The sequence below is a fragment of the Pyxidicoccus trucidator genome, assembly GCF_010894435.1.
In the GTDB taxonomy this organism is placed as follows: Bacteria; Myxococcota; Myxococcia; order Myxococcales; family Myxococcaceae; genus Myxococcus; species Myxococcus trucidator.
On record NZ_JAAIXZ010000014.1, the window covers coordinates 229,270 to 286,940 of the forward strand.

General features: G+C 70.6%; 35 protein-coding genes (2 of these 35 only partly in view). 22 read left to right on the forward strand and 13 right to left on the reverse strand.

Features of this window, described 5'->3' with window-relative positions:
* A protein-coding gene (locus tag G4D85_RS33625) for a GAF domain-containing sensor histidine kinase (protein WP_164018157.1) crosses the window boundary here: on the reverse strand, positions 1–822 show its beginning. 999 nt of this gene lie to the left of the window's left edge; 822 of the gene's 1,821 nt are visible here — the first part of the coding sequence; it begins with the start codon at positions 820–822; the stop codon falls past the left edge of the window.
* Between the two features lie 277 nt (positions 823–1,099).
* Here G4D85_RS33625 and G4D85_RS33630 point away from each other — a divergent pair, with 277 nt between their 5' ends.
* Together G4D85_RS33630 and G4D85_RS33635 are read left to right on the forward strand one after the other, a co-directional pair.
* Positions 1,100–1,501 (forward strand): hypothetical protein, encoded by a 402-nt coding sequence (locus tag G4D85_RS33630; protein ID WP_164018158.1) that lies wholly within the window; start codon positions 1,100–1,102, stop codon positions 1,499–1,501.
* 25 nt (positions 1,502–1,526) lie between these two features.
* Positions 1,527–1,871 (forward strand): hypothetical protein, encoded by a 345-nt coding sequence (locus tag G4D85_RS33635; protein WP_164018159.1) that lies wholly within the window; start codon positions 1,527–1,529, stop codon positions 1,869–1,871.
* A 22-nt stretch (positions 1,872–1,893) separates the two neighbouring features.
* Here the strand turns inward: G4D85_RS33635 and G4D85_RS33640 are convergent, their stop codons facing one another.
* The gene (locus G4D85_RS33640) at positions 1,894–2,526 is read right to left on the reverse strand and encodes a DUF2267 domain-containing protein (RefSeq protein ID WP_164018160.1); all 633 of its coding nucleotides are present in this window, start codon (positions 2,524–2,526) and stop codon (positions 1,894–1,896) included.
* Positions 2,527–2,656: 130 nt separating this feature from the next.
* On the opposite strand from G4D85_RS33640, the gene G4D85_RS33645 reads away from it, so the two are divergent.
* Both G4D85_RS33645 and G4D85_RS33650 read left to right on the forward strand, forming a co-directional pair.
* Positions 2,657–4,030: a hypothetical protein gene (locus tag G4D85_RS33645; RefSeq protein WP_240359650.1), complete on the forward strand. Its 1,374-nt coding sequence runs from the start codon at positions 2,657–2,659 to the stop codon at positions 4,028–4,030.
* Between the two features lie 137 nt (positions 4,031–4,167).
* The gene (locus tag G4D85_RS33650; protein ID WP_164018161.1) at positions 4,168–4,794 is read left to right on the forward strand and encodes a YdeI/OmpD-associated family protein; all 627 of its coding nucleotides are present in this window, start codon (positions 4,168–4,170) and stop codon (positions 4,792–4,794) included.
* Positions 4,795–4,813: 19 nt separating this feature from the next.
* On the opposite strand, the gene G4D85_RS33655 is transcribed toward G4D85_RS33650, so the two are convergent.
* Genes G4D85_RS33655 through G4D85_RS33675 form a run of 5 tightly spaced genes read right to left on the reverse strand, consistent with a single transcriptional unit; the run spans position 4,814 to position 9,873 of the window.
* A complete protein-coding gene (locus G4D85_RS33655) occupies positions 4,814–5,950 on the reverse strand; it encodes an ABC transporter permease (RefSeq protein WP_164018162.1) in 1,137 nt (378 codons plus the stop codon).
* 16 nt (positions 5,951–5,966) lie between these two features.
* A complete protein-coding gene (locus tag G4D85_RS33660; RefSeq protein WP_164018163.1) occupies positions 5,967–7,097 on the reverse strand; it encodes an ABC transporter permease in 1,131 nt (376 codons plus the stop codon).
* Between the two features lie 6 nt (positions 7,098–7,103).
* Entirely contained in the window at positions 7,104–8,042 is a 939-nt protein-coding gene (locus G4D85_RS33665; protein WP_164018164.1) for an ABC transporter ATP-binding protein, read from the reverse strand.
* A complete protein-coding gene (locus tag G4D85_RS33670; protein ID WP_164018165.1) occupies positions 8,039–8,812 on the reverse strand; it encodes an ABC transporter ATP-binding protein in 774 nt (257 codons plus the stop codon). Before G4D85_RS33670 ends, G4D85_RS33665 begins: the two co-directional genes overlap by 4 nt.
* Entirely contained in the window at positions 8,812–9,873 is a 1,062-nt protein-coding gene (locus tag G4D85_RS33675) for an HlyD family secretion protein (protein WP_164018166.1), read from the reverse strand. Before G4D85_RS33675 ends, G4D85_RS33670 begins: the two co-directional genes overlap by 1 nt.
* Before the next feature lie 726 nt (positions 9,874–10,599).
* Between G4D85_RS33675 and G4D85_RS33680 the strand changes: the two genes are divergently transcribed.
* The 6 genes from G4D85_RS33680 to rtcA all read left to right on the forward strand — a co-directional run bounded on the left by G4D85_RS33680 (position 10,600) and on the right by rtcA (position 18,171).
* Positions 10,600–11,943, forward strand: a complete 1,344-nt coding sequence (locus G4D85_RS33680) for a sensor histidine kinase (RefSeq protein ID WP_164018167.1) — start codon at positions 10,600–10,602, stop codon at positions 11,941–11,943.
* The gene (locus G4D85_RS33685; protein ID WP_164018168.1) at positions 11,933–13,387 is read left to right on the forward strand and encodes a sigma-54-dependent transcriptional regulator; all 1,455 of its coding nucleotides are present in this window, start codon (positions 11,933–11,935) and stop codon (positions 13,385–13,387) included. Before G4D85_RS33680 ends, G4D85_RS33685 begins: the two co-directional genes overlap by 11 nt.
* 146 nt (positions 13,388–13,533) lie before the next feature.
* The gene (locus tag G4D85_RS33690; RefSeq protein ID WP_205525823.1) at positions 13,534–14,049 is read left to right on the forward strand and encodes a response regulator; all 516 of its coding nucleotides are present in this window, start codon (positions 13,534–13,536) and stop codon (positions 14,047–14,049) included.
* Positions 14,050–14,190: 141 nt separating this feature from the next.
* Positions 14,191–16,128: a CocE/NonD family hydrolase gene (locus G4D85_RS33695; RefSeq protein ID WP_164018170.1), complete on the forward strand. Its 1,938-nt coding sequence runs from the start codon at positions 14,191–14,193 to the stop codon at positions 16,126–16,128.
* Positions 16,129–16,641: 513 nt separating this feature from the next.
* Positions 16,642–17,034 carry a hypothetical protein gene (locus G4D85_RS33700; RefSeq protein WP_164018171.1) on the forward strand — a complete coding sequence of 131 codons (393 nt, stop codon included), beginning with the start codon at positions 16,642–16,644 and terminating at the stop codon, positions 17,032–17,034.
* 60 nt (positions 17,035–17,094) lie between these two features.
* Positions 17,095–18,171, forward strand: a complete 1,077-nt coding sequence (gene rtcA, locus G4D85_RS33705; RefSeq protein WP_164018172.1) for an RNA 3'-terminal phosphate cyclase — start codon at positions 17,095–17,097, stop codon at positions 18,169–18,171.
* Positions 18,172–18,195: 24 nt separating this feature from the next.
* Here rtcA and G4D85_RS33710 read toward each other — a convergent pair whose 3' ends face one another.
* Positions 18,196–18,540 (reverse strand): hypothetical protein, encoded by a 345-nt coding sequence (locus G4D85_RS33710; RefSeq protein ID WP_164018173.1) that lies wholly within the window; start codon positions 18,538–18,540, stop codon positions 18,196–18,198.
* Positions 18,541–18,643: 103 nt separating this feature from the next.
* Here G4D85_RS33710 and sppA point away from each other — a divergent pair, with 103 nt between their 5' ends.
* Positions 18,644–20,416, forward strand: a complete 1,773-nt coding sequence (gene sppA / locus G4D85_RS33715; RefSeq protein ID WP_164018174.1) for a signal peptide peptidase SppA — start codon at positions 18,644–18,646, stop codon at positions 20,414–20,416.
* Between the two features lie 21 nt (positions 20,417–20,437).
* Here sppA and G4D85_RS33720 read toward each other — a convergent pair whose 3' ends face one another.
* Positions 20,438–21,364, reverse strand: a complete 927-nt coding sequence (locus G4D85_RS33720; RefSeq protein ID WP_164018175.1) for a hypothetical protein — start codon at positions 21,362–21,364, stop codon at positions 20,438–20,440.
* A gap of 649 nt (positions 21,365–22,013) precedes the next feature.
* Between G4D85_RS33720 and G4D85_RS33725 the strand changes: the two genes are divergently transcribed.
* From G4D85_RS33725 to G4D85_RS33775, 11 genes are all read left to right on the forward strand, one after another.
* Positions 22,014–22,616, forward strand: coding sequence for a hypothetical protein (locus G4D85_RS33725; RefSeq protein WP_205525824.1), 603 nt, complete (start codon positions 22,014–22,016; stop codon positions 22,614–22,616).
* An 84-nt stretch (positions 22,617–22,700) separates the two neighbouring features.
* Positions 22,701–23,303, forward strand: coding sequence for a hypothetical protein (locus G4D85_RS33730; protein ID WP_164018177.1), 603 nt, complete (start codon positions 22,701–22,703; stop codon positions 23,301–23,303).
* Positions 23,304–23,511: 208 nt separating this feature from the next.
* On the forward strand, positions 23,512–24,597 hold the full coding sequence (locus G4D85_RS33735) for an Mrp/NBP35 family ATP-binding protein (protein ID WP_164018178.1): 1,086 nt from the start codon (positions 23,512–23,514) through the stop codon (positions 24,595–24,597).
* Positions 24,598–24,615: 18 nt separating this feature from the next.
* Entirely contained in the window at positions 24,616–25,113 is a 498-nt protein-coding gene (locus G4D85_RS33740; RefSeq protein ID WP_164018179.1) for a hypothetical protein, read from the forward strand.
* A gap of 2 nt (positions 25,114–25,115) precedes the next feature.
* Positions 25,116–25,556 carry a hypothetical protein gene (locus tag G4D85_RS33745; protein ID WP_164018180.1) on the forward strand — a complete coding sequence of 147 codons (441 nt, stop codon included), beginning with the start codon at positions 25,116–25,118 and terminating at the stop codon, positions 25,554–25,556.
* A 70-nt stretch (positions 25,557–25,626) separates the two neighbouring features.
* Entirely contained in the window at positions 25,627–26,475 is an 849-nt protein-coding gene (locus G4D85_RS33750) for a 3-hydroxyacyl-CoA dehydrogenase family protein (protein ID WP_164018181.1), read from the forward strand.
* A 36-nt stretch (positions 26,476–26,511) separates the two neighbouring features.
* A complete protein-coding gene (locus tag G4D85_RS33755; protein WP_164018182.1) occupies positions 26,512–27,288 on the forward strand; it encodes an enoyl-CoA hydratase-related protein in 777 nt (258 codons plus the stop codon).
* Position 27,289: 1 nt separating this feature from the next.
* Positions 27,290–27,985 carry a hypothetical protein gene (locus G4D85_RS33760; protein ID WP_240359651.1) on the forward strand — a complete coding sequence of 232 codons (696 nt, stop codon included), beginning with the start codon at positions 27,290–27,292 and terminating at the stop codon, positions 27,983–27,985.
* Between the two features lie 38 nt (positions 27,986–28,023).
* Entirely contained in the window at positions 28,024–29,166 is a 1,143-nt protein-coding gene (locus tag G4D85_RS33765; RefSeq protein WP_164018183.1) for an acyl-CoA dehydrogenase, read from the forward strand.
* Positions 29,167–29,171: 5 nt separating this feature from the next.
* Positions 29,172–29,618, forward strand: a complete 447-nt coding sequence (locus G4D85_RS33770; RefSeq protein WP_164018184.1) for an AgmX/PglI C-terminal domain-containing protein — start codon at positions 29,172–29,174, stop codon at positions 29,616–29,618.
* Positions 29,619–29,628: 10 nt separating this feature from the next.
* Positions 29,629–30,774 (forward strand): acyl-CoA dehydrogenase family protein, encoded by a 1,146-nt coding sequence (locus G4D85_RS33775; RefSeq protein ID WP_164018185.1) that lies wholly within the window; start codon positions 29,629–29,631, stop codon positions 30,772–30,774.
* A 53-nt stretch (positions 30,775–30,827) separates the two neighbouring features.
* Here G4D85_RS33775 and G4D85_RS33780 read toward each other — a convergent pair whose 3' ends face one another.
* The 4 genes from G4D85_RS33780 to G4D85_RS33795 form a co-directional block, all read right to left on the reverse strand.
* Positions 30,828–34,130: an Ig-like domain-containing protein gene (locus G4D85_RS33780; protein ID WP_164018186.1), complete on the reverse strand. Its 3,303-nt coding sequence runs from the start codon at positions 34,128–34,130 to the stop codon at positions 30,828–30,830.
* 22 nt (positions 34,131–34,152) lie between these two features.
* A complete protein-coding gene (locus G4D85_RS33785; protein ID WP_164018187.1) occupies positions 34,153–37,482 on the reverse strand; it encodes an Ig-like domain-containing protein in 3,330 nt (1,109 codons plus the stop codon).
* Between the two features lie 84 nt (positions 37,483–37,566).
* The gene (locus G4D85_RS33790) at positions 37,567–38,946 is read right to left on the reverse strand and encodes an MFS transporter (protein ID WP_164018188.1); all 1,380 of its coding nucleotides are present in this window, start codon (positions 38,944–38,946) and stop codon (positions 37,567–37,569) included.
* Between the two features lie 37 nt (positions 38,947–38,983).
* Positions 38,984–57,671: the 3' portion of a non-ribosomal peptide synthetase gene (locus G4D85_RS33795; protein ID WP_164018189.1), read on the reverse strand. 4,091 nt of this gene lie beyond the right edge of the window; only the last 18,688 of its 22,779 coding nucleotides appear in the window; the start codon falls outside the window, past its right edge — the gene reads right to left on this strand; it ends in the stop codon at positions 38,984–38,986.

Below are 57,671 nucleotides of genomic sequence, written 5' to 3' on the forward strand. Positions count from 1 at the left end.
GAGGTCGACGTGGGCCACCGCCTCGCGCTGGAGCCGGCCGTCTTCCTGGAGGAGGTCGAGGACGCAGCCATCCGCCACCAGGGGGACGGACAGGCGCACGGCCAGGGTGAGCGCGCGGCCCAGGTCGGCCTCCTCGGCGAGCGCGCCGCTCAGCTCCGCCAGCAGGGCGAAGCGCTGGCGCGCGGCGTCCGCCTCCACGCGCGCGGCCTCCGCGGCCCGGGCCTGGCCTTCCAGCTCGCGGGTGGCGCGCAGCTCTATCTCCGTCATCACCGAGGCCGCCAGGTCCTTGAGGATGCCCAGCTCCTCGTCCTTCCAGTCACGCGGCTTCGTGTCGATGGCGCACAGGGTGCCGAGAATCTCGCCGGACGGAGTCTTCAGCGGGTAGCCCGCATAGGCGACCACGTTGAGCTGATCCACGGCGAGGTTCTCCTTCAGCACCGGATGCTCGCGGGCGTCGTTGATGACGAGCGGCTGTCCGGTGGCCACCACGTGGATGCAGAAGGAGTAGGTGAGGGGCGTCTGCCGGACGTCGCACCACGGAGGCGGCAGGCCGACGCAGCTCTTGAAGAACTGCCTGTCCCTGTCCACCAGGGTGACGAGCGATACGGGCACATGGAGCGTCCGCGTCGTCAGGCGGGCGAGCCGGTCGAAGGCTTCCTCGGAGGGGGTATCCAGCAAGGCCGTGCGCCGCAGCGCCTCCATCCGGCGCTGGCGGCTGATGATGTGCTGGAGCTCGAGCAGCTCGCGTTCCATCCGAGTGGGCGCCTGCTGACGCGGGTCTTCAGGGGCTCCGCCCTCGAACGAGCCGTTCTCTGGGTGCATGCCGACCATGGTCGCCTCCCCCGGGCGAAGGGCAGTGCCTCCCGCTCCTCCTTCATGGTGGCCACCGTGGCGCCGGGTTGCCCGGTGCGCGCTCCGGAAGCGGACGCCCCGAAAGCCCTGGTGGAGTGCGGAGCTACCCCACGAGAACCCGGCCGCCCGGGGCAAAACGGGGAAGGAGAGCTAGAATCCAAGAAAATGATAAACCTGCATTGACCTACTTCCAGGTAGGGCTGTACACGTTTCCCGCCGTCGATTCATTCCAAGGAGACGAGTCGCCATGAGCCTCAAGCGAAGCGCCGTCGTGTTGGGAGTGTCGGGACTGCTGGCCATCCTGCCCGGCTGTGGAAGCGAGCCCGTCGAGCCGGTGGAGCCCGCCGCGAGCACGGCGGAGGACGGGCCGGATGAGCGGGGCGGCACGGTCAACCAGATGGTCTACACGGACCACGCCATCGTCACCTGTTCGAGCGCGACGATGTACGGCAACTACTCGACGACGTCGGGGCCGCAGGACCCGATTCGCGTGCTCGGCTACGGCGACAAGGTCGGCATCCGGCGGGATGCTGGCACTGCCTCCTGGGCCGTCATCCTGGACTACGGGCCGGACGACTGGGGCTACCTGCTGCGCTCGTGCATGACCCGTTGCAGCGGCCCCAACAACCCCATCGCCGGCTGCTTCTGAGCCCACCGCGCACAAGGAGGACACGATGACGATCGAGACTCCCGAGGTGGCTCTCCGTGACACCGCGCCGCTCGAGCACCGGCGCGCGCTGCTGCCGCTTCTGGCGCGCGTGGCCCTGGTCGCGCTCTGCGCGGTGGGCGCGTGGCAGGCGTTCAAGGTGACTCCGGCGTGGGCCGGGACGCGGCTGACGGTGTGCGCGCAGGACCTGTACGTCCGCGACGCGCCAGCGGGCATCTTCATCGGCACGCTGTACCAGGGGCAGACGATGGAGGTGACGAAGTACTCGCCGAGTGGCGAGTGGGCCTATGGCTTCGCCTATGGCCACGTGAACAAGTGGGGCTGGGTGCAGAACGGCTGGTTCTGCCGGTAGCCGCACGGGGCCGCGCGTGGCGTCAGTCCTCGTCGTCGCCGCGCGCGAGCCGTGCCCCCGGATGCCCGGTCGCCAGCGTCTCGTGCTCGCGCTCCTGCGTGAGCCCCGACGTGCTGGAGAGCTTCGTGTCCTCGTGCGGGTTGTCGGACCTCGCCACCGAGTGCGTGTGTGCCCGCTCGGGCCGCGCCTCGGACAGCGGGTGCTGGCTGCCTGGCCGGCCCCCGGACAGGGTGTGACGGCGGGCGGGGTCGAGGTGGACGTACTCGAACCGCTCCCGGGACTCGCGGGGGGTGAACAGGGCGCCAAGTGGCCCGGGCAGGTCCTCGTGGAGCCGGTGCAGCGCCGCCTCGGAGAGCGCCTCGGCCAGCACCTGGCAGACGACGCCCGTGTGCTCCACGGCGAAGCCCCGGCGGACGTGCTCCCGCCCCGCGACGCGCACGTACAGCTCCGTGAGGTCGAAGTCCTGGCCGTGCGCTCCGCTCCTCAGCATTCCGGTGATGGGAGCGGGGAGGTCCTCGGCGAGCACCTGGAGCTCGCCCCGGGTGAGCCGCGCGCCCACGACTTCGAGCACGGCACGCGCCGTCCGGGCGGCCTCATCGATGCTCGACAGCCCCGTGCGCTCGGTGACCCGGGACAGGAATTCGTCGTGCGTCATCGTCCTCTCCCCGTGGGTTGAGCGGCCAGTTCCACCCCAAGTCTGTGCACGGGGCCGCCCCCGCGTGGACCTTCCGCCTCCCCGGCCCCGGGAGGAGCAGGGAAGGGCCTCGTGATACCGTCCCGGTCCGATGGCTCCACGCGAAGCTCCCCCTTCTCCGCGCCCCGTCTCACGAGGGCGCCGCATCCTCGCCACCTCGCTCTGCCTCGTCCTCCTGGCTGGACTGGGAGGCTGCCGCAAGTCGGACGCCGAGCGGGCCGCCGAGGAGCGGGCGGAGATCGACAAGAAGCTCCGGGACTCGTACGCGCTGGTGCCATACCGCGCGCTGAAGCTGACCTTGCGCGCCGAGGGCGAGCCGAACGCGCCCGAGGAGATTGCCACGCTCTGGAAGGTCCTCGCCGAGACGCGGGCGCTGCCCGAGAAGGCCGTCACGGACGAGGAGACGCGCCGCATGGCAAGGGCGTATCTGGATTTGGGCGTTGCCTTCTACAAGGCGAAGAAGACGCTGGAGAAGCGCGACGAGGACGAGTTCCCCCTGCTGTGGAACCGCTGGCTGCCAGAAGCGGCGCCACCCTTCCCGGGGTACGACGCGGGGCAGGAGCACGCCGTCCTCGCCGCCGTGTGGGTGGTCCTCGACAACGCCGACCGGGGCAACCGCGTCCCCGCGTCGGACCTGGTGTTCTACGAGCTGTCGCGCGCGAGGGCCCAGCCCTCGTGGCCGCCGAGCCTGCGCGTGGCCGTGCAGGCCAACCGCGGCCTGGCCTTCTGCGGGGCCGGCTACCACTACGCGGCCGAGGAGGAGCTGAACGCCTTCCTCGCCGACGCGGAGGCTCTGCCCGTGGACGCCTTCCCCGCGTATCAGGGCACCACGCCCGAGCAGTCCCGCGAGACGCTGCTCGCCGCCGGCTACTTCCTGCGCGCGTGGAACCGCATGGGGCTCAAGCGCGAGCGCGCCGCCGAGGACGACATCGAGCGCGGCCTGCGCTCGCTGGAGAAGCTGGGCATCGAGAACGAGCTGACGTGGTGGGGCTGGGCCTTCATCCACTTCCGCCGCGAGCGTTACGAGGAGTCCGCGAAGTACCTCGACAAGCTCGCGGCCAGCCCGTTCCTCGGGGAGACCGAGCGCCAGGAGGTCCGCGCCAGCGCGGAGGAGATGCGCAAGCACGGCGACAAGCTCCCCGTCTTCCTGCAGGCGCGCGCGGCCGTCATCCTGGCCCAGGCGCTCATCGCCCGCGCCGGTGGGCCGGAGAAGATCCTCGTCACCGTGCTGGGCCCGGAGCGGGCGAAGCAGGTCTACGCGCCCATCGTCTGGATGGACCGGGTGCGCCAGGGCGTCGGCGCCGTCTCGCTGGACAAGGTCGCGAGCGGGGCCGGGGACACGCTGGACGTCGCGAAGGAGGCGGGAGGAAAGGGGCTCGACGCGGCGAAGGAGGCGGGCAGCAAGGGGCTGGAGGCGCTGAAGAAGAAGCTGGGCAGCGGCTCGGCGGAGCCCGCTCCCCGCTGACGGGCCACCGGCGGCCACGCCCGGACTGGCGTGGCCGCGGCGGTGACGTGCTTCGCGCCCTTCATGTAGGGGATGCTGGACTGGTGGTGCGTCGGTGCACCGTGCTATCCGACCGCCCCCGCCAGGAGCCCGACGACATGCCCGCGACGAAGAAGGCCCCCGAGAAGAAGGCCGTGGTGAAGAAGGCGCCCGCGAAGGAGCTTCCCATCGTCCCGTTTGAGAGCCAGCGCGCGTGGGAGACGTGGCTCGCCGCCAACCATGCGTCGTCTCGCGGCGTGTGGCTGAAGCTCGCGAAGAAGTCCACGGGCGTCGCGTCGGTCACCTACCCGGAGGCGCTGGACGTGGCGCTCGCGTGGGGGTGGATCGACGGGCAGAAGGGGAGCTTCGACGACGCGTGGTGGCTCCAGAAGTTCACGCCGCGCGGGGCGAAGAGCGTCTGGTCCAAGGTGAACCGCGAGAAGGTGCAGGCCCTCGTCGACGCGGGGAAGATGCAGCCCTCCGGGCTCGCGGTGGTGGAGAGCGCGAAGCAGGACGGGCGCTGGGAGGCGGCCTACGACTCACAGAGCAAGGCCACCGTGCCCGAGGACCTGGCCACGGCCCTCGCCGCCAACGCCCGTGCCTCGGCGTACTTCGCCACGCTCAACGCCGCCAACCGCTACGCCATCCTGTGGCGTGTCCACACGGCGAAGAAGGCGGAGACCCGGGCCCGGCGCATCGCGGACTTCGTGGAGATGCTCGCCCGGAACGAGAAGCTGCACCCCTGAGGCGCGCCGGAGCAGCCCCTCACGCCGTCGTCTTGCGGAACCGGCGCGAGGCCACCGTCATCATCACCGTGCCGAAGACGGCCAGCAGCAGGACCTGGAGCCACAGGTCCGCCAGGCCCGCGCTCTTGAGCAGCGTGCCGCGCAGCACCTCCACGTAGTAGCGGACCGGGTTGAAGTACGTGATCCACGCCAGCCAGTCCGGCATGGCGCGGATGGGCGTCATGACTCCCGACAGCAGCACCGCCGGGAGCATGAAGAGGAAGCCTCCGACGAAGGCCTGCTGCTGCGTGCGGCTCAGCGTGGCGATGACGAGCCCCACGCCCAGCGTGGACAGCAGGTAGAGCAGGGTGGCCAGCGCCACCAGCCCCAGGTTGCCCCGCAGCGGCACGCCGAACACCCAGGCCCCCACGCTCAGCGCGAGCCCCACGTCCACCAGGCCAATCAGGACGAACGGCGTCACCTTGCCCGCCATCAGCACTCCGGGCCGCAGGGGCGTCACCTGGAGCTGCTCCAGCGTGCCGCTCTCACGCTCGCGCGCCAGCCCCATGGCCATGATGATGGTGGTCACCACGAGCAGCAGCATCGCCGCGATGCCCGGCACCACGTACACCGCCGTGGCCAGCTCCGGGTTGTAGAGGACGCGCGGCACCAGCTCCACCGCCTGACGGGGTGGCGTCTCTCCTCGTGCCAGGGCCTCCGCCCGCATCTTCCCGACTGCCTGCTGCACCGCGTGCCGCGCTACCGCGTCCGCCGCCACCCCCGAGCGCACCGGGTCCGAGCCGTCCACCAGCGCCTGCACCTCGGCCCCCGTGCCGCGCAGCACGTCCTCCTGGAAGTCGGGAGGGAACACCAGCGCCACGGACGCCTCGCCACGCTCCACGAGCGCCTGCGCGGCGCGCTCGTCCCGGACCTCTGCCTTCAAGTCCAGCGTGTCCCCGGCCAGCAGCGTGCGCGCGTACTCCCGGCTGCTCGAAGACCCGTCCCGGTCCACCACCGCCGTGGGCACGTGGCGCACGTCGAAGTTCACCGCGAAGCCCAGGACGAAGAGCTGGACGAGGGGCGCCAGCGTCAGCAGCGCCATGACGCGCTTGTCGCGCGCCGTCTGCCGCACCTCCTTCACCACCACGGCGCGGTACTGCACGAACAGTGGATGCATGGCTCCAGCCCTCCCTTCAGTCCAGCCGCCGGTGGAAGCGGCGCGTGGCCACCGTCAGCATGAAGGCCGCGAACAGCGCCAGCGCCACCAGTTGCGGCCACAGCACGTCCAGGCCATTGCCCCGCAGCAGCACTCCACGCAGCGTGCTCACGAAGTAGCGCGCCGGAATCAGCATGCTGATGAACCGCAGCGGCGGGGGCAGGTTTTCAATGGGGAAGATGAAGCCCGACAGCAGCATGGACGGCAGCACGGACGTCATCGTCGCCACCTGCGTGGCCACCACCTGGTTGCGCGTCACCACGGAGATGAGCAGCCCCTGGCCCAGCATGCCCACCAGGAACAGCAGCGCTCCCAGCCCCAGCGCCACCACGCTGCCGCGCACCGGCACGTCGAACACCCACGTGCCCACGGTGATGACGAGCAGCACCTGGAGGATGCCGATGCCGAGGTACGGCAGCAGCTTGCCCACCACAATCTCCAGCCGCCCCACGGGCGTGGCGAAGAGCTGCTCCATGGAGCCGCGCTCCCACTCGCGGGCCACGGTGAGCGCGGTGATGAGCACCGCGACAATCGCCAGCAGGTACGCCGCCAGCCCCGGCACCAGGAACAGCGCGGAGCGCCCGTTCGGGTTGAACAGCGTCCGTATCCGCACCTCCAGCGGAGGCGCCCTCGGAGCCGAGCCCGTGAGCTTCCGGCCCGCCATTTCCACCAGCGCCTGGGCCTTGGCCAGCGCCTGCGTGGCGGTGTTCGCGTCCGAGCCATCCATCAGCAGCTGCACCTGGGCCCCGCCGCGCGCCACGTCCTCCGCGAAGCCCTTCGGCACCACCAGCACCGCCACCGCGCTCCCGCGCCGCAGCTCGCGCAGCGCGCCTTCGGGCGAGGTGCCCTCTGACTGGAGGACGAACTCCTCGGACGCCGTTACGAGGCGCACCAGCTCGCGGGACTGCTCGGTCCGGTCCTGGTCCACCACCGCCAGCCCCAGGTGGTCCACGTCGAAGCTGATGCCGAAGCCGAAGAGCACCAGCAACAGCACCGGCATGGCCAGCGCCAGGTAGAGGGTGCGGATGTCCCGGCGGATGTGCAGCACCTCCTTGCCCGCCATGGCGAGGATGCGGCCCACCGTACGTCGCAGGTGTGAAGAGGCCATGGCGGTTCAGTCCCCCCCTCGCTGGGCCCCGGCCGTGAGCGCCAGGAAGACGTCGTCCAGCGTGGGCGCGGACTCCTCCACCTCCAGCGGGTCCACTCCGCGCGCCCGCAGCCAGCGCTCCAGCGCCTCCGGGGGCAGCCGCTCCGGGTCCACCCGCACCGTCGCCCCCGAGCCGAAGCGGCTCACGTCCAGCACGCCGGGCTCGCCGCGCAGCGCGTCCAGCGCGGGTGCCAGGTGGGGGCCTCGCACCTCCAACACCCGGCCCGGCGCGTGCGTGCGCTTCAGCCCGTCCGGCGTGTCCAGCGCCACCAGCTTCCCGTCCACCATGATGCCGATGCGGGCGCAGTACTCCGCCTCGTCCATGTAGTGCGTGGTGACGAAGACGGTGGTGCCGCCCGCGGCCAGCTCGCGGATGAGGGCCCAGAAGGAGCGGCGCTGAATCGGGTCCACGCCCGCGGTGGGCTCGTCCAGGAAGACGATGCGCGGCCGGTGCATCACCGAGCTGGCCAGCGCCACGCGCTGCTGCATGCCTCCCGGCAGTGAGCCCGTCACTTCATCCTGGATGCCGGTGAGCTGCATCCGCTCCAGCAGCTCGCTGATGCGCCGCTCCAGCTCTCGGCCATGGGCGCCGTACGCCGAGGCGAAGAACTCCAGGTTGGCGCGGACCGTCAGGTCCAGGTACAGCGAGAAGCGCTGGGACATGTAGCCGATGCCCGCCTTCACACGCTCCGACTCGCTTTCCACGTCGTGGCCCGCGACCCGCGCGTGGCCGCCCGTGGGCTTCAGCAGCCCGCACAGCATGCGGATGGTGGTGGACTTGCCGGCGCCATTCGCCCCCAGGTAGCCGAAGATTTCGCCGGCCCCCACGGTGAAGCTCACGTCGTTCACCGCGGTGAAGGCGCCGAAGCGCCGCGTCAGGTGCTCCACCTCGATGGCCGCGCTCATGCGGCCCTCCCGCCGTTGCGCCGCTCGACGAGGGCCAGGAACACCGCCTCGAAGTTGGACGCCGCCACGCCGTGCTGGCGCGTCAGCTCCCGGGGGCCGCCCTCGGCGATGAGCTCACCCGCGTACAGCAGCCCCACGCGGTGGCAGCGCGCCGCCTCGTCCATGTACGGCGTGGACACCACCAGCGTCATGCCGTCGTGGACCAGGGTGTAGAGCAGCTCCCACAGCTCGCGGCGGCTCACCGGGTCCACGCCGTTGGTGGGCTCGTCCAGCAGCAGCACGCGCGGCCGGTGGAGCAGGGCACACGCCAGCGCCAGCTTCTTGTACATGCCGCCCGACAGCGCGTCCGCCCGCCGCTCCGTGAAGCGTCCCAGCCGGGTGATGTCCAGCAGCCGCTCCCGCCGCTCGGCGAAGTCCTCCTTCGACAGGCCGAACAGGCGCGCGAAGAAGCGGAGGTTCTCATCCACGCTCAGGTCTCCGTAGAGCGTGTTCCGCTGCGGCACCAGGCCCAGTCCCTCTCGCACCTGGGTGCGGGGGTGGGTCGGGTCCTCGCCCAGCATCCGCACGTGGCCCGCGTCCGGGCGCAGCAGGCCCGACATCAGCCGGATGGCCGTCGTCTTCCCCGCGCCGTCCGGGCCCACCAGGCCGTATACCTCGCCCCGGGCTACCGCCAGCGACACGCCCCGCAGGGCCTGGGTGGCGCCGAAGCTCCGCCGGACGTCCTCGAGCGCGACGTCCGGGAGCGCGTCCCCTCCAGGCGCCGCGCCCATCACCGCTGCTCCGCGACGGCCCGCGTGGACGCGTCGCTCAGGGAGATTTCCACCGGCATGCCCGGGAGCAGCAGCCCGTCGGGCGCGTCGATGTGCACCTCGACGGGGTACACGAGCCGGTCCCTGTCGCTGCGCGTCTGCACGTTGCGAGGAGTGAAGGCCGCCTCGCGCGCCACGGTGACGACGCGGGCGGGGAAGGTGCGGTCCGGGTACGCGTCCGCGCGCACCGTGGCCTCCTGGCCGGGCCAGGCCGAGGCCAGCTCCGCGTTGGGCAGGTAGAAGGTGGCCTTGGGCCGGCGCGTGTCCACCAGCCGCGCCACCACCGCGCCCGGCAGGGCCAGCTCGCCCGGCTCCAGCACCAGCGTCTCCACCGTGCCCGACATGGGCGCGTGCAGCTCGCACTCCGACACGGAGATGCGAGCGCGGCGCAGCGTGGCCTCGGCGGCCTCCACCGAGCGGCGGGCGGACTCGGCCTGCTGCTGGCTCGCGCGCTCCTGCTCCACGGCGGCGCGGGCCTGGCGCCCGGCGGCCGTGCTGGAGTGCCGGGCGGCGGTGAGCTGCTGCTCCAGCGACGCGGCCTGGGCGCGCGCGTGGTCCAGCGCCGCCTCCGTGGTCGCCGTCCCCAGCTTTTCCATACGGTCCGCCTGCCGCTGCGCGAGCCCCTGCTGGTCCGCCAGCGAGGCAATCTGCGCCTGGCTGCCGGTGGCCTGCGCGGCGACGGCCTCGCTGTTGCGGCCGGCGGCCAGGGCGCCGGCCCGCGCCGCGTCCGCTTGCGCTCGGGCCATGGCCAGCCGTGCCTCCGTCTCCGCGAGGCCCGCCTCCTGCTCGGTGCAGTCCAGGGTGACGAGCAGCGCTCCCTTGTCCACCCGGGCGCCTTCCTCCACGTGCCGCGCCACCACGCGGGCGTTGATGCGGGCGCGCACATCCACCGCCGTACCCTCCACCACGCCCGAGCCCCCGGACGGCCCCTCCGCGGCCCGGCGGTCTCTCAGGATGCGGAAGCCCAGCAGGGCGCCGAGCGCGCCCACCAGGACCACGAACAACACGACGGCACGTCGCATGAACTCTCCCCTCGAAGCCGCGGCACGTCGCGCGGTGACGGAAGGGGCCCATCGCAAGGGCCATGCCGTGCCCGCCCTCCGTCTGAGCAGGGGCCCGGGTGTCGGATGCCCACGCGTTGCCCCTGTCGGAAACCCGGCACCCCCGTCGGAAGGCCGGCGGGGGTCCGTCCGGCGCGCTCCCTTCCCCGGCTCACCTCCACCGGCCGGTGTCCCCCTCCGAAGGAAACCTGCACATGGACCGGGCGCGGGGCTGCTTCATGAGAGGGAGCGGGTCTTTCGCTACCGCTTCTTCATGCTTCTTCACGGCCCGTGGCGAGGACGGCGTGGCACCTTGCGCTCGGCCTCTTCAGAGGAAGAAGGGTCACCCCGCTGATGGCCGGAGCCGGTGGCACCGTCATTGCTCAGCGAGTCGTGCGTCACATCCCGTGCGCACCCGAGGAAGGGGAAGACACCCCCATGCTGCTCGACATGTACCTGTTCTTCTGTCTGCCGTTCCCGACGCCGGTGCGCGCCGCTCCCAGGGCGTCGCCACGTCCACGGGGGGGCTCCGGACGAAGGGCGGCCTCCAACAACCGGGCGCCTTCCCGTCAGGGGGAGGGCGGGGGCGGGCAGGCCGGCAAGGGGACGGGCGGGAAGCGGCGCTCGGCACGCCCTGTGCTGAAGGTCATCGAAGGAGGCCGCGCGGGCGTACCATGAGCCGCGAGGCGTGAGTAGAAGGGGCGGTCCATGGACTCGCGGACGCGGCGCAGCTTCGACGACATCCAGCTCAAGCACATCAGCCGCATCTTCGGCCGCATGGTGGTGCTGCGCGCGTACGTGGGCGGCGTGCTGATGGTGGTCGTGGCGGGGATGGCGGCGATGGACGCGGCGCCGTGGCGGCTGACCTGGCTGAGCGTGCAGGTGGCGGCCGCCCTCACGTTCTTCTTCTACGAGCTGCGCCGCTATCGCCGCGAGGGCGTCACGGCGCGCAGCGTGCCCATCAACATGCTGTTGGGCACGCTGTTCCAGCAGCTCCTGGTGACGGGGACGGGGGGGCTCGCCAGCCCGCTCCTACCGATGGTCCTTCCCCTGGCCTTCGTGAGCGCTACCGTTCTGCCCCGGGTCTGGCACCTGCGGCTGTTCGCCGTGGAGCTCGCGGCGCTGACGTTGATGGCGGCCCCCCAGCTCGCGGGCTGGCTGCCCATGCTCCCACTTTCCTTCCTGGGAGAACCCTCCCGGCCCATGATGTTCGCCATCGCGGGGGCGATGCTCCTGTTCATCCTCATGATCAACGCGGTGGGCGTCGCCGTCCGCACCACCTTCGATGACATGCTCGGCGACGCGCTCGCGCAGCGGGACGAGCTGCTGGCCACGCACCGCACGTACGCGCGCGCGCTGGAGGCCATGTCGGGCGAAATCGCCCATGAGCTGAAGAACCCGCTGGCCACCGTGAAGGGGCTCACCCAGCTCATGGTGCGCGAGGCCGGCCGGGCCCAGCCCACCGAGCGCCTGGAGGTCCTGTCGAGCGAGGTGGTGCGCATGCAGGGCATCCTGGAGGAGTTCCTCAACTTCTCCCGGCCCCTCGTCCCGCTGTCGGTGAGCGCGGTCGACCTGGCGGCGCTGTGCGACGAGGCGCTGGTGCTGCACGAGGGGCTCGCCGCCCAGGGTGACGTCCGGCTGGAGCGCGTGGGGCAGGGCCCGGTGAACGCGGTCTGCGACCCGCGCAAGGTGAAGCAGGTGGTGATGAACCTGCTCCACAACTCCATCGAGGCCAGCCCTCCGGGTGGACGGGTGGTGCTGGAGGTGGGCGCCACGCCCTCGGGCGAGGCACGGGTGTCCGTGATTGACCAGGGGCCGGGCCTGCCGCCGCAGGTGGCCGGGCGTGCCTTCGAGGCTGGCGTCACCACCAAGGCCAAGGGCTCCGGGCTGGGGCTGACGGTGGCACGCGCGCTGGCGCGCCAGCACGGCGGAGACGTCACCCTGGAGAACGGAACGAAGGGCGGGTGTGTGGCGGAGCTGGTGCTGCCCCGGGAGCTGTCCGCGGAGACGCTGGCGCCCGTGCGCTCGCGCGAGGTGGCCCATGCCGGTTGAGCCTGACGCCGCGCGGGAGTCCCTCGCCGTGCTGGTGGTGGATGACGACGCCGGGGTGCGCTTCACGCTGCGCGAGACGCTCCGGAGCCTGCCGGGCGTCACGGTGGACGTGGCCGAGGACGGCGAGGTGGCGCTGACGAAGCTGGCGGCGCGGCCGTACGAGCTGGTCATCACCGACCTGCGCATGCCTCGCGTCGACGGAATGGAGCTGGTGAGGCGGCTGCACGGGCAACCCCGGGCGCCGCGGGTCATCGTCGTCACCGCGCATGGCTCGGAGCGCTTCGCGGTGGAGGCGGTGAAGGCGGGGGCCTACGACTACTTCCGCAAGCCCTTCGACGTGGACGAGCTGCTGGCCGTGGTCACCCGCGCGCTGGAGGCGGTGCGGCTGCGGGACGAGAACGAGCGGCTCGCGGGCGAGCTGAACCTGTCCCGCTCGCTGGTGTTCGTCTCGGAGCCCATGAGGCGCCTGGCGCAGCTCGTCCAGCGCGCGGGCTCGCGGGACGTGACGGTGCTGATTACGGGCGAGAGCGGCACGGGCAAGGAGCGGGTGGCGGAGGCGCTGGTGCGGGCCTCGCCGCGCGCGGACCGGCCCTACCTGCGCTTCAACTGCGCGGCGCTCACGGAGGAGCTGGCGGAGGCGGAGCTGTTCGGCCATTCCAAGGGGGCGTTCACCGGCGCCCACCGCGTGCGGCAGGGCCTCTTCCGCGAGGCGGACGGCGGCACGCTGCTGCTGGACGAGGTGGGAGAGCTGGCCCCGCCGCTCCAGGCCAAGCTGCTGCGCGTGCTGCAGGAAGGCGAGGTGCGGCCCGTGGGTGAGGACCGGCCCGTCAAGGTGGACGTGCGAATCCTCGCGGCCACGCACAGGGACTTGCGCCGCCGGGCCGCGGAGGGAACGTTCCGCGAGGACCTCTACTACCGCCTCAACGTGGTGCAGCTCCGGGTGCCGCCGCTGCGCGAGCGCCCCGAGGACATCCCCGTCCTGGCCCGCATGTTCCTGGACCGCTTCGCCGGCCGCTTCCACACCGGGCCCCTCAAGGTGCCCGAGGGCTTCTTCGACACGCTCCGCGCCCTCCCGTGGCCGGGCAACGTGCGCGAGCTGGAGAACTCGCTGGAGAGCCTCGTGGCCCTCTCCAGCGAAGGGGAGCTGGACCTGGGCCTGCTGCCCGTAGCCGACGCGCCGGCCCCTGGCACCACGGAAGGGGGGAGCCCGGCGGGAGGCTTCGCCCTGAATGCGGGCTCCGGTGGCGAGGCACAGGACGGCGCGCCCGGCGCCGGGCTCAAGGAGCGCGTGGAGGCGTACGAGCGGGGCCTCATCCTGGATGCGCTGCGCCTCGCCGGGGGCAACCGGAGCGAGGCCTCGCGGCGGCTGGGCATCGGCCGGGCCACGCTGCACGACAAGCTGCGCAAGTACGGGCTGGACGGGGCTCCGGACGAGGGCGGGTAGGGCGCCCGGCGTGGGCAGGCCCGCGCGCCCCGTGAAGTGTCGTCTTCCCGGCAACGCGCCGGGGTTGTCGTCGGTGGGGGATGCTGGAAGCGGCGCGGATCCGGTCATCCTTGCGCGGAGTGCCCGCGCCCATCCGTTCGAGACCCGTGCCCGAGACAACGTCCCCACGCCCCTCCTCCGCGCAGGTGAGCATCCTGCTCGTCGACGACCTTCCCGCGAACCTGTTCGCGCTGGAGTGCATCCTCGCCCCCACGGGGTACCGGCTGGTCCGCGCCGCCTCCGGACAGGAGGCACTCCGCCGCGTGCTGGACGAGGACTTCGCGGCCATCCTCCTGGACCTGCGCCTGGGGGACATGACGGGCGCCGAGGTGCTGTCGCTGCTGCGCGAGCGGGAGCGCAGCCGACGCATCCCCGTCATGCTCCTCTCCGGCGTGGACGGAGACGACCCGGGGCTGCAGGCGGCCTTTGCCAGAGGCGCGGTGGACTACCTGCGCAAGCCCCTGGATTCCGAGGTGCTGCGCGCGAAGGTGGCCCTGCTCGTGGAGCTGTCCCAAACCCGGGAAGCCCTGCGGCGGCAGGAGCAACGTGTGCGCGAGCTCACCTCCCAGCTCCAAGAGGCCCGACGCGAGCTCCAGTCTTCGAAGGGACTGCCTCCGGAGTGAGCCGCACGGCGCGCCGCGCCGCGCGGTTTCACGGAGTCGGGAACAAACGTCCGGGTCGGGGGTTTCGGGGCGCCACGGAGCCGGAGCTTCCGGCGCCGCACAGGTTCCCCCAGAATGTCGCCCTCTCCCCCAGGAGCGTGCATGCACTCCGTGTCCCGCAGCCTCGCGGCACTCCTGCTGTTCTCCTTCGCCGGCCCGGCGCTGGCGCAGACGGCAGCCCCGGCCCCGAAGGCGCCCTACGGTTGGTCCTCCGAGCGCGCCGAGCGCGTCCGCTCGCGCTTCACCAAGTTCGAGTACCGCATCCCCATGCGGGACGGCACGCGGCTGTTCACCGCGGTCTACGTCCCGGTCGACGCGGCCCCGGGCAAGCGCTACCCCATCCTCATGGTGCGCACGCCCTACACCGTGGCGCCGTACGGGACGGACCGGTACCCGAGCGCGCTGGCGCCCACCGAGGCCTTCGAGAAGGAGGGCTTCATCTTCGTGTTCCAGGACGTGCGCGGCCGCCACATGTCCGAGGGCGAGTTCGTCAACGTGCGCCCGCACAACCCGAAGAAGGCCGGGCCGAAGGACATCGACGAGAGCACCGACACGTTCGACACCATCGACTGGCTGGTGAAGCGCGTGCCGAACAACAACGGCCGCGTGGGGCAGTGGGGCATCTCCTATCCCGGCTTCTACACGTCCGCGGGCGCCATCGACTCGCACCCGGCGCTCAAGGCGGTGTCTCCCCAGGCTCCCATCGCGGACTGGTTCTGGGACGACATGCACCGGCACGGGGCCTTCAACCTGTCGCTCGCGTTCAACTTCTTCTCGGTGTTCGGCCAGCCCCGCCCGCAGCCCACGGACGCGGAGGAGTGGTCGCCGTATGACCTGGGCACGCCGGATGCCTACGACTTCTTCCTGGACCTGGGGCCGCTGCGCAACGCGGATACGAAGCACCTCAAGGGCGAGGTCTCCTTCTGGAAGGACGTTGTCGCGCACCCCAACTACGACGGCTTCTGGCAGGCGCGGAACTTGTTGCCGCACCTGAAGAACATCAAGGCGGCGGTGCTGACGGTGGGCGGCTGGTACGACACGGAGGACCTGTACGGGCCCCTGCGCACCTACGCGGCGATTGAGAAGCAGAACCCGGGCACGGCCAACACGCTCATCATGGGCCCGTGGCGGCACGGGGGCTGGCAGGGCACGGACGGCTCGGAGCTGGGCAACGCGGAGTTCGGCTTCAAGACGAGCGAGACGTACCAGGAGCTGGCGCTGACGTTCTTCAAGCACCACCTCAAGGGCGGGGACAAGCCGGACCTGGCGGAGGCGCTGATGTTCGAGACGGGCGCCAACCGCTGGCGGCGCTTCGACACGTGGCCTCCCAAGGGGCTGCGCGAGACGCGGCTCTACTTCCAGCCGAAGGGCGGCCTGACGTTCAAGGCGCCCACGGGCGCGGCGGCGTCCTTCGCCGAGTACGTGAGCGACCCGGCCAAGCCGGTGCCGTACACGCAGGAGGTGACGGCGGGCTGGAGCAAGGACTACATGACGGAGGACCAGCGCTTCGCGTCGCGCCGGCCGGACGTGCTGGTGTTCGAGACGGAGCCGCTGGAACGGGACATGACGGTGGCTGGCCCGCTGGAGGCGGAGCTGTGGGTGTCTACCACCGGCACGGACGCGGACTGGGTGGTGAAGCTGGTGGACGTGAATCCGGGCAAGCCGCGCGGGTGGAAGAAGGGCGACGCCGAGAAGGGGCTGAAGAACCGCGGCGCCCAGCAGACGCTGGTGCGCGGCGAGCCGTTCCGCGGTCGCTTCCGGGACAGCTACAGCGAGCCGAAGCCCTTCAAGCCGGGCGAGGTGACGAAGGTGCGCTTCGTCATCAACGACGTGTTCCACACCTTCCAGCGCGGGCACAAGGTGATGATCCACGTCCAGTCGAGCTGGTTCCCGTTCATCGACCGCAACCCGCAGACCTTCGTCCCCAACATCTTCGACGCGAAGGACGAGGACTTCACCCGGGCGTTCCACCGCGTCTACCACTCGGCGGCGCACCCCAGCGCCATCAAGGTCGGCGTGCTGCCCTCGGCGGACGAGTAGGGCGCACTGGCGAGGGCCAGGCTGGAGGCGAGGAGTCCTCCAGCCTGTCGCCCGCTGTGCTCAGATACGCCCCTCGAAGATTCCGGCCCCGTACTGGTTCCCCCAAACCCAGGTGCAGCGAGGGATCATCATGCGGCAAGCAAGACTGCGCTCGTGGTCAATTGGGCTGGCGGTGGTTCTGCCGCTACTCATGGCAAGCCAGGGACGGGCGCAGCCTGTAATGGAACGCCAAGTTGGAGTGGCCGAACCCGCGATTGGACGAGCGCGAGGAACCGGGGAGCCGTGGGGGCTTCCCTCGGAGGTTCCTGGACTCGCGGGCAAAGGGGGAAAGCAGAACTTCGAGAACGAGTTCGTGAGGAACGCACAGAAGCAATCGGATCCCTGTGCATGGTTGGCCGAGAAATACCGCGGTGCCACCAGCTCGCAGGAGCAGATGAAGATTCAATTGGCACAGAAGGTCTTGGACTGCCGGAACAAGCTGAAGCGCAAGAACTCGTGAGGCGGTGAACCCGTATGCCCTGGTATGCCGCGAGCGTGATCCAGTACGTCGAGCTGATCAACGAGCCCCAAGAAGAGTACTCCGTCTGGGAGAACGTATATCTCTTCCACGCGGTAGACTTGGCCTCGGCGAAGACGATGGCGGAGACGCACGGGCGCGAAGCGAGTGCTGCCTCCAGTGACGGCTTCACCGTGGACGCCAAGCCCGCCCGGCTCGTCTTCGGTGGCGTGCGCAAGCTTCTCTCCTGCGCACCCAGCCCTTTCCCTTTTCGGCCGGGCGGCTCCTCGGACGTCGAGGAGATCACGAGCGGTGTGGAAGCGACGTACTCGTCCTTCACGGTGGCCAGTAAGACGGACCTGGATGCGCTGATTAACGGCGCTCCCGTACGCGTACTGTACGAGGAGTGACCTCCCGCCCGTTCCTGTTACGCTGCACCCGCCACGCGGTGACACCTGGACGTGAGGGACATGACCGGCACGGAGGGGCCCGCGAGCGGCCCGGTGGAGCTCGATGGGAGCGACGGCGAGGGAGGAGGGCAGATCCTCCGCTCGGCGCTGTCGCTGTCGCTCATCACCGGCCGGCCCTTCCACATCACCCGGCTGCGCGAGAAGCGAGACCCGCCCGGCCTCCGTCCCCAGCACCTGGCCTGCGTGCGCGGCGCTGAAGACCTGAGCGGAGGCTCCAGCGAGGGCGCGGCCGTGGGCGCCTCGGAGCTCACCTTCACCCCTGGCTCCGTGCGCGCGCGTGACTACCTGGTGGAGGTGGGCACCGCCGGCAGCACGCCGCTGCTGTTCCAGTGCCTCGTCTACCCGCTGGCCCTGGCCGGCGGAGGGCTGCTCACCCTGCGCGGCGGCACGCACCTGCCGCACAGCCCCAGCTTCCACTACCTCGCCAACGTCTGGCAGCCGGTGGCCCGCGCCTATGGCCTGCCCGTGCAGCTCACGATGCCGCATGCCGGCTTCTACCCGGAGGGCGCGGGGGAGATCGTCGCCGACGTGGGCCCCCCGCAGGAGCCGCCACTCCTGGTGGAGCTGCCCGCGCGAGGCATGCTGCGCGAGGTGCGCGTGTCCTCTTTCACCGGGGGGCTGCCCTTCACCATCGCCGAGCGCCAGTCCCGCGCCGCCGTGGCCGCCCTGCGCGAGCGCGGCATCCTCGCCGAGGCGGAGAACCGGCCGCTGCCCGTCACCCGCTCGGTGGGCACCGTCACCTTCGTGCTCGCGCAGTTCGAGCACACCATCGCCGGCTTCACCGCGCTGGGGGAGCGGGGCCGCCCCGCCGAGGAGGTGGGGCGCGAGGCCGCCGTGGCCCTGACGGACTTCATGGAGACCGGGGGCGCCCTGGACGAGCACCTCGCCGATCAGATCCTCTTGCCCGCCGCGCTGCTGGCCGCCGGACGCCTGGGGCCGGCCACGCCGGGCACCACGCGCTTCACGGCGGCGCGCATCACCGACCACCTCACCACCCACGCACGCGTCGTGGAGCGCTTCCTCCCCGTTCGCGTCAGTGTGGACGCGAGCGGTGCGGTGGAGGTTCGCCCGGCCTGACGGGTGACGCCGGGCTCAGGCCTCTCAGGCCTCTTCTTCTTCGCCCCGGTTGGCGCCGATGGCGTTGGAGCCGGAGATCTCCTTCGTCGTGTTCCGGTAGGCCCGGAGCGCGAAGGGCACGGCCCCCACGAAGACGATGCCCACCAGGCCAATGGCCATCCAGGGGATGGGCTTCTGCTTCACCTGGATGTCCTTGCCATAGTTGTTGAGGTTGTTGCCCATGGCGCGCTGCTTGGCGGCCTCCCGCTCCTCGGCGGTCTGCTCGCGAGGGGCCTGGAAATCCTGGACCTGGCGCCGGGGCTGGGCCAGCGCGGCACCGCCCGACAGCAGGGCGAGGACGAGAACGAGCTGGGAGAGGGCGTATCGCATGGGCGCGAAGGCTAACACGAGCGAACGGGACTGCTGAACAGGGCTTGCACCAACGGAGGCCGTCCGTTACGGCCGGAACGCCCACATTTCCCCCCTGGATGCCATGCTGAGACTGCCCTTCGTGGCCCTCATCAACCTCTTCATCCTCCTGCGGAGCCTGTTGGGGCTGCCGTTCCGGCTCCTCGCCTCGCGCCACCGGCCGGCCTATGTGCGCTTCCGGCTGACGGGGGATCCTCCCTACCGGGAGCGGCGCGCGCCCCGGCTCCAGCTCGGGGGCACCCGTCCGGAGCCGGCCACCGTCACCTCCGTGGAGCGCTTCCAGGACGCGCTGCGGCTGCTGGCGAAGGATGTCCGGCTCAAGGGCATTCTCCTGGAGATTGAGGGACTTGCGGTGCCTCCCGCCAAGCGCGACGCGCTGCTGGCGGTGCTGGCGGAGTTCCGGGCGACGGGCAAGCGGGTGGTCGCCTGGGCGGTGAGCGTGGACACGGACGCGTACCCCGTCCTGGGCGCGGCGGACGAGGTGCTCCTGGCGCCCATGGGCCGGGTGGAGCTGACGGGCTACGCCGCGGAGTCCACCGCCCTGGGGGAGGCCCTGTCGCGCGTGGGCATCCAGGCCCACTTCGTGCGGCGGGGCGACTACAAGACGGCGCCGGAGCTGTTCACCCACCCGGCCGTGTCCGACATCCAGCGGCGCACGGTGGAGTCCTTCCTGGACGAGCGCTACGCGGACCTCGTGGAGTCCGTGTCCCGGGGACGCCGGAAGACGCCGGAGGAGGTGCGCGCCCTCATCGACCAGGGGCCCTTCAGCGCCCAGCGGGCCGTGGCGGCCGGGCTGGCGGATGCGCTGGTCAGCGAGGCGGACCTGCCGACACACCTGGGCCTGGCGAAGACCGGAGTAGGGGACGAGGACGAGGCCGAGCTGGAGTCCCTGTCCTCGTACCTGGCGACGGTGCCCTTCCCGCCGCGGCGCTGGCGGGCGGTGCGACGGAAGACGCGGCTGGCGCTGGTGCCCATCTCAGGAATCATCGCGCCCGGACAGGCCGGGGGCGGTGGAGGACGGCTGGCCACGTCCGGCACGGTGGTGAAGGCCCTGCGCGCGGCGGGGCGGGACAGGCGCGCGAAGGCGGTGGTGCTCTACATCAACAGCCCTGGCGGCGCGGCGCTGGCCTCGGAGCAGATGCTGGAGGCGGTGCAGCGGGTGGCGCGCAAGAAGCCCGTCATCGCCTTCATGGACCGCGTGTGCGCCAGCGCCGGGTACATGGTGGCGGTGGGGGCGAAGGAGATCTGGTCCGCGCCGCACGCCGTGGTCGGCTCCATCGGCGTGTTCTCCGGGAAGTTCGAGGCCTCCGCGCTGCTGGAGCGGCTGGGCATCCACCGCACCCTCCTGGCCCGAGGGGAGAACGCGGCCTACTTCTCCAACTCCCGCGGCTTCACGCCGCACGAGCGCGCCGCGATGGAGGCGGACGTGGAGGAGACCTACCAGGCCTTCCTGGCCCACGTGGCGAAGGGGCGAGGCCGGACGCCGGAGGAGATCCACACGCTGGCGGAGGGCCGGGTGTACTCGGGCATGAGGGCGAAGGCGCTGGGGCTGGTGGACCACGTCGGAGGCTTCGAGGCGGCGTGCCGGCAGGCGCTGGAGCTGGCGAAGGTGCCGGCGGACCGGTTCGAGATCACGACCTATGGCGGGCCGAAGCAGAAGTTCTCCCTGCTGAAGCTGCTGATGGGCGCGGCGCAGGCCCGGACGTATGCGCTGTGCCCCACGGCGTGGAGCCTGGGGGCGCGGTGGGGCACGGAGCGGTTCGACGCGCCGGGCCCCTGGTGGGACGGGCTCACCGGGCTGATGGAGGAGCTGAAGGCGGCGCGCGGCGAGGAGTGAGAACGTCGCTTCGACGGGCGCTCAGGGAAGCTGGAGGCGCTCGGCGAGGACGTAGATGGGCCCCGGCACCTGGCTCAGCACCGTAGAGGTGAATTGGGTGTAGTGCCCGATGCTGCTGGGGGTGGGCTCAAGAAGGGGATGGTCCAGCTCCAGCTCCACGCGATAGGTCCCAGGAGCGACGAATCCAGAGAAGGTCCACCCCTCACTTTCCGAAGTGCTGTCACCACACCGGAGTTGCACCCGTGTGCTGATACCGGCTTCATCGATGAACACCACGTTGGGAGGCACATACGTCGAGCCGGTCGGATTTCCCCGCCGGACAACAACGTGCCCGCATTCATCGAACGGACTCATCGGCTGCCCATTCCGCGTGAGGGTGCCGGAGACCTCGACCAGACCTTGCTGGACGAAGGCCCTGGTCCCCGTGGGCTTCCGGGCTTCGGGCAGGCCCTGCTTCTGGAAGAACTCGGACCCATGACCCACGTCGATGACCAGGTCCTTCCGGTCCTCCCACGCGAGGAGCCGCGTGTGCCAGTCGTAGTCGTGGCGCTCGCGTTCCGTGGACAGCCGGTCAGGCTGAAACGTCACGGCATAGGCGCCCGGGGGAACCCAGCCCTGGAACGTCCAGCCCTGCCCGGACTCGCATCCGACGTTCACGTAGTACCGCGTGTCCCCGTTCCGCAGCTCCAGGAAGGAATTGGAGACAAGCTCTCCGGCATACGGCGGCGTCACATGGGAGCAGTTGGTGTCCTGGATGGGCGCTCCCTCTCGCAAGAGGGTTCCCGCGACCTCGACGGCCTTCACGTCCAGTACCAGTGCCTGGGGTGAGCCTCCCGTGCACGTGTTCCCCTCCGTGCACGCATAACCCGTGGGGCATTCCGGCACGCAGCCCGCGGGGGCGCCGCTGTCGCCATCGCAGCCCGTCAACGCCAGGACCGCCGCCGCCATCAGGCTCGCACTGCTTCGAAAACCACCTCTCATTACTCTCTCTCCACGACACGGAGCTGCCTGGACGGCATCGCACCCATGTCTCCCCCGGCCCTGGGCCGCATCTTATACGCCACAGCGTGATGGGGGCGTATCTTCGTAGAGCCCTGAGCACCGGGCCGAGCACCCAATGACGTCATTCAGCAGAGCACCGAGCGAGCCGTTGCGCCAACCTCTCAGGATTCCTGGAGGCTGGGTCGTTGAACACAATGAGCTCAGGCAGCTCGAACCGGCGGTGTTGGCTGAGGACTCCCGGTTCTGGAGCTATCTTACGGAGGATCTCCTGCAGCTGCGCAACGCGAGGCGCGACGTGCTGGTCGACGCCGGGTGGTACCCGGATGGAGATCCAGGGGGAGGATTCCGAGCAGTTTTGCTCCAAGGGCAGGACTGGGAGAACCCACTTCAAGTCTGCAACACCCGCAGTCTCTCCGACCTGGTTGTCCAGATTGAGGAGTGGCTGGCCCGTCCTCAGCCATGAGGCCATCGTCTCGCCGGACCTCCTTGGGCCCGCGCCCGTTGCTATCGTGACTGGGCGCATGTGCGGCTTGGCGACAGTGGGGTTGCAACGAACTACTACAGCGACGAAGTGTAGTGTCGGGACGAAATGGCCATGCTGACCCTCCTGCTCGTTCTGATGATTTCGGAAGTCCCCGCCCGGCCGCCTCTTGAGCAGATGGAGCTCGAGGAGATCCTGTCCTGCGCGGGTGACGCCGCGAAGTGCGAGGCCTCGGACTGGGACCTGGCGCGCGAGTTGGCGCGTCGCTACGACTCCGCGGTCCTTGCAGCGCGTTTCCCTCGCGCATCCGGTGCTCAGCGCAGGGTGCTGACGTTCGCCCTCTACGCGGGGCCGTCGAGTCCGACGGTGACAAGCTTCATGAAGAAGCTGTGGGGAGACCGGGACGAGGAGATTGCGTATTACGCGCTCAACCAAGGCGCCAAACAGTGTGACCGGGATGCCCTCGCCAGGCTGGTCGCGCCTCCGTATCGCGTCCGGGCGGCCTGCGAACAATGGGCGGTCACCGTGTCCCTGGTCGGTCAATGTCACTACGTGCCCGGTGGCGCCTTTCTCCTGACCTCCCTTGACCATGCGTGTCTCAATGTCGTCCAGGCCGCGGAGACAGGGTTGCGGGCGCTCTACCCGGATGCCCCCCTCTTCGAGTCGCCGAAGGATGAAATTGAGTACTTCAGGAAGAAGGTGCGGCAGGGGCGCTGACTGTCGGACGTGATGACGAGGAGGACACGCAGGCCCGGCGAACCGTTCGGGTCTCCGCGTCTCTGGTGCTACCCTCCGCGCGCCATGAAGCGCACTGTCCTCCTCAGCCTCTGCCTGCTGGCCCCCGCCTGCGCCACCACCCCGCGTGAGCCCGTGTCCGTCGCCGAGGCCTATGCCCGGGCCCTGGACGAGGGGCGCCTCCAGGAGGCCTACGCCCTCACCAACGGAGGCCCCGAGGGCGAGGTCGCCTTCCTGGACCGCTACTCCGACGAGGCCACCCGCCGCGAGCGCGCCGCCGCCGTCCGGGCAGGAACCGCCGTGCTGGAGGCCCGTGCCCCCTCGGTCACCCTGGCGAACACGGAGCAGGGCTGGCGCGTCGTGGAGTCCCGGCCCGCGGACGTACCCCGGGCCAGCCTCTCGCGGTTCCTGGACACGGTAGAGGCCCGCGACTGGCAGAAAGCCTGGAGCCAGCTCGCCGCTCCGCTGCGCGCCCGCTACACCCCCGAGCGTCTGCGCGAGGACTTCGAGCGCGAGCCCCTCGCGAAGGAGCGCCTGCGCCGGGCCCGGCTTGCCCTCAATGCCAATGTGCGCGTCGGCGCGGGCGAGGCCCTCTTCCCCCTGGGCGGGGACCGGGCCGTGGTCCTCGTGCTGGAGGACGGCGAGTACCGTGTCTCGGCCCTCGAGTGACGCGGCGGGCGCCCGATCACCTGGCCCTCCAGCCACGCTGATGGCCTCCTTCAGCCGGCCAGCCTTCCTCTTCCCAGGAACGCTCCGCCAGGGTGCACCCGAGGTCCCGCCGCGTTAAACGACGTTGACAGCCCCCGGGGGGCTGGCAGATTCCGCGCCCGTTGGCGGCCCCCAACCGCCCGTTTTCCAAAAGGTTTCAGGTGTTCAGATGAGCGTTTCCGAGGCGGCCGTCCTCGCGGCGATGTCGAAGGTCATGGACCCCGAGCTCCATGTGGACCTCGTGAAGGCGGGGATGGTGAAGGACATCCGCGTCGCCGGGGACTCGGTGAAGCTGAAGATCGAGCTCACCACGCCCGCCTGCCCGATGAAGGCGAAGATCCAGTCGGACGCCGAGGCCGCCCTCAAGACGGTGCCCGGCCTGAAGACCTTCGACATCGAGTGGGGCGCCCAGGTGCGCGCGGCCGGCGGCGGCATGCCCGGCGGCGGGCTGCTCCCCAAGGTGAAGAACGTCATCCTCGTCGGCGCCGGAAAGGGCGGGGTGGGCAAGAGCACCGTCGCCCTGAACCTCGCCGCCGCCCTGGCCATGCACGGCGCCAAGGTGGGCCTGCTGGACGCGGACTTCTACGGCCCCTCCGTGCCGCTGATGACGGGCCTCTCGGACAAGAAGCCCGTGAGCCCGGATGGCAAGTCGCTGGATCCGCTCCTCGCGCACGGCCTCAAGGTCATGTCCATTGGCTTCCTCGTGGAGGCGGACCAGGCGCTCATCTGGCGCGGTCCCATGCTCCACGGCGCGCTGATGCAGCTGGTGCGCGACGTGAACTGGGGCGAGCTGGACTACCTCGTCCTGGACCTGCCCCCGGGCACCGGCGACGTGGCCCTGTCCCTGTCCCAGTCCATCCGCGCCGCGGGCGCGGTGCTGGTGACGACGCCGCAGGACGTGGCGCTGGCGGACGTGGTGCGCGCCAAGCAGATGTTCGACAAGGTGCACATCCCCGTGCTGGGCATCGTCGAGAACATGAGCCAGTTCGTGTGCCCGAACTGCTCGCACGTCACCCCCATCTTCAACCACGGTGGCGGCCGCAAGGCGGCGGAGATGTTCGGCATCCCATTCCTGGGTGAAATCCCCCTGGACCTGAAGGTGCGCGTGTCCGGAGACTCGGGCGTGCCGGTGGTGTTGGGCGAGAAGGACAGCCTGGAGGCCAAGGCCTTCATGGAAGTCGCCCGAAACGTGGCGGGCCGGGTGTCCACGCAGAGCCAGAAGAGCGTCCCCCTACCGGTGGTGCAGGCCCGATAACTTCCCAGGAGACGCACCATGGCCTCGGCCGGCAACGACGACTTCCCGCCCGACCCGCTGCTCGACGACGACGACAGGCAGGGCCGGCCCACCGGCCCCGCGGGCTTCGTGCCGGAGTTCGTGCGCCGCATGGCCGTGGCCGGCCTCGGTGCCCTCTTCATGACGGAGGAGGGCATCCGCAACCTCGCCGGCCAGCTCAAGCTGCCCAAGGAGGCCATGGGCTTCATCCTCGGTCAGGCTGAGAAGACCAAGGATGAGATCACCGGCGCCATCACCGACGAGCTCCGCCGCTTCCTCCAGTCGGAGAAGCTGCGCGACGAGTTCCTCAAGCTGATGTCCGGCATGACGGTGGAGGTCAAGGCGCAGATCCGCCTCGTGCCCTCGGACAAGGTCGAGAAGGGCGCCGAGCCCGAGCCCACGGGTGAGCCGAAGGAGAAGAAGGGCGGCTCACCCCGCGTGGTCATCTCCGAGCTCAACGCGCGCCGGCCCGGCTCCAAACGAACGAAGAAGGAGTAACAGTGGCAGAAACGCCTCCTCCCGCCACGCCGCCGGCCCCCGCTCCCGAGCAACGCGGGTGGCGCAAGCACCCGCTGGCGAGGCGGCTGCCCCTGCTGCTGCTCGTGGCCTTCGGCTTCTGGCTGTGGCGCACGACAGAAACCCCCGAGCGCGAGCTGCGGCTCCAGTTCGACGGGCCCGGGTGGAGCGCGGCGCGCGCGCTGGACTTCCAGGTGCTGGAACCGGACAGCGAGCAGATCGTCAAGCGGGCGGAGCGTTTCTATCCCTCGGGCCCTCCGCCGGAGGAGACGTTCGGCCTGGACCTGCCCGAGGGCACCTGGCGCGTGCGGCTCTTCGTGAAGGTGGAAGGGCACGAGCGCCGCCTGAAGCTGGAGCAGTCGCTGGAGGTGGACGAGCAACGCTACATCGTTCGCCAGCTCCAGATGCCGCCCACCGGTCGTTGACCGTCCCGGGAGCGTGGGCTAAGGGCGCCCCCACGTCGTTCTCATACCGACCGAGGGGTACGCGAAGACCATGGCAACGGAGCACATCGTCGTCGTCGGGGCTGGGCAGATGGGCGCGGGCATCGCGCAGGTGGCGCTTCAGGCAGGCCTGCGCGTCACCCTGGCGGACGTCTCCAAGGAGGGCCTCGCCAAGGGCGCGGACCGCATCCGCGGCGGCCTGAAGAAGCTGGTGGAGAAGGGCAAGCTGGACGAGGCGAAGCGCGCCGCCGCCGAGGCCAACCTCGCCACCCTCACCAACGTCACCGAGGCGAAGGACGTCGACTTCGCCGTCGAGGCCGTGACGGAGAACGAGGACCTCAAGCGCCGCATCTTCCAGGACCTGGACAGCGTCGTCCGTCCGGGCGGCATCCTCGCCACCAACACCTCGTCCATTCCGATTACCCGCATCGCCGCGTCCACGAAGCGCCCCGAGTCCGTCATCGGCATGCACTTCATGAACCCGGTGCCGGTGATGCAGCTGGTGGAGCTCATCCGCGGCGCCGCCACGTCCGACGAGACGTACGCCACCACGCGCGCCCTGGCCGAGAAGATGGGCAAGACGACGGTGGTGTCCAAGGACTACCCGGGCTTCATCGTCAACCGCATCCTCATCCCCATGCTCAACGAGGCCTGCTTCGCGCTGATGGAGGGCCTGGGCACGGTGGAGGACATCGACACCGCGATGAAGCTGGGCACCAACCAGCCCATGGGCCCGCTGCAGCTCGCGGACTTCATCGGCCTGGACACCGTGCTCTACATCGCCGAGGTGCTCCACAAGGGCCTGGGCGACTCCAAGTACCGCCCGTGCCCGCTGCTGCGGCAGTACGTGGACGCCGGCTGGTACGGCAAGAAGAGCGGCCGCGGCTTCTACAAGTACTGAGCCTTTCCACCCGAGTCCATTCAAGGAGCCTCGCACATGGCCTACGAGAACATCCGGCTGGAGAGGGACGGCGCGGTCGCCACCCTCTTCATCGACCGTCCCAAGGCGCTCAACGCCCTCAACAGCAAGACGCTGCAGGAGATGGAGGCGGCGCTCCACACCCTCGGCGAGGACGTGCGCGTGCTCATCGTCACCGGCGGGGGCGAGAAGGCCTTCGTCGCCGGCGCGGACATCGCGGAGATGGCCGCGCTGAGCGAGCCCCAGGCGCAGGAGTTCGGCGCCCTGGGCCACCGCGTCTTCGCCATGCTGGAAGCGCTGCCCATTCCCACCATCGCCGCCGTCAACGGCTTCGCGCTGGGCGGCGGGTGCGAGCTGGCCCTGGCCTGCGACTTCATCTACGCGTCGGAGAAGGCCAAGCTCGGCCTGCCCGAGGTGGGCCTGGGCGTCATCCCCGGCTTCGGTGGCACCCAGCGCCTCACGCGCGCGGTGGGCCGCGCCCGCGCCAAGGAGCTCATCTTCACCGGCGAGCGCATCGACGCCGCCAAGGCGAAGGAGATCGGCCTGGTGCTGGAGGTGCTCCCCGCCGAGGGGCTGATGCAGCACTGCCGCGACGTGGCCGCGAAGCTGCTCAAGAACGGGCCGCTCGCCATCGCCAAGGCCAAGCAGGTCATCGAGGCCGGCGCGGACCAGGACCTGCGCGCCGCCAACGAGTTGGAGCGCCGCGCCTTCGGCGAGCTGTTCGGCTCGGCGGACCAGCGCGAGGGCATGAAGGCCTTCCTGGAGAAGCGCACCGCTGCCTTCACCGGCAAGTGACGTGCGGCGCGCGCTCGCGGCCGGGGGACTGCTGACCTGCCTCCTGGCCGCGACGCCCGCTCGCGCCGCGGAAGGAGACGCGGACGGCCGTGCCCCGGCGCTCGTCTCCTGGAAGCGAACGCTGTGCCTCTACACCGGCTGCTTCCTGGAGCCTCTCGTCCCCGACGTCCGCTACGAGTGGGGACCGGGCCCACGCGAGCACTGGCTGCTGTCCTGGCCCATCCACCCGTGGGCCCTGCCTCCGCTGGACGTGCCCGGGCCCACGCTGATCCTCTCGCCGTTCGTGGAGCCCCAACTCCGTCTGAAGCCGTCGGTCTTCCGGCTGCTCGCCGGTGCACGGGTGTCCGCCTTCCCGGACACGCTGCGCTTCGGCGTGCTCGCCGAGGGAGCTGGACTGTGGGGCGAGGACGGCTCGGGCGGAATGGCGGGCGTCGGGCTGACGTACGATCTCATCGAGCGCCACCGGCACACCGTGCCATGGACCCTGTCTGTGATTCTCCGACGGAGCTGGACGGGGGAGGGCAACCGGACGGACGTCAGCTTCGACGTCACCGTGCCGCTCAACATGTTCTTCGGTTCCCCCTTGGATTCCGGGGAATCAACCAGTCGGTCGTCCTCTAATCGGAGCACCAACCCGCGCTTGCGACCGGGACACACCTCTTCGGTGTTTGCGAGGAGCACCCTACATATTATGTAGGCCCCCTTCTTTCTCTAATCCTCCCGCTGAGGAGCCTCATGAACTTCGAGCTGACCGACGTCCAGCGCGAGATCCAGCGGACCATCCGCGAAGTCGCCGCCAAGGAGCTGACGCCCCACGCCCGCAAGTGGGATGAAACCCACGCATGGCCGACGGACGCGGTGAAGATGCTCTCCGAGCTTTCGCTGCTGGGTGTCGCCATTCCCGAGCAGTACGGCGGCGCCGGCCTGGACAACGTCTGTTACGCCATCGCCGTGGAGGAGATCAGCCGTGGCTGTGCCTCCACCGGCGTCATCGTGAGCGTGAACAACTCGCTCTACTGCGACCCGGTGATGAAGTTCGGCACCGAGGCGCAGAAGGAGCAGTTCCTCACGCCCTTCGCCCGTGGCGAGAAGCTGGGCTGCTTCGGCCTCACCGAGCCCGAGGCCGGCAGCGACGCCGGTGCCCAGAAGACCGTCGCGGTGCGCCGCGGTGACGAGTACGTCATCAACGGCTCCAAGAACTGGATCACCAACGGGCCGAAGGCGGACGCCATCGTCCTCTTCGCGATGACGAACAAGGAGGCGGGCCACAAGGGCATCACCGCCTTCCTCGTGCCCACCAACACCCCCGGCTTCATCCGCGCCGAGCCCGACAAGAAGATGGGCATCAGCGCCGCCTGGTCCTGCTCCATGTTCTTCGAGGACATGCGCGTGCCGGCGAAGTACCGGCTCGGCGAGGAAGGCGAGGGCTTCAAGGTCGCCATGAGCACGCTGGACGGCGGCCGGCTCGGCATCGCCGCCCAGGCGGTGGGCATCGCCCGCGCGGCGTACGAGGAGGCGGTGCAGTACTCCGGTGATCGCAAGTCCTTCGGCAAGCCCATCCGCGAGCACCAGGCCATCCAGTTCATGATCGCCGACATGGCCACGGAGCTCGACGCGGCCCGGCTGCTGGTGTGGCGCGCGGCGCTGATGAAGGACAAGGGCGTGCGCCACAGCTCGGAGAGCGCCATGGCCAAGCTGTACGCCAGCGAGATGGCCAGCCGCGTGACGAACAAGGCCCTCCAGGTGCACGGCGGCATGGGCTACAGCAAGGAGATGGACGCCGAGCGCCACGTGCGTGACGCGCGCATCACCGAAATCTACGAGGGGACGAGCGAGATTCAGCGCATCGTCATCTCGACCCACCTCTTGAAGGAGTAGGCGACATGAAGCGGGTACTTCTCCCAGCGGTCCTTCTTGTGTCGGCGGTGGCGCTCGCTCAGGGCGCTCCCGCGAAGAAGCCCTCCGGCGGGAAGCCCGCCCCGGCGACGGCCCCCGCGAAGAGCGAGGGGCCGGACGTCGAGCGCCTGCCCTTCACCCCGGACTCCATCCGCCAGGTCGTCACGTACCACCAGCCTCGTATCCAGGAGTGCTACGAGGACCACATGGCGGAGAAGGACAAGAAGGTAGAGGGCAAGCTGAAGACGTCCTTCACCATCGACGCCAACGGGCTGGTGAAGGGCGCCAAGGTGGTGAAGAAGGCGAGCACGCTGAAGGACCCGAACCTTCACGACTGCGTGGTGGCCGTGCTGTCGTCCATGACGTTCCCCAAGCCTCCGGACGGCGCGGACCACCCCATCGAGTACCCGTTCAACCTCAAGGCCATCGAGTAGGAATCCCGCCGTGAACCTCGAGCTGACCGAGACCCAGACGCTGATCCGCGACACCGCCCGCAAGTTCGCGCGCGAGCGCGTGGCCCCCCAGGCCCGCACGTTGGACCGTGAGGAGCGCTTCCCCACGGAGCTCTACAAGGAGATGGGCGAGCTGGGGCTGCTGGGGGTGAACATCCCGGCGAAGTACGGCGGCTCGGAGGCGGGCACCGTCTCCTACGCGCTGGCGATGATGGAGATGGCGGCGGCGGACGCCTCCACCTCGGTCACCATGGCCGTGACGAACATGTGCGCGGAGCTGATCCACGCGTTCGGCACCGAGGCGCAGCGCGAGAAGTTCGTCACGCGGCTGGTCTCCGGCGAGGCGATTGCCGGCTCCTTCGCGCTGTCCGAGCCGCACGCGGGCTCCGACCCGGGCGCGATGCGCACCTCCGCGGTGAAGCGCGGGGACACGTACGTCCTCAACGGCAGCAAGCAGTGGATCACCTCCGGCGAGTTCGCGGGCGTCATGGTGGTGTGGGCGCGCACCTCCCCGGCGGGGAACAAGGGCCTGTCCTGCTTCATCGTGGAGGGCGGAACGAAGGGCCTCATCATCGGCAAGCATGAGGACAAGATGGGGCTGCGCGCCTCGAACACGGTGTCGCTCACGTTCGAGGACTGCGTGATTCCGGCGGCGAACCTCCTGGGCCAGGAAGGGCAGGGCTTCCGGCTGGCGATGACGGCGCTGGACGGCGGGCGCATCGGCATCGCCTCGCAGGCGTGCGGCGTGGGCCGGGCGGCGCTGGAGGCCAGCGTGGCCTACACGAAGGACCGCAAGGCCTTCGGCCAGTCCGTCGCCGACTTCCAGGGCCCGCGCTTCATGATGGCGGACATGAAGACGCAGCTGGACGCGGCGGAGCTGCTGACGCTGCGCGCGGCCTACATGAAGGAGCAGGGCCAGCCGTTCTCCCGCGAGGCCTCCATGGCGAAGCTGTTCGCCAGCGAGATGAGCAACAAGCTGGCTGACAAGGCCGTGCAGCTCCACGGCGGCTACGGCTACATCGACGAGTTCCCGGTGGAGCGGTACTTCCGCGACGCCCGCGTGCAGACCATCTACGAGGGCACCAGCGAGGTGCAGCGCATGGTCATCGCCCGCGAGAGCTTCAAGCTGCTGGGCTGAAGTCGAGCGGTCCGCCGTGTCCCGGCGGACCGCCTTCCCGAACGTCATTCCATTCAGGTTCCGGGCTGGCAGTTCAGGTACGCGAGCTGGGTCGTGTCCGTGTCCACGTAGCACCAGTAGCCCTGGGTGCGCTCGTTCCCCCAGGTGTCCTTCGCCGTGACGCTCATGGGCCAACTGCTATTCGTGTTCCAGCTGAACGTCCACTGGGCCGTGAAGGGCGGCTGCGTCAGCGTGAAGTCGAAGGCAAGAAGCCCGGTCATCCGGACGGACTGAACGCCATGCGGATCGGTCACGTTGCCCGCGGAGACGATGTATGAGTGGCCGGCGCCGAAGATGCTGAACTGGAACCCGGGGCCGGTGTTGTCCGCGGTCACCGTCCGCGTCTCCGGGCTGCTCGCCGCCCCGTAGATGTCGGAGCAGTGGAACAGCACCGTGTAGTTCCCGTCCGCCCGATTCGAGGTGTCGACCTCGAACTGGTAGGGCGCGGTGTTGTCCGACTGGACGATGACGCCGTTCTCCCGCATCTCGACGTGATTCACGCCCTCCGTGTCGGTGCATTGGACGGTGAACTTCGGCTTCTTGGGCTGGCTGTCGTCGCGGGCGATGCCGGTGATGACGGGCGGGGTGAAGTTCTTGGTGAACACCGTCTGGAAGTTCGCCGTGTTGCCGCACGAGTCACGGACGAGGGCCTGGAATGTGTGCGCACCGGGGGCCATCGAGGTGCCGAAGATGAGCACGTAGCCGGGCGTGGTGGGCTGGGCCACCAGGTTGGCGTCCACGTACAGCGCATACGGGTAGGTGATGCCGCAGGTGTCCGAGACGCCCACGGTGAGCGTCACCTGGGTGCCCGACTGGGTGGTGTTGAGGCTCACCGTGGGCGGCTGCAGGTCGCGGGGCGCGGCCTGCATCGCCACGCTCTTGTTGCCGAAGGAGTCGGTGACCTCCACGTAGAGGTTGTGGGCCAGCGCGTCGAGCGGTGAGTACGACGCCTGGTACGACGTCGCGGAGTTCGTCCGCGTGGCGAAGACCAGCCCGTCCACCTTGAAGTCCACGCGGGTGATGGTGGAGGCGTCCGACACGGAGGCGTTGACGCTGAAGGGCGGGTTGCCGCTACCCACCGTCATCGTCACGGTGGGCCGGGTGTTGTCCACCTTCAGGGCGTGGCTGAGGCTGGTGACGTTGAAGTAGGCGTCGTACACCTTGATGACCAGGTTGTAGGTGCCGTCGGTCCAGGTCGAGGTGTCCAAGCCCTGCTGGTACGGAGGGGCGAACACCGTGCCCAGCACCTGGGCGCCATTGAGGAACTCGACCATGGCGACACCAGAGGGGTCATTCGCCGTGACGGTGAGCAGGGGCTGCTTGGGCGGGCCGGAGCGGGAGACCGAGGCGGTGGGCCCCGCCTTGTCCAGGAACACCGTCACCGTGCGGGTGACCTCGTTGTTCCACACGTCCCAGGCCCTGAGCTGGACGGTGTGGTTACCGGTGGCGAGCGAGGCGCCGGAGAGGTGCTGGGTGAACTGCCAGCCCGTCAGGGTATGGGTTTGAGCGCCGCCGTCGACCACGAGTTGGGGGGGCGTGTAGAACTGGTTGGGAGTCTCGGCGTCGGAGATGGTGCCGGAGCACTCGAGGTCCAGCTGCACCTGGAGGCACGTCAGGGTGGCCTGGGGCGGGGTGGTGTCGGGAGGGAAGCCCACGTTGATGGCCGCGAAGGCGAAGGCCGTCGCCTTCTTCAGCGGCCCACCATGGAAGCCCTCCAGGGCGGTCGCCGCGGCGAGCGCGGCCTGGCGAGCACCGACGTAGTCAGTGCCCAGCGGAAGCAGCTCCACCGCCTTGCCCCAGATGCGGGCGGCCTTGGTGGGACCGACGCCGGAGAAGCCCGCGGGGACCCGGTGGCAGGCTCCAGGGGCGCAGCCATAGGCCAGCAGCACGAACATCCGGGCGAGCGGACCGCCGGACTGGTGGTTCTCCTCACCACCGATGCCGCTGAACCACTCGTCGTAGAGCGGCGAACGGAAGTCGCGGAAGGTAAGGCCTGTCTCTTCCCCCAGGGTGAAGTTCGAGTCGCGCGGGGTCACCGTGTCGAGGTCGTTCCACGTCCGTCGCAGCCGCAGGGCGTCGCGGCCAAGCTCGGTCATGAAGCCGATGATGTCCCCCGTGCCCTCGTTCATCCCGGCCTCCTCCGAGCGCTTGGTCGAGAACAACGTGGGGTCGCCGGCCAGCTCCCGCATGAAGAAGTCATGGCCGAGCTCGTGGGCGACGACGTCGGTGGTCGTCAGGGGCTTCATGAGTCCGGAGGTCAGGGGATGGACGCGGTAGCCAAGCTGGATGGACGGCACGCGGGGCTGAGGGCTGTAGGTTGCGTTGTTCAGGGGATAGTGGACCCGGACCAGGAACGGCGTGCCATCCCCGGCGGGGCCGTTCCTTCCGAGGATGGTCTCGAAGAAGGTCCACGTGAGGTTCACGGCGTGGAGCGCATCCACTGCCGCGGTCTCGCCGTTGGCGCTGTCCGGCGCGGCGTTGTACGCGAAGAAGTTCCCGTCGCCGAAGCTCGCATCGTCGCTGGAGTACTCATCGTAGGTGATGACCTTGCCCTCGCTGACAAAGCTCGCCTGGTAGGTGTTCCGTCGCGGGTCGGAGAGCCAGTAGGCGTTGGTGCTGGAGTCGAAGGACGTGGAGAAGGTGAAGGTGCCCGCGTAGCGACCGCGGCCGGTGACGTTCCGGAAGGTGCCGGGAAGGGGAGGGGGAAGGGTGTGCACCTCGAGCGGATCCAGCCGCAGCAGCGCTCCGGAGCGGGCATCCACCTCCGCGCGCCAGCGCCGGTGCCCCGCGGAGTCCGGCTCCCCGGTGGACAGCTCCAGCCGGTAGATGAGCGTCAGGCCCGTCACCACCCGCTCGAAGTGCTCGGCGTTGGGGCGCTCGGAGGCGGGGGCGTCTGGCTTGAGCCGCCGCTCCTCGCGCGGCAGCAGCACGAGCTGGCCCTGCTCCACCCGGCCGGACGCGTCCTTCAGCCCGGTCAGCGCGACGGCCTCGGCGCGGGCCTGGGGAACCCGGGGCTGCGTGTCGACAGCGGCGGCCGGCTCGAAGCGGACATTGGGGAAGAGGGTGACTCCGTGCGCCGTCTTCGCCTCCAGGCCCCAGATGGGAACGCCCTGGAAGTGCAGCTCATGGCGGTTCCCCCTTTCGTCCCGTGACTGGACCAGCGCTACCTGCCGGAGGTCGAAGCCGCGCGCGGTGACGAGCCGCTCGGCTTCGGCCTGCGCCGGGGGCTTCTCGGGCTCCGGGGGCTGCTGCTGCGTGGGCCCACATGCGGTGAGGAGGATGGCGAGACCGAGGGACAACCAGGTGTGGAGCTTCATGGGGTTCTTCCTCTCACCAGGCTCAGAGCGGCTGGCAGATCAGGTACGCGTTCTGGGTGGAGGCCGTGTTCATGTAGCACCGGCGGCTGAGCGTGGACGTGTTGCCCCAGGCGTCCTTCGCCGTGACGTAGAACGGAAGGTCGCTCTGGATGAGCGCGGTGCCGGGGATGAACCACTGGTAGCCGTAGGGCGCCTGCGTCAGCGTGATGGTGAAGGCCGGTATCACCAGCCCACCCGCCAGGGTGACGGACTGGATGCCTCGCGGGTCCGCCACGCTGCCGGCCAGGACCTGATACGAGCGGCCCGAGCCGTAGACGGAGAAGCTGTTGATGCTGGGGCCGGTGTTGTCCGCCGTCACCGTCCGGGTCTCCGGTGTGCTCGCCACCCCGTGGAGGTCGGAGCAGTGGAACAGCACGGAGTAGCTCCCGTCCGTCCGTGCCGTGGTGTCCACCACGAACTCGTAGGGCGCGGTGTTGTCTGACTGGACCACCACGCCGTTCTCCCGCATCTCGACATGGTGGACGCCGTCGGTGTCCGTGCACTGGACGGTGAACTTCGGCTTCTTGGGCTGGGTGTCGTCGCGGGTGATGGAGTTGATGACGGGCGGGGACGCGGACCGGGAGAACGTCGCCTGGAAGTCCGCCGTGTTCCCACACCCGTCCTGGACGAGGGCCCGGAACTGGTGCTCTCCGGGCTCCACGGAGGTGCCGAGGTCCAGCACGTGGCTGTCCGTCATGGGTTGGGCCTTCAGGGTGCCATCGACGTACAGCGAATACGGGTACTGGATGCCGCAGGTGTCGGAGACGCCCACGTTGAGCTTCACCGTGGTGGCCGTCTGGCTCACGCTGAAGGTGACGTCGGGCGGCTTCAAGTCCCTGGGCGCCGCCAGCCCCACCACGCGGGTGTTGCCGAAGGCGTCGGTCACCTCCACGGAGAGGTTGTGGGCCACCGGGTCCAGGGGCAGGTACTCCGCCTGGTACGCCGCCGCGGAGTTCGTGAAGGTGGCGAAGACCACCCCGTCCACCTTGAAGTCCGCGCGGACCAGCGGCGAGGCATCCGCCACGGTGGCCGTGACAGTGAAGGGCGGGCCGCTCGTGCCCACGGCCAGCGCCACGTTGGGCGGGGTGTTGTCCACCACCAGCGGGTAGTTGAGGGTGGTGACGTTCTGGAAGCGGTCGTACGCCTTGATGACCATGGGGTACGTGCCGTCGGTCCACGTCGAGGTGTCGAACCCGTACTCATAGGGAGGCACCGCCACATAGGCCATCAGCGTGGTGCCCCGGAGGAAGTCGACCGTGGAGATGCCCGAGGGGTCATTGGCCGCGACGAAGAACACGGGCTGCTTCGGAGGGCCGGAGCGGGTGAGCCACGCCTGGGGCGGCGTCTTGTCGATGGAGACCGTCACCGTGCGGGTGACCTCGTTGTTCCACAGGTCCCAGGCCCTCAGCTGGACGGTGTGGCTGCCGGCCGCGAGGCCCGGGAAGCGGTGGGTGAACTGCCAGCCTGGCATCGTGTGGGTCTGCGTGCCGTCCAGCACCAGCACCGGCGCCCTGGCGGACTGGTTGGGAGTCTCCGCGTCGGAGATGGTGCCGGTGCACTCGAGGTCCGCGACCACCTGCTGGCAGCTCAGGGTGGCCTGGGGAGGGGTGTTCTCGGGAGGGAAGCCCACGTTGATGGCCGCGAACGCGAAGCCCACCTTCCGCATCAGGGGGCCGCCCACGTAGCCGTCCATGGCCATCGCCGCGTTGAGTGCCGCCTGGCGGGTCTGGAGGTAGTCGGCGCCCATGGGCAGCGCCTCCACCGCCCTGGCCCAGATGCGTGCCGCGGTCAGGGGCCCGGTGCCGGTGAAGCCGCCGGGCACCAGCGGGCACTGCCAGCCCGTGGTCGGATCGCCGGAAGGCGGCATGGCCTGGCAGCCCCAGGCCAGCAGCAGGAACATCCGGGCGAAGGGGCCTCCCGCGTCGTGCTCCTCCAGGTCGCCGATGCCGTCGAACCACTCGGAGTACAGCGGGATGAGGAGGTTGCGGGCGCTGAGGACCGCCTGCTCCCCGACGGTGAGGTTGGAGCTCTGCAGGGGCGTCTGGTCGATGTTGAGCAGGGCCCGTCCCGAGCGCACGGTGTCGCGGCTGAGCTCGGTCATGAACCCGCTGATGTCTCCCGCGCCCTCGTTCAGCCCGGCCAGCTCGGAGTTGCCTTGTGGGAAGTTCGAGGGAATGCCGGCCACCTCCCTCATGAAGAACTCGTGGCCGAGCTCGTGGCCGATGATGTCGGTGGTCGCCAGGGTCTTCCAGGTGCTGCCGCTGTTGGGGTAGGAGCTGTAGCCCACGATGATGGACGGGGGGCTGGAGTAGGCGAGGTAGGACGCGTTCCCGCTGGTGTGGTGCACCTTGATCTTCATGCCCTTGCCCGTATTGCCGGGGCCGCTCCGTCCGAGGAGCGTCTCGTAGAAGCTCCACGCCATGTTCACGGCGTAGTAGGCGTCCACGGCCGCCGTCTCGCCGTTGGCGCTGGCAGCACCGGCGCCAGGCGAGAAGAGCTGCCCGTTGCCGAAGCTCGTGTCGGGGCTCCCGTAGTCCGCGTAGGAGAGGGTCCGGCCGCCGGGCGTCGGGTACGCGTACTGGTACTCGTTGCCGCGGGGGTCCTCGAGCCAGTGCGGGGGCGAGTCGGTGCTCACGTAGAGGACGGAAAAGGGGAAGGTGCCCGCGTAGTAGCCGTAGCCGGTCCCCTTCTTGTAGGTGTTGCGCCACTGGTTGACTTCGAGCGAGTCCCGCCGCAGCACCCGTCCTGAGCGGGCGTCCACCCGCGCCATCCAGCCCCGCTCGTCTCCGGGCTCACCGGTGGACAGCTGCACCCGGTAGATGAGCGTCAGGTCCGTCACCACCCGCTCGAAGTGCGCGGCGTTGAGGCGCCCGGAGGCGGGGGCGTCCGGCCTGCGCCGGCGCTCCTCGCGCGGAACGAGCACCAGCCGGGTGGCCTCCACGCGCCCGGACGGGTCCTTCAGCTCCGCCAGGGCGGCGGCCTCTGCCTGGGCCTGGGTGATGTGGGGCTTCGTCTCGGGGTGTCCGGCCGGCGCGAAGCGGGCGTTGGTGAGGTGCGTCACCCCGTGCGCCGTCTTCGCCTCCAGGCCCCAGATGGGCACGCCCTGGAAGTGCAGCTCGTGCCGGTTCTCCGCTTCATCCTGCGCGGGGACCAGCGCTGCCTCCCGGAGGTCGAAGCCCTGCGCCTTGGCGAGATGCTCGGCCTGGACCTGGGCCGTGGACTTCTCGCGCTCCACGGACTCCACCTGCGCGGGCTCACCACACCCCGCGCACACGACGACAACGCTGCTCAGCAGCCACCTGCGAAACGACATGGGAACTTCCCCCTCTATTCTGGCCATACCGGCCAGCCCACCATTGTCGTGAGGAGGAAGAAAAAGGTTCCGCGCCGCGAGGCGTCAGCTCGCGGGCTGTGCCGTGGGTGGCACCACCGCGGAGGTCGGCTGTGACTCCGCGTCCGGCAGCTCATCTTCCAGGTTGCGGATGTGCGGGTTCTGCCAGGCGGCGATGGCCTGGACGACCAGCACCACGCCCAGGGACGCGAGCAGCAGCGCGATGCCACGCCCGGTGCCCGTCCCCACCACGCGGCCCACCGTGTTCGCGAGCGCCCCGCCCGGCGCCATCCAGGGCTCGAAGAAGGCATCGGAGAGCACGCCCGCCAGCAGCGAGGCCACCGGCGCGCCGAGGAGATTGACCATGCGCCGCAGCGAGAACACGCGGCCCTGGACGTCCGGCGGCACCTTCTGCTGCCAGAGGGTCTGCGCGCAGCTCGACAGGATGGGGACGTTGAAGAGGAACAGCGCCGCGGCCAGCCCCACCAGCCACGGGCGCGGCTGGAGCACCGCGAGCATCAGCGGCAGGCCCGCCAGCAGCACGAAGCCGAGCACGCCCTGGATGCGGCGCTTCGGCCCGCCCCACACGCCCATGGCGATGCCGCCGAACAGCATCCCCAGGCCGGACACGGACATCACCCGGCCCAGCGTCGCGGCGTCCGTGAAGCTCAGGATGAGCGGGGTGATGAGCACCATCACCATGCCCATGGCCACGTTGACCATCGCCAGCGTCCACATCAGCCCGAACAGCCCCGGCCGCGAGCGGATGAAGCTCCAGCCCAGGCCCATCTCCTTCCACAGCGAGCCACGCGCCGCGGCGCCCTCGGCCGACACGGGCGGCTTCGGGAAGCGCACCATCAGCAGCGTCACCATGGAGAAGGCGAAGGTGGCCAGGTCCATCAGGACGATGCCCTCCAGGCCCACCTTCAGGAGCAGCACGCCCGCGAGCACCGGGGACACGAGCTGCCCCACGCCCGAGGCCAGCTCCACGAAGCCGTTGGCCCGCGCGAGGTGCTGCTTCGGCACCATCAGCGTGGTGCTCGCCTGGAAGGCCGGCCAGCGGAAGGCGCTGAACAACGCGCCGAGGATGATGGGCCCGTAGAAGTGCCAGGGCTCGAGCGTCCACATCCCCGCGTTGCTGGCCTGGAGCAGGCCGAAGATGCACAGCGTGGCGACGCCGGACCCGAGGTCGCTCAGCAGCATCACCTTGCGCCTGTCCCAGCGGTCCACCAGCGTGCCCGCCAGCGGGGACAGCAGCGCCATGGGCAGCAGGTAGAAGAACGTGAGCAGCGAGAACTGCGTGACGGAGCCGGAGCGCTTGTAGATCTCGATGCCGAGCGCGAAGTGCGTCACGCCCGAGCCGATGAGCGAGGCCACCTGGCCGAGCCAGGTGAGGCCGAACGCGCGCGCCGAGCTGGGAACCGCGGTCTGTGTCGATGAGGTCATTGGAGGAAGTCAGGTGAAGGGTGGGGCGCCTGGGGGCTCAGCCTGGCCGGCGCCGGGATTCGGTGTCGCTCGCGTGGGTCCGGGCACGTTCCAGCAGCGCGGCCAGGGCCGTCGCGAGTCGCTCCACGTAGGGAGCGCTCAAGAGGGAGTGGTGGTCTCCGGGCATCGTCAGGACGTCCACGTGCTCGGCCAGCGTGTCCCAGCCTCGCGCGGGGCCATGCTCGTCCAGGCCCTGAGTGTCCGCGCCCAGCAGCAGTGTGACGGTGCCGGCCTGTGGCTTCAGGGTGTGCGCGTGGAGCGCGCCCAGGTTGGCGGTGAAGACGCGCTCCAGCGCGGCCCGCTGCTCCGGGGACAGGCCCACGGCCTGCGCGGGCTCCGCGTCGAAGAGGCCCGCCAGCGCCGAGGCGTCTGGCAGCGGCTCGCCCTTGGCGTAGGAGGTGGGGCTCGGCTCGATGAGTGCCACCACGTCCACCTCCTCGCCGCGCAGGCGTAGCACGCGCGCCATCTCGAATGCGATGACCGCGCCGAGCGACCAGCCTCCCAGCCGGTACGGGCCGTGCGGCTGCACGGTGCGGAGGGCCTCGATGTAGAAGTAGGCCATCTCCAGGATGGACTCCAGCGGAGGCTCCGCGCCGTCCAGGCCCTGCGCCTCCAGCCCGTAGAGGGGCTGCCGGGGACCGAGCTGACGCGCCAGCTCCGCGAAGCCGAGGACACCGCCGCCCACCGGGTGCACGAGGAAGAACGGCGGCAGGTCTCCGCCCGGCTGGATGGGGACCAGTGGAATCCACGGCGCGGGCTCGCGCCGGGCGAGGGCGGCGAGCTGCTCCACCGTGGAGGCCTGGAACAGCGCCGCCAGGGGCAGCGTGCGTCCGGTCCGCTCGCGGAGCAGGCCCATGAGGCGCACCGCGAGCAGCGAGTGGCCGCCGAGCGTGAAGAAGTCGTCGTGGATGCCCACCGAGCGCGCTCCCAGCACCTCCTCGAACAGCCGCGCCACGGCCAGCTCCAGCGAGTCGCGCGGGGCGACGTGCGCCACGCCCGAGCCTTCCTGCCTCGGCGCCGGCAGCGCCCTCCGGTTCACCTTGCCGTTCGGCGTCAGCGGCAGCGCCTCCAGGACGACGAAGGCCGACGGCACCATGTACTCGGGCAGCCGCTCCTTGAGGAACGTGCGCAGGGCCGTGGCGTCCGCCGCGGCTTCCGTGCCCGTGGGGACCAGGTACGCCACGAGGCGCTTGTCGCCCGGAGCGTCCTCTCGCACCACCACCACCGTGTCGGCCACGCCCGGGTGAGCGCGCAGGGCGGACTCGACTTCTCCCAGCTCGATGCGGAAGCCGCGCACCTTCACCTGGAAGTCGATGCGGCCGAGGAAGTCCAGCGTGCCATTCGCGCGCCGGCGCACCCGGTCTCCCGTCCTGTACATGCGGGCGCCCGACCCGGCGTGGAACGGGTCCAGCATGAAGCGCTCGGACGTCAGCTCCGGGCGGTCCAGGTAGCCGCGCACCACGCCCTCGCCAGCGATGAACAGCTCACCGGGCACGCCCACCGGCACCGGCAGCAGGTGCTCGTCCAGGACGTAGAGCCGCGTGTTGGCGATGGGCCGACCGATGGAGACGGTGGCCGGCAAGTCGTCGCACATCACCGTGTACGTGGACGACCAGACCGTCGTCTCCGTCGGGCCGTACATGTTGGTGAGCGCCGCCGAGGGCAGGGCGGAGCGGAGCTGGCGCGCCAGCGAGCCGGGCAGCGCCTCGCCGCCGACGAGCAGGTGCTCCAGCGCGCCCAGGCCCGCCACCGTCTCCGGCGCCAGCACCAGCGAGCGCGCGAAGGACGGCGTGCACTGCAAGTGCGTCACGGCGTGGCGCCCCAGCAACTCCGGCAGCGTCGGAGCCGAGCCCATGCGTGCCGCCGCGTGCTCGTCATGCAGCACCACCTGGTAGCCGCGGCACAGCGTCCAGAGCAGCTCGAGGACGTGGATGTCGAAGGAGATGCTGGTGACGGCCAGCCACACGCCCGGCGTGCTGCTGCCCAGCAGCGCGTCCATGCCCGTGAAGAAGTTGGACACGGTGCGGTGGGGAACCACGACACCCTTGGGCCGCCCCGTGCTGCCGGACGTGTAGATGACGTAGGCGGCGTCATCCGGCGAAGCCTTCACGGTGTTGGTCCTGGCGCGCGAGCGGCTGGCGTCATCCTTCGGCCCGTCGAGGTGCACCACATGCCCGCCGTAGCCGGCGAAGGTGCCCGACAGGTGGTGCTGCGTGAGGAGCACCGTAGCTCCCGAGTCCTCCAGCATCAGCGCCAGGCGCTCCGCCGGGTACACCGGGTCCAGGGGCAGGTAGGCGCCGCCCGCTTCGAGGATCGCGAGCATGGCGACGACCATGTCCACGGAGCGCTCGACGGACACGCCGACCCGCACATCCGGGCCCACACCGAGCGTCCGCAGCCGCCGGGCCAGGCGATCCACCTTCTGGCGCAAGCCGGCGTACGTCACCCTCGACTCGCCGGACATCAGCGCCACCGCGCGGGGCGTGCGCTCCGCCTGCGCCGCGAACAGCTCGTGGATGCAGGACTCGCGGGCGTACTCCGTCTCCGTTGCGTTCCAGTCCATCAGGACCTGACGGCGCTCCGTCTCGCCCAGGAGGGCCAGCTCGGACACGCGCTGCCCCGGGTCTCCGGCCAGCCCCTCCAGCAGCTTCTGGAAGTGTCCGGCCATGCGGTGGATGGTGGCGGCCTCGAAGAGGTCCACGTCGTAGTTGAAGCCGGCCTCCAGCCCGTCCGCCGTCTCCTGCATGGCGACGGAGAGGTCGAACTTCGACGTGCCGTTGTCGAGCGTCCGCTGGCTCACCGACACCCCCGGCAGCGCGGACTCGCCCATGGGGGCGTTCTGGAGGACGAACATCACCTGGAAGAGCGGCTGGCGGGACAGGTCGCGCGTGGGCTCAAGCTCCTCGACCAGCTTCTCGAAGGGGATGTCCTGGTGCGCGTAGGCGCCCAGGGTGGACTCCTTCACGCGAGACAGCAGCTCACGGAAGGTCGGCGCGCCCTCCAGGCTGGTGCGCAGCACCAGCGTGTTGATGAACATGCCGAGCAGCGGCTCCAGCTCCTGCGTGCGGCGGCCCGCGATGGGCGTGCCGACCGCCAGGTCCTTCTGGCCGGAGTAGCGGCTGAGCAGCGCCTGGAAGCCCGCGAGCAGCACCATGAACAGCGTGGCGCCCTCCTGGCGGCCCAGGGCGCGGAGCGAGTCGCTGAGCTCCCGAGGCAGCTTGAACTCCACCGTGGCGCCCTGCTGGCGGCGCACGGCGGGACGGGGGAAGTCGGTGGGAAGCTCCAGCGGCTCCAGGCCGGCGAGCTGCTGGCGCCACCAGGAGCGCTGCGCGTCGAGCACCTCGCCCTGGAGCCAGCCGCGTTGCCACACGGCGTAGTCCGCGTACTGCAGCGGCAGCGTGGGCAGCGGCGACGGCTGGCCCTCCTTGAAGGCCGCGTAGAGCGCGCCCAGCTCGCGCACCAGCACGCCCACGGACCAGCCGTCCGAGACGATGTGGTGCATGTTGAGCAGGAGCACATGCTCGCTGGCGCCCAGCTTCAGCAGCGAGGCCCGGAGCAGCGGACCGTCCGTGAGGGAGAACGGCTGGCGTGCTTCGTCCTGGCCGCGGCGCTGCACCTCGGCGCGAGCCTCCGCGTCCGGCAGGGAGGACAGGTCCTCCAGCGGCAGCGTGAAGCGGGCGGGCGGGTGGATGACCTGGACGGGCTGTCCGTCCGCGCCCATGGCGAAGGTGGTGCGGAGCACCTCATGGCGGTGCACCACCGTCTCGAACGCGCGGCGCAGCGCTTCGACGTCCACCGTGCCGGAGAGGCCCAGCGCCACCGGGATGTTGTAGGTCGCATCACCGGGGAGGAGCTGCTCCAGGACCCAGAGGCGCTGCTGCGCGAAGGACAGCGGGAGCGGCTGCTCGCGCGAGGTCTCCACCAGCGGCGGGAGCTGCGGGCCCTTCGTCAGGCCCAGGGCCTCGATGCGCTCCGCGAGCTGACCGGCCGTGCTGGCCTCGAAGAGGGCACGGAGGGGCAGCTCGACGCCCAGGCTGGCGCGGATGCGGGACACCACGCGCGTGGCCAGCAGGGAGTGCCCGCCGAGCGCGAAGAAGTCGTCGTTGAGCCCCACGGCGGGCAGGCCCAGCACCTCCGCGAACGCATCGGCCAGGAGCTGCTGGACGGGCGTGTGGGCGGCATTGCCGGCCTCGGTGGCGGTGCCGGCCTGCGTGGTGGTCGGCGCGGGCAGCGCCTTGCGGTCCACCTTGCCGTTCGGCGACAGGGGCAGCGCGTCCAGGACCACGAGGGCCGAGGGCACCATGTGTTCCGGCAGCTTCTGCTGGAGGAAGGTCCGGATGGAGGCGGTCAGCGCCGCGGGCTCTCCACCGTGTGCCGTCGCCGCCGCGACTACGTACCCGACGAGGCGCTTGTCACCCGGGGAGTCCTCGCGTGCAACCACCACCGCCTCGCGGACGCCCTCGTGCTGGCAGAGGACGGTCTCCACCTCTCCCGGCTCCACGCGGAAGCCACGCACCTTCACCTGGAAGTCGACGCGGCCGAGGTACTCCAGCGTGCCGTCCTCCTTCCAGCGCACGCGGTCTCCGGTGCGGTACATGCGCTCGCCGTCCGCGGAGTGGAACGGGTCATCGAGGAAGCGCTCGGCGGTCAGGTCCGGGCGGCCCAGGTAGCCTCGGGCCACGCCGGCGCCGCCGATGAACAGCTCTCCGGGGACGCCCACCGGCACCGGCTGCCGCTGCTCGTCCAGGACGTAGAGCCGCGTGTTGCCAATGGGGCGGCCGATGGTGGCCGGCCCGTCCGCCCGGCGCAGGGCGTAGGTGGAGTACGTCGTCGTCTCGGACGGACCGTAGAGGTCGTAGACCTTCCACACGCCGGGCTGCGCGTAGAGCTGGCGCACCAGGGACGTGGGCAGCGGCTCGCCGGCCAGGTTCACCACGCGGACGCTCTCGGGCAGCGGGCCCGAGCGCAGCAGCTCCGCCATGACGGACGGCACCGTGTTCACCAGCGTGACGCGGTTGGCCGCAGGCAGCGTGTGCAGGGCCAGGGCGTTCTCCGCCATCACCACCGTGCCACCCGTGGTCAGCGGGAGGAACAGCTCGAAGACGGAGAGGTCGAAGTTGATGGACGTCGCGGCCAGCGTGCCGGTGAGCACCTCGGGCGGGAACACCGTGCGGGCCCAGGCCAGGAAGGCCACCGCGTTGCGGTGCTCAATCGCCACGGCCTTGGGCCGGCCCGTCGAGCCCGACGTGTAGATGAGGTACGCGAGCTGGTGGCTGGAGACGACCGGCAGCGCGGCGGACGGCACGGCCAGGCCGGAGCCCACCTCGTCCGAGTCCACACAGAGCACCCGCGCGGAGTGCTCCGGCAGGACGGACGCGAGCGACGCGCGGGTCAGCAGGAGCCGGGCCCCCGAGTCCTCCAGGATGAAGCCCAGCCGCTGGCGCGGGTAGGCCGGATCCAGCGGAACGTACAGGCCGCCCGCCTTGAGGATGGCCAGGAGCGAGACGACGAGGTCGATTCCGCGCTCCAGGCACACGCCCACCGGCGTCTCCGCACCCACGCCGAGCACGGCCAGCACTCCGGCGAGGTGGGTGGCGCGCTGCTCGAGCTGCGCGAAGGTGAGCGACTCCTCTCCGGAGATGAGGGCGACGGCGTCCGGCGTGCGCGCGGCCTGCTGCTCGAAGAGGGAGGCGAGCGAGGCGTCGCGCGGATGCTCCAGGTCCGTGGCGTTCCAGTCGACGAGGACGCGCTGGCGCTCCTCGGCGCTCATCATCGTCACGTCCGCGAGCGTTTGCGTGGTGGGGGCCACCAGGGACACGAGTGCGCGGCCCCACTGCTCCAGGACGCGCTGGAGGCTCTCGCGCTCGAAGCGCGGCTCCTCGTAGGTGAGCTGCAGCTTCGTGGTGCGGCCCGGGAGCACGGTGGCGGTGAGGGGGTAGTGCGTGTGGTCTCCGCCCTCCACGTCCTTCAGCGACATGGCGCTGGTGCGCTGCTCCATCGACTCGTCGATGGGGTAGTTCTCGAAGACCAGCAGGGACTCGAACAGCGTGGTGCCACGTGGCACGGAGGACAGCGTCTGGACGTGGACGAGCGGGGTGTGCTCGTGGTTGCGCGTCTGCTGCTGTTGCTCGCGGAGCGCTTGCAGCCACGTGGCCACGGGGGTGGTCGTCACCGGCACGTGGATGCGCACGGGCACGGTGTTGATGAGCAGGCCCACCATGAGCTCGGCGCCGGGAAGCTCGGGCGGACGGCCGGCCACGGTGTTGCCGAAGACCACGTCCGGCTCGCCAGCATGGCGCGAGAGAACAAAGCCCCAGGCGGCCATGGTCAGCGTGGACAGCGTGAGCTGGTGCTGGCGCGCGAAGGCCTGGAGCGCGGCGGACTGCTGCTGCGTGAGAGGAAGCTCCAGCGTGTGCTGCCGGGCCTGGGTTCCAGCCGGAGGCGTGGCGTGGGTGTCCGCGGGCAGCGGCGTGGGAGCACTGAAGCCCTGGAGCGTGGTGCACCAGAAGGCGTCATCCGCCGCCGTGTCCCGGCGCTGGAGCCAGGCGATGTAGTCGCGGTACAGCGGCCGCGCCGGCAGCTTCGGCGCGCGCCCGGAGGCGAAGGCGTCGAAGAGGGTGAAGACGTCCTGGAGGATGGGGCTGAGGCTCCAGCCGTCCAGGAGCAGGTGGTGGTGGCTCCACAGGAAGCGCCACGTGTCGTCCGCCAGGCGCACCGCCGTCATGCGCATCAGCGGGGCATTGCGAAGGTCGAAGCCCCGGCGACGGTCCTCCGCCTGGAGCTCCGCGAAGCGGGCCTTCTGCTCGGCTGCGGGCACGGTGCGCCAGTCGAGCTGCGCCCACGGCAGCTCCGCGTGCGCGTGCACCACCTGGAGCGGAGCGTCGAGTCCCTCCCAGGCGAAGCCCGTGCGGAGGATGGGCGTGCGGTCGATGAGCGCCTGCCAGGCCCGGCGGAAGTGCGCCACGTCCATGGTGCCACTGGCCGTCCAGGCGAGCTGCTCGAAGTAGGCGCCGGACTCCGGGGACAGCAGCGTGTGGAAGAGCAGGCCCTGCTGGAGCGGGGACAGCGGGTAGAGGTCCTCCACGCTGGAGCCGTACCGCTGGAGCAGCGAGTCGAGCGCGGGCGGGGTGAGCGAGGCGAGCGGGAAGTCCGCCGTGCCGAGCCGCTTCGCGTCGTCGGAGTGGCTCTCGGTGATGAGGGCGCGCAGGTGCTTGAGGAAGCGCTTCGCCAGCGCCTCGATGGTGGGCTTGCGGTGCAGGTTCTCGCTGTAGGCGAACACGAGCTGCAGGCGCCCGCCGAGCACGGAGCCGCTGACCTCCAGCGGGTGCATGCGGAGCGCCTCGGGCGGCACTTCCGCGCCCGCGGGCTCGTTGGCGAACGAGAGCAGGGCCGCGGTGTCAGAGGACGCGTCGAGCTGTCCCAGGTAGTTGAAGGCCACCGGCGGCGTGGGCAGCGCACGGAGGGGCGCGCTGAGCTCGTCGGGCCCCAACGACTTGAGGATGCCGAAGCCGACACCGTGATGGGGGATGTGGCGCAGGGACTCGCGCACCGCGCGCAGGTTGTCGCCCGCCGTCCCGCCGCGAGGCAGGGACAGGTGCACCGGGTAGATGGAGGTGAACCAGCCCACCGTGCGGGACAGGTCCACGCCGTCGATGAGCGAGTCCTCGCGGCCGTGGCCTTCCAGGTCGAGCCAGATGTGGCCCTGGTCCGTCCAGTCCGACAGAGCCTGCGCCAGGGCCGTGAGCAGCACGTCCTGGAGGTTGCTGCGCCAGGCCGTGGGCACCTCGCGCTGCAAGGCACGGGTCTCTTCCGTGTCCAGCGTGAAGGTGACGGTGCGGGCGGAGGCGTAGGTGTTCGGGCCGGAGCTGTCCGTGGGCAGCGGCGCCGGGGGCGTGGCCGCATGACGGAGCCACCCCTGGGCCTCCTTCTTCATCGCGTCCGATTGGGCGTACTGCTGGAGCTTCTGCGCCCAGGTCTGGAAGGAGGTCGTCTTGGGAGGCAGGGCGGGCTGACCGCCTTGGAGCAGGCGCTGGTAGGTCGTCTGGAGGTCCTCCAGCAGCACGCGCCAGGAGACGGCGTCCACGACGATGTGGTGCACGCAGATGAGCAGCCGCTGGGTGGAGCCCAGGTTGAAGAGGGCCGCGCACAGCAGCGGTGGCTGGCTCAGGTCGAAGGACGCCTGGAGGCGCGTGCCATGGGCTTCCAGCTCCCGACGCTGCTCCTCGGCCGGGAGCGCGGAGAGGTCATGGTGCTCCAGGCGCAGGGGGGCCTCGTCGATGGAGGCGTTGTCCTGAGCCCAGGCGCCGTCGTCCTGCTGACGGAAGCGCAGGCGCAGGGCGTCGTGGTGGGCGAGCAGTGCACGCAGGGCCTTGTCCAGCACGTCCAGGTGCAGCGGCTGGTGGGCGGCCAGCAGCAGCGACTGGTTGAAGTGGTGCGGGTGGCTGGCCTGATGCTCCAGGAAGTAGCGCTGCACGGGCGTCAGCGGCACGGGGCCGGTGACGGGCCCCTGGTCGATGGTGGCCAGAGCGGAAGCGGAGCGTGCGGCGACGGCCAGTTCCGCCACCGTCTGGTGCTGGAAGAGGTGACGCGCGGTGAGGGGGAAGCCGGCCTGACGCGAGCGGGAGACGACGAGCAGGCTGAGGATGGAGTCGCCACCCAGGGCGAAGAAGTTGTCGTGGACGCCCACGCGAGGCAGGCGCAGCACGGCGGCCCAGATGTCGGCCAGTCGCTGCTCCACCTCGTCTCGCGGCGCCGCGTACTCGCCCTGCGGGAGCTGGTGCGAGGCGTCCGGCGCCGGCAGCGCCTTCTTGTCCAGCTTGCCCGTCACGGAGAGGGGCAGGGCCTTCAGGACGACGAAGGCCGAGGGCACCATGTACTCGGGCAGCCGCTGCTTGAGCGCGGTGCGCAGGGGCGCCAGGTCCAGCTCCGGGGCCGCCGCGTCCTGGGACACGGGCGGCTTCGGGACGACGTAGGCGACGAGGCGCTTGTCGCCGGGGGCGTCCTCTCGCACCAGCACCACCGCCTCATGGACGGTCGGCTGGTCGAGCAGGGCGGCTTCAATCTCCCCGAGCTCGATGCGCAGGCCGCGCAGCTTCACCTGGAAGTCGATGCGGCCCAGGTACTCCAGCTGGCCGTCCTCGCGCCAGCGCACTCGGTCTCCCGAGCGGTAGAGGCGCGCTTCGGGCTCGGTGCTGAACGGGTCTGGGATGAAGCGCTCGGCGGTCAGCTCCGGGCGGTCCAGGTAGCCCCGGGCCACGCCCACGCCGCCGATGTACAGATCGCCCGGCACGCCCACGGGCTGCGGACGCAGCGCCGCATCCAGGACATACAGGCGCGTGTTGGGAATCGCGCGGCCGATGCTAAGGCGCTCCGGGTCCATGGAGCCCTTCGTCATCGTCGCGACGATGGTGACTTCCGTCGGTCCGTACGCGTTGAGGAACGTGCGGCCCTGGACCCAGCTCCGCGCCAGCGCGGGCGGGCAGGCCTCGCCTCCCGACGCCACTGTGCGCAGCTCGGGCAGCGCCTCCGGCTGGAGCGTGGCCAGCGCGGTAGGCGTCGCCAGCAGCACTGAGATGTGCTGCTGCGCCAGGGTCGTCTGGAGCGGCTCACCCGGCAGGAGCTGCTCGCGCTGGGCGAGGACGAGCGTGGCCCCGGACAGCAGCGCGGAGAAGACCTCCCACACCGAGGCGTCGAACGCCGGGGACGCGAGCTGCAGGGCTCGCTGACCGGGCTCGATGCGCAGGCCCTGGATGATGGCCAGCGCCGTGTTCACGAGGCCGCGGTGGTGCAGCAGCGTGCCCTTGGGCCGGCCCGTGCTACCCGAGGTGTAGATGACGTACGCGAGGCGCTCCGGCCCGACGCTCACGGCAGGCGGCGCCTCCGGCAGGCGGGACAGGAGCTCGGCCTCCTCGTCCAGGCACAGCACCTTCGCGCCGTGGGCCGGCAGGCGGTCCACCAGCGCCCGGTGCGTCAGCAGCACCTGCGCGTGAGAGTCCTCCAGGTAGTACGCGAGCCGCTCGGGCGGGTGCGCGGGGTCCAGCGGCAGGAAGGCGCCACCGGCCTCCAGCGTGGCGAGCATCGCCACCACCAGATCCGGGCTGCCTCGCTCCAGGCACAGGGCCACGCGGCCCTCGGCACCCAGGCCCAGGGCCTCCAGCCGGTACGCGAGCTGACGCGCGCGTCCCTGGAGCTGGCGGAACGTGAGCACCGTGTCCCCGGCGATGAGGGCGGGGGCCTCCGGTGTGCGCTCCACCTGCTGGTGGAACACGTGCTGCACGCTGGCTTCCGAGGGGAACGCCACATCGGTGGCGTTCCACTCCACCACGACGCGGTGCCGCTCCTCGGCGTCCATCATCGTCACGTCCGCGAGGCTCTGCGTCTCCGGAGCCGCGAGGGACAGGAGCGCCAGACGCCACTGGTCCAGCACCCGGCCCATGCTGTCACGGGTGAAGCGCGGCTCCTCGAAGGTGAGGCGCAGGCGCAGCTTCTGGCCCGGGAGGATGGTGGCGGTGATGGGATAGTTGGTGCGCTCCACGCCCTCCACGTCTCGCACCGCCATGGCCGACGTGCGCTGCGTGAGCGAGTCGTCGATGGGGTAGTTCTCGAAGACGAGCAGGGACTCGAACAGCGGCGTGCCGCGCGGCACCGGCGCCAGCGACTGGATGTGCACCAGCGGCGTGTGCTCGTGGTTGCGCGACTGCTGGTACTGCGTCTGGAGCGCCTGCAGCCACGTGGCCACCGGGGTGGTCCCAGCCGGGAGCGGGATGCGCACCGGCAGCGTGTTGATGAGCAGGCCCACCATGGCCTCGGCGCCGGGAAGCTCGGGCGGACGGCCGGCCACCGTGTTGCCGAAGACCACGTCCTGCTCCCCGCTGTGCCGGCCGAGGACGAAGCCCCAGGCAGCCATCATCAGCGTGGACAGCGTGAGCTGGTGCTGACGCGCGAAGGCCTGGAGCGCGTTCGACTGCTCCACCGTGAGCGCCACCTCCAGCATGTGCTGGGCCGCGTGCTGGCCCTCGGGAGGCGTGACGTGCGTGTCGGCTGGAAGCGGCGTGGGCGAGCTGAAGCCCTGGAGCGCCGAGCGCCAGAAGGCGTCATCCGCCTCCGTGTCCCGACGCTGGAGCCAGGCGATGTAGTCGCGGTACGGCGGACGCGTCGGGAGCTTCGGCTCACGGCCCGAGGCGACGGCGTCGAACAGGACGAACACGTCCTGGAGCACCGGGCTGAGGCTCCAGCCGTCCAGGAGCAGGTGGTGGTGGCTCCACAGGAAGCGCCAGGTGTCCTCGGCCAGGCGCACCGCGGTCATCCGCATCAGCGGGGCCTTGCGCAGGTCGAAGCCCCGGGCCCGGTCGTCCAGGAGGAGCTGGGCGAAGCGGGCCTTCTGCTCGGCGGCGGGCACGGTGCGCCAGTCGAGCTGCGCCCACGGCAGCTCCGCGTGCGAGTGCACCACCTGGAGCGGCGACTCGAGGTCGGCCCAGGCGAAGCTCGTGCGAAGGATGGGCGTGCGGTCCACGAGGCCCTGCCACGCCTGACGGAAGTGCTCGACCGCCATGGCGCCGCTGACCGTCCAGGCGAGCTGCTCGAAGTAGACGCCGGACTCAGGGGACAGGACGGTGTGGAAGAGAAGGCCCTGCTGGAGCGGGGACAGCGGGTAGAGGTCCTCGACGGCCGGGCCCTGCTGCTGGAGCAGGGTGTCGAGCACGGGCTGCGTGAGCGAGGCGAGCGGGAAGTCCGCGGTGCCCAGGCGCTTCGCGTCGTCGGAGCGGCTCGTGGTGATGAGGGTGCGCAGGTGCGCGAGGAAGCCCTTGGCCAGGGCCTCGATGGTGGTCTGCTCGTGCAGATTCTCGCTGTAGATGAAGAGGAGGCTCAGGCGCCCGTCCAGCACCGAGCCGTTGACCTCCAGCGGGTGCATGCGCAGGGCGTCCGCCGCGAACTGGGCACCGGACGGCTCGTTGGCCAGGGAGAGGATGGCGTTGGCATCCGAGGACGCGTCGAGCTGGCCCAGGTAGTTGAAGGCCACCTGCGGCGCGGGCAGGGCGCGGAGTGGAGCACTGAGCTCGTCGGGGCCGAGCCACTTGAGGATGCTGTGGCCGACACCGTGGTGGGGGATGTGGCGCAGGGACTCGCGCACCGCGCGCAGCCCGTCACCCGCCGTGCCGTTCCGGGGCATGGGCAGGAGCACCGGGTAGATGGCCGTGAGCCAGCCCACCGTGCGGGACAGGTCCGCGCCGTCGATGAGCGAGTCCTCACGGCCGTGGCCTTCGAGGTTCACCCACACGTCATGCCGACCCGTCCAGTCCGCCAGGGAGCGGGCCAGGGCCGTGAGCAGCACGTCCTGGAGGTTGCTGCGCCAGGCCGTGGGCACCTCGCGTAGCAGCGCGCGGGTCTCCTCGGTATCGAGGGCGAGCGTCACCGTCCGGGCGGACCCGAAGGTGTTGGGGCCGTTCCGGTCGGTGGGCAGGGGCGCCGGAGGGGTGTCGACGTGGCGCAGCCACCCCTGGGCCTCCTTCTTCATCGCGTCCGAGAGGGCGTACTGCTGGAGCTTCTGGGCCCAGGTCTGGAAGGACGTCGTCTTGGGCGGCAGCGCGGGCTGACCGCCTTGCAGCAGGCGCTGATAGGTCGTCTGGAGGTCCTCCAGCAGCACGCGCCAGGAGACGGCATCCACGACGATGTGGTGCACGCAGATGAGCAGCCGCTGGGTGGAGCCCAGGTTGAAGAGGGCCGCGCACAGCAGCGGCGACTGGCTCAGGTCGAAGGACGCCTGGAGACGGGTGGCGTGGGCCTCCATGACGTTGAGCCGCTCCGCCTCGGAGAGCGCGGAGAGGTCATGGTGCTCCAGGCGCAGGGGGGCCTCGTCGATGGAGGCGTTGTCCTGAACCCAGGAGCCGTCGTCCTGCTGGCGGAAGCGCAGGCGCAGGGCATCGTGGTGGGCGAGCAGGGCGCGCAGGGCCTTGTCCAGCACGTCCAGGTGCAGCGGCTGGTGAGCGGCCAGCAGCAGCGACTGGTTGAAGTGGTGCGGGTGGCTGGCCTGGTGCTGCAGGAAGTAGCGCTGCACGGGCGTCAGCGGCACGGGGCCGGTGACGGGCCCCTGGTCGATGGTGGCCAGGGCGGAAGCGGAGCGTGCGGCGACGGCCAATTCCGCCACCGTCTGGTGCTGGAAGAGGTGACGCGCGGTGAGGGGGAAGCCGGCCTGACGCGAGCGGGAGACGACGAGCAGGCTGAGGATGGAGTCGCCACCCAGGGCGAAGAAGTTGTCGTGGATGCCCACGCGAGGCAGGCGCAGCACGGCGGCCCAGATGTCGGCCAGCCGCTGCTCCACCTCGTCACGGGGCGCGGTGTACTCGCCCTGCGGCACCTGCGCCGCATCCGGCGTGGGCAGGGCCTTCCGGTCCACCTTGCCGTTGGGCGACAGCGGCAGCACGTCCAGGAGGACGAAGGCTGCGGGCACCATGTACTCGGGCAGCTTCTGCTTGAGGTACGTGCGCAGGGCCGCGGTGTCCACCGTGGCCGCATGTCCCTCCTGCGGTGACACCGGGACGACGTAGGCAACGAGGCGCTTGTTGCCGGGCACGTCCTCGCGGGCCATGACAACCGCCTCTCGGACGCCTTCATGCGTGCGGAGCGCGGCCTCGACCTCTCCGGGTTCGATTCGGAAGCCGCGCACCTTCACCTGGAAGTCGACGCGGCCGAGGAAGTCCACCGTGCCGTCCGCCAGCCACCGCGCGCGGTCGCCGGTGCGGTACATGCGGGCGCCCGGCTCGATGCTGAACGGGTCCGGGATGAACTTCTCCGCCGACAGCTCCGGCCGGTGCAGGTAGCCGTGCGCGAGGCCATCGCCCGCGCAGAACAGCTCGCCGGGCACGCCCACCGGGACGGGGTGCAGCGTATCGTCGAGGATGTAGACGCGCGTGTTGGCGATGGGGCCTCCCAGCGGCGCGGCGGCGCCGAGGCGCGACTCGCGGGTCATCCGGTGGCAGGTCGTGAAGGTGGTGTTCTCCGTGGGGCCATACGCATTGACGAACACGAACCCGTCCGGCAGCCGCGCCAGGTGCTCGCGCACGCGGGCCACCGGCAGGGTGTCTCCTCCGGCCAGCACCTGCGACACGCGGGCCAGAGCCTCCGGCTGGTGGAGCGTCATCTGCTCGAACAGCGCCGCGGTCAGCCACATCGTGGTGAGCGAGTACCGATCGCTGAGGGACGCGAGGTCCTCCAGCGACAGGGAGTGGGGAGGCGCCAGGGCCAGCCGCGCGCCGTGCAGCAGCGCGCCCCAGATCTCCAGCGTGGAGGCGTCGAACGTGACGGGCGCGGCAAGCATCATCCGCTCCTCCGGCCCGAAGCGCATGAAGGTGCTCCCGAGCACCAGGCGCGACACGCCCCGGTGCGGCACCAGCACGCCCTTGGGCCGGCCCGTGGAGCCGGAGGTGAACATGACGTAGGCAGTGCTGCCGCCATGCGTGGCCACGGGGGGCGGCGTCACCGGGATGGACGCGGCCTCGGCGGGCAGCGCGTCCATGCAGAGCGTGGTGGCGAAGCGGCCAGCGAAGGCGGACTCCAGCTTGCGCTGCGTCACCAGCACGGGCGCCTGGATGTCCTCCAGCATCGAGTTGAGCCGCTCGGCCGGATAGGACGCGTCCAGCGGGACGTAGAAGCCACCCGCCTTGAGGATGGCGAGGTGGGCGACGATGAGCTCCACCCCGCGCTCCAGGCAGAAGCAGACCGGAGTCTCCTCCTGCACGCCCAGGCCCCGCAGCAGCCTCGCGAGCTGGTTGGCGCGCTGCTCCAGTTCCAGGTACGTGATGGTCGTCTCTTCCGAGACGAGCGCCACGGCGTTCGGGGTGAGGGCCACCTGGCGCTCGAACAGCGAGGAGAGCGAGGCGTCACGCGGGTAGTCGACGGCGGTGGCGTTCCAGTCCGACACGAGCTGGCGCCGCTCTCGCTCGGCCAGCAGGGGCAGCTCGGCCACCCGCTGGTCCGCGGAAGTCACCACGCCTTCGAGCAGCCGCCCGAAGTGCTCCACCATCCGCTCCAGGGTCGCCGCCTCGAAGAGGTCCGCGTCGTAGTTGAACGTGCCCTCGAGCCCGTCCGCGGTCTCCTGCAGCGACACGGTGAGGTCGAACTTGGACGTGCCGTTGTCCACCTCCTGGAGGCGCACGGAGACGTCGGGCAGCTCGGGGGCGCTGGCGGGCGCGTTCTGCAGGGCGAACATCACCTGGAAGAGGGGCTGGCGGGACAAGTCGCGCGTGGGCTCCAGCGCCTCCACCAGCTTCTCGAAGGGAATGTCCTGGTGGGCGTAGGCGCCCAGGGTGGACTCCTTCACGCGGGCGAGGAGCTCGCGGAAGGTGGGGTTGCCCTCCAGGCTGGCGCGCAGCACCAGCGAGTTGATGAACATGCCGAGCAGCGACTCCAGCTCCTGCGTGCGGCGGCCGGCGATGGGCGTGCCCACCGCCACGTCCTTCTGGCCGGAGTAGCGGCTGAGCAGGACCTGGAAGCCGGCCACCAGCACCATGAACAGCGTGGCGCCTTCCTGCCGCGCCAGGGACTTGAGCCCATCCGCCACGGCCCTGGGGAACCGCGCGGCCACCGTGGCGCCGCGCTGGCGGCGGACGGCCGGACGGGGGAAGTCGGTGGGCAGCTCCAGCGGCTCCAGGCCGGCGAGCTGCTGGCGCCACCAGGAGAGCTGCGTGTCCAGCACCTCGCCCTGGAGCCAGCCGCGCTGCCACACGGCGTAGTCCGCGTACTGCACGGGCAGCTCCGGCAGTGGCGACGGCTGGCCGGCGTGGAAGGCCACGTAGAGCGTTCCCAGCTCGCGCACCAGCACGCCCACGGACCAGCCGTCGGAGATGCTGTGGTGCGTGTTGAGCAGGAGCACGTGCTCGCGCTCGCCCAGCTTCAGCAGGGACGTGCGCAGCAGCGGGCCGTCAGCGAGGGAGAAGGGCCGGCGCGCCTCGTCCATGGCCCGGCGCTGCACCTCCTCGCGAGCCTCAACGTCAGGCCGCGAGGACAGGTCCTCGAGGGCCAGCTCGAAGCGCGCGGGCGGGTGGATGACCTGCACGGGCTGGCCCGCGTCGGGGCCGGCGGCGAAGGTGGTGCGCAGCACCTCGTGGCGGTGCACCAGGGCCTCGAAGGCGCGGCGCAGCGACTCGGCGTCCAGCGTGCCGGTGAGCCACAGGGCCACGGGCATGTTGTACGTGGCGTCGCCCGGCATGAGCTGGTCCACGAACCACAGGCGCTGCTGGGCGAAGGACAGCGGCAGGGGCTGCTCGCGCGAGGCGCGCTCCAGCGGCGGGAGCCGCGTGCCCGTGAGGCCGAGCGACTCGATGCGCTCCGCGAGTCGTCCCGGAGTGCTGGCCTCGAAGAGCAGGCGCAGGGGGAGTTCGAAGCCCAGGCTGGAGCGGATGCGCGACACCACGCGCGTGGCCAGCAGCGAGTGGCCACCCAGCGCGAAGAAGTCATCGCCCAGGCCCACCGCCGGCAGGCCCAGCACCTGGGCAAAGGCGTCCGCCACCAGCTGCTGCACCGGCGTGCTCGGAGCGTCTCCGCCGGCCACGGTGGTGGCGGCATGCTCGCCCGTCGGCGCGGGGAGCGCCTTGCGGTCCACCTTGCCGTTCGCGTTGAGCGGCCAGGCGGGGAGGGTGACGAAGGCGGCCGGCAGCATGTACTCCGGCAGCGTCCGCACCAGGTGCTCTCGGAGCTCCGCGGGCATGGGCTGCTGCCCCTCCGCCGCCACCAGGTACGCCACCAGCTTGCGGTCGCCGTGCTCGTCGCGCACCAGCACCACCGCCTCCGTCACGCCGGGGTGCGCCTGGAGCGCCGTTTCAATCTCCCCCAGCTCGATGCGGAAGCCGCGCAGCTTCACCTGGTGGTCCACACGGCCGATGAACTCGATGGCGCCGCTGGCGCGCAGGCGCACCAGGTCACCCGTGCGGTACAGCCTCGCGCCCGGCACCGTGGAGAACGGGTCCGAGACGAACTTCTCCGCCGTCAGCTCCGGGCGCTCGTGGTAGCCACGGGCCACGCCGTCGCCGCCGAGGTAGAGCTCGCCCACCACGCCCCTCGGAACCGGCCGAAGGGCCGCGTCCAGCACGTAGCCCGTGGTGTTCGCGATGGGACGGCCAATGGGGATGCTCCGCGCCCCCGCGTCCACGGACTCCACGCGGTGCCACGTGGCGAACGTGGTGGTCTCCGTCGGGCCGTACACGTGGAGCAGGCGCTGCGGCGGGCCCGCCTCCAGCAGCCGGCGCACCGCCTCCGGGTCGCTCGCCTCGCCGCCGAAGAGCACCTGCTTCGCCGTGGCGAAGCCCTCCGGGTACTCGCGGGCCATCCGGTTGAAGAGGGCCGTCGTGACGAACAGCGTGGTGACGCCGCCGTCGCGCAGCGCCTTCGCGAGGTCCGCGGGCACCAGCGACGTGTCGCGCGGCACCAGCACCAGCCTGGCGCCGCAGAGCAGCGCGCCCCAGACCTCGAAGGTGGCCGCGTCGAAGGACGTGTTGGACAGCTGCGCCACCCGGTCCTCGGGCGTCAGCCGCACGTAGTCCGTCTCCATCACCAGCCGGAGGATGGCCTGGTGGTGCACGGCCACGCCCTTGGGCCGCCCCGTGGAGCCGGACGTGTAGATGATGTACGCCAGCCCGTCCGGGGTGACGTGCGAGCGCACGCGCTGGTGGCTCATCGCCCCCAGCACCGGCCGCTCCGTGTCCAGGTTCAGCAGGAGGATGCCGGGCGCGTCCAGGCCCTCACCCAGCGTGCCGTGCGTCAGGAGGATGGGCACACCGCTGTCGGCCAGCATGTACGCGAGCCGCTCGGCCGGGTGCGCCGGATCCAACGGCACGTACGCGCCGCCCGCCTTGAGGATGGCGAGCATCGCCACCACCAGGTCCACCGAGCGCTCCAGGCACACGCCCACGCGCACCTCGGGCCCCACACGCATGTCCACCAGCCGGCGCGCGAGCTGGTTCGCCCGCTGCTCCAGCTCGGCGTACGTCACCTCCACGTCGCCCGCCACCACCGCCACCGCGGACGGCGTGCGGTCCGCCTGCGCCTCGAAGAGCGCGTGCACGCTGGCGTCCGCCGGGTACAGGGTGGAGGTGGCGTTCCAGTCCACCAGCACCTCGCGCAGCTCCGCGTCCGTCATCAGCTCCAGCGTGTCCACGCGCTGCTGGGGCGCGCGGCAGATGCCCTCCAACAGCCGCTGGTAGTGAGCGACGAGCCGCTCCATCGTCGCGGCCTCGAACAGGTCCGCGTCGTAGTTGAGGTAGCCGCCCAGCCCCTGGGCCGTCTCCATCAGGGACAGCGTGAAGTCGAACTTGGAAGTGCCGTTGTCGATCTCCTGTAGGCGCACCGAGAGGCCCGGGAGCGCCGGGTCGCCCATGGGCGCGTTCTGCAGGGCGAACATCACCTGGAAGAGGGGCTGACGGGACAGGTCGCGCGTGGGCTCCAGCGCCTCCACCAGCTTCTCGAACGGGATGTCCTGGTGCGCGAAGGCCCCGAGCGTCATGTCCTTCACGCGCGACAGCAGCGTCCGGAACGTGGGCCGGTCCTCCATGCGCGCGCGCAGCACCAGCGTGTTCACGAACACACCGAGCAGCGACTCCAGCTCCTGGCTGCCACGCCCTGCTATGGGCGTACCCACCGTCACGTCCTGCTGCCCGGAGTACCGGGCGAGCAGCACCTGGAAGCCGGCGACCAGC

Excerpts from the sequence above, each read along its gene's own strand:
- G4D85_RS33630 (WP_164018158.1), top strand. The coding sequence starts at position 1,100 with ATGAGCCTCAAGCGAAGCGCCGTCGTGTTGGGAGTGTCGGGACTGCTG.
- G4D85_RS33635 (WP_164018159.1), top strand. The coding sequence starts at position 1,527 with ATGACGATCGAGACTCCCGAGGTGGCTCTCCGTGACACCGCGCCGCTC.
- G4D85_RS33640 (WP_164018160.1), bottom strand. The coding sequence starts at position 2,526 with ATGACGCACGACGAATTCCTGTCCCGGGTCACCGAGCGCACGGGGCTG.
- G4D85_RS33645 (WP_240359650.1), top strand. The coding sequence starts at position 2,657 with ATGGCTCCACGCGAAGCTCCCCCTTCTCCGCGCCCCGTCTCACGAGGG.
- G4D85_RS33650 (WP_164018161.1), top strand. The coding sequence starts at position 4,168 with ATGCCCGCGACGAAGAAGGCCCCCGAGAAGAAGGCCGTGGTGAAGAAG.
- G4D85_RS33655 (WP_164018162.1), bottom strand. The coding sequence starts at position 5,950 with ATGCATCCACTGTTCGTGCAGTACCGCGCCGTGGTGGTGAAGGAGGTG.
- G4D85_RS33660 (WP_164018163.1), bottom strand. The coding sequence starts at position 7,097 with ATGGCCTCTTCACACCTGCGACGTACGGTGGGCCGCATCCTCGCCATG.
- G4D85_RS33665 (WP_164018164.1), bottom strand. The coding sequence starts at position 8,042 with ATGAGCGCGGCCATCGAGGTGGAGCACCTGACGCGGCGCTTCGGCGCC.
- G4D85_RS33670 (WP_164018165.1), bottom strand. The coding sequence starts at position 8,812 with ATGGGCGCGGCGCCTGGAGGGGACGCGCTCCCGGACGTCGCGCTCGAG.
- G4D85_RS33675 (WP_164018166.1), bottom strand. The coding sequence starts at position 9,873 with ATGCGACGTGCCGTCGTGTTGTTCGTGGTCCTGGTGGGCGCGCTCGGC.
- G4D85_RS33680 (WP_164018167.1), top strand. The coding sequence starts at position 10,600 with ATGGACTCGCGGACGCGGCGCAGCTTCGACGACATCCAGCTCAAGCAC.
- G4D85_RS33685 (WP_164018168.1), top strand. The coding sequence starts at position 11,933 with ATGCCGGTTGAGCCTGACGCCGCGCGGGAGTCCCTCGCCGTGCTGGTG.
- G4D85_RS33695 (WP_164018170.1), top strand. The coding sequence starts at position 14,191 with ATGCACTCCGTGTCCCGCAGCCTCGCGGCACTCCTGCTGTTCTCCTTC.
- G4D85_RS33700 (WP_164018171.1), top strand. The coding sequence starts at position 16,642 with ATGCCCTGGTATGCCGCGAGCGTGATCCAGTACGTCGAGCTGATCAAC.
- rtcA (WP_164018172.1), top strand. The coding sequence starts at position 17,095 with ATGACCGGCACGGAGGGGCCCGCGAGCGGCCCGGTGGAGCTCGATGGG.
- G4D85_RS33710 (WP_164018173.1), bottom strand. The coding sequence starts at position 18,540 with ATGCGATACGCCCTCTCCCAGCTCGTTCTCGTCCTCGCCCTGCTGTCG.
- sppA (WP_164018174.1), top strand. The coding sequence starts at position 18,644 with ATGCTGAGACTGCCCTTCGTGGCCCTCATCAACCTCTTCATCCTCCTG.
- G4D85_RS33720 (WP_164018175.1), bottom strand. The coding sequence starts at position 21,364 with ATGGCGGCGGCGGTCCTGGCGTTGACGGGCTGCGATGGCGACAGCGGC.
- G4D85_RS33725 (WP_205525824.1), top strand. The coding sequence starts at position 22,014 with ATGCTGACCCTCCTGCTCGTTCTGATGATTTCGGAAGTCCCCGCCCGG.
- G4D85_RS33730 (WP_164018177.1), top strand. The coding sequence starts at position 22,701 with ATGAAGCGCACTGTCCTCCTCAGCCTCTGCCTGCTGGCCCCCGCCTGC.
- G4D85_RS33735 (WP_164018178.1), top strand. The coding sequence starts at position 23,512 with ATGAGCGTTTCCGAGGCGGCCGTCCTCGCGGCGATGTCGAAGGTCATG.
- G4D85_RS33740 (WP_164018179.1), top strand. The coding sequence starts at position 24,616 with ATGGCCTCGGCCGGCAACGACGACTTCCCGCCCGACCCGCTGCTCGAC.
- G4D85_RS33750 (WP_164018181.1), top strand. The coding sequence starts at position 25,627 with ATGGCAACGGAGCACATCGTCGTCGTCGGGGCTGGGCAGATGGGCGCG.
- G4D85_RS33755 (WP_164018182.1), top strand. The coding sequence starts at position 26,512 with ATGGCCTACGAGAACATCCGGCTGGAGAGGGACGGCGCGGTCGCCACC.
- G4D85_RS33765 (WP_164018183.1), top strand. The coding sequence starts at position 28,024 with ATGAACTTCGAGCTGACCGACGTCCAGCGCGAGATCCAGCGGACCATC.
- G4D85_RS33770 (WP_164018184.1), top strand. The coding sequence starts at position 29,172 with ATGAAGCGGGTACTTCTCCCAGCGGTCCTTCTTGTGTCGGCGGTGGCG.
- G4D85_RS33780 (WP_164018186.1), bottom strand. The coding sequence starts at position 34,130 with ATGAAGCTCCACACCTGGTTGTCCCTCGGTCTCGCCATCCTCCTCACC.
- G4D85_RS33785 (WP_164018187.1), bottom strand. The coding sequence starts at position 37,482 with ATGTCGTTTCGCAGGTGGCTGCTGAGCAGCGTTGTCGTCGTGTGCGCG.
- G4D85_RS33790 (WP_164018188.1), bottom strand. The coding sequence starts at position 38,946 with ATGACCTCATCGACACAGACCGCGGTTCCCAGCTCGGCGCGCGCGTTC.